Source organism: Roseovarius atlanticus, from assembly GCF_001441615.1.
In the GTDB taxonomy this organism is placed as follows: domain Bacteria; phylum Pseudomonadota; class Alphaproteobacteria; order Rhodobacterales; family Rhodobacteraceae; genus Roseovarius; species Roseovarius atlanticus.
The window spans coordinates 1-50,192 of record NZ_LAXJ01000004.1 but is presented as its reverse complement, the minus strand read 5'-3'; the positions used below and the strand labels follow the sequence as shown (position 1 = coordinate 50,192).

Sequence of the window (50,192 nt, the reverse complement as noted above, 5' to 3'; positions counted from 1 at the left end):
CGGGCACCCGCCACGTCGTCGCCTCCTGCCCCGAGGTCCTGATCGCCGCGAGTTGTTCAAAGAATTTCGGCATCTACCGCGAACGCACCGGCCTTCTGATGGCCGTCTGCCAAGACAGCGCCCGCCGTCCCACGACGCAGGCGAACCTGGCCTATCTCAACCGCCAGAACTACTCCTTCCCGCCCGACCACGGCGCGCGACTGGTGTCGCTGGTGCTGAATGACGACGCGCTGCGCGCCGACTGGCAGGCAGAACTGGAAGAGGTTCGCCGCGGGATGCTCGGCCTGCGCGAACAGCTGGCCCAGGAGCTACGCAAGCTTTCGGGCTCCGACCGCTTCGGCTTTATCGCCCAGCATCGTGGCATGTTCTCGCGCCTCGGGCTGGAACCCGACAAGGTCGAGGCGCTGCGCAAGGATCACGCGATCTACATGGTGGGTGACAGCCGCATCAACATCGCGGGTCTGAACGCCAGGACGGTTCCGCTGCTGGCACAGGCGATCATCGACGTGGGCGCCTGAGCGCCCCATTAACCTTTACTGAACGCACGGGATTGATCCTCGGGCGGTGATGCCACGCACCGCCGCCCATACCTTTGCACCGACCTCAGGCGCCGTAGCGCGCCATGAAGGTGTCGACCGCGCCTGTCGCGATCCGTTCGATCGCGTGATCCGATGTGTCGCAATCGACGCCGCACAGACAACGCACGAAAAGGTCGCACTTGCACAATTCGCCGAACTGCTTGGTGGCCAGATCCATGTCGTCGATTTTCAGCTCGTCGCGTTCGACATAGGGCGCCAACAATCGCCCCATCCGCTCGCTGAACAGCGCGGGGCCGGATGCATAGAACCGCTGACCCAATTCGGGAAAGCGATAGGATTCCGCCACGCAGATCCGGAACATCTGCTGCCCGAAATCCGACAAAAAGAATTGCACCGCGCGCGTGGCCGCTTCGTGCAGGACGTCCCGAACGGGGGCTGTCGTGCTGATCTGCTCAAGCGCGCTTTCGGCCTGCCGGTTGCACTCGACCCGGGCCACCTCGGAAAACAGCAGGCGCTTGTCGGGGAAATAGCTGTAGAGCGTGGCCTTGGACACACCGGCCGCTTTCGCGATGTCGTCGACACTGGCGCCCTCGAAACCGTCCCGCATGAAGATTTGCCTAGCGCCTTCAAGCACCTGGTCGAATTTCCGACCTTTCTTGATCTCGGCGTCCATGGCCGTCATGCGGATCCTCCTGCCTGTTCCTGTCAGCTTACAGGTCGCGGGCGGCGAACTGCAAGCCTGTCTGCGGGCGGGGTCGAGGGGGGAGAGGAGGAAGGAACACCCGCCCGCAAACAGTGCGCGCCCGCCTACTGCGCGTCGATGCCGCCGGCACCTTGCGTCACGGGTTCGGGCGCGGGTTCGGGAAATGTCAGAACCGGCGTGAGGCTGGACATGTCGACATTCATCGCCATGGCAGGAGCGGACAGCGCCGTCAGGACAAGCGTCACGGTCAATAGGATCTGTTTCATCGGGTCGTTCCTTTATCTGAACCATTCAGTTCACATAAGACAATCTAAACAGATCAGTTCAGATAGCAACCTCAAAAGTGAACCAAACGGTTCACATTTTTGCATGTCCGGTATGCGAAATTGACAGTCTCCGCCTCGGGTCAGGCCAGCCGGCAGCCGGAACCGGTCCGCCCGATCGCGATTGACGCCCCCCGCCAGCATGCTACGACCGCGTCATGCTGGACATCTTCTTGCAAACCCTGCCCTTCTTCCTGCTGATCGGGCTTGGCTACTGGGCAGGGCGCACCGGGTTCTTCAGCGAAGAGGCCACCGCCTACCTCACCAAGTTCGTGTTCTACTTCGCCCTGTCGGCCATGCTGTTCCGGTTCTCGGCCAACCTGACGATGAGCGAGATCTTCGACTGGCGTTTCGTCATGGCCTATCTCTGGGGCACGGCCTTCGTTTACGGCCTCGTCACGCTGGTCGCCTTCTTCCGCCGCCTCAAGGCCGAGGAAGCCGCGTTCGAGGCGCAATGCGGCGTGATCGGCAACGTGGGTTTTCTGGGCGTGCCGATGCTGACGCTGCTATTAGGGCCGGATGCCATCGGACCGGTCATGCTGGTTCTGGCGGTCGACCTCATCGTGTTCGGCTCGCTGATCGTGATCATCGTCACCGGCACATGCGACGGGCGCATGAGCCTTGGGGTCTTTCGCACCGTCGGCATCGGCCTTGTGAAAAACCCGATGATCGTTTCGATCACGCTGGGGCTGGCTTGGTCCGCTTTCGACTTGCCGATCCCCAACGTCATGAACGACTTCCTGTCCCTGCTGGGCGGCGCGGCGACACCCGGCGCTCTCTTCGCCATCGGTGCCTCGCTGGCCACTAAATCCGCCGAACGCCCTTTCGTCGCCGGCTGGCTCAGCTTCAACAAGCTTATCCTGCATCCGCTCTTCGTGGCCTTTTCCGCACTTTACCTTTTCCCCGTCGATCCATATCCCGCGGCCGTGATGATCACGGCAGCCGCCCTGCCCGTCGCGGGCAACGTCTATATCCTGGCCGAGCATTATCGCATCGCGCCTCAGCGCGTCTCGGCCTCGATCCTGATCTCGACGGCCATCGCGGTCATTACCGTTTCAGTGGTTATCGGCTGGGTCAGCGCCCTTTACCAATAGCGCGCCGTGCCTCGACGTTTGCAAATCTGAAACCTGTGCGCGCTACGCCTGTGCCGACCAATTTCGCGGTTGGCCACAGGGCTGAGCGTGATACGGTCCGCGCGAATGCTACCGGATCGGTCATCCGGTCCGAACCGCCCTTAGGACAAAAGGAAGATCGTGATGGAAACCGTTTCGGAAAATGCCTGCTTCGGCGGCACGCAAGGTGTCTACACCCACAAATCCAAGGCATGCGATTGCGACATGACCTTCGGCCTGTTCCTGCCGGAAGAGGCGAAATGGGGCGCCGTTCCCGTGCTGTGGTACCTCTCTGGCCTGACCTGCACCCACGAAAACGCCATGACCAAGGCCGGCGCACAGCAATGGGCGGCGGAACAGGGCATTGCGCTGGTCTTCCCCGACACTTCGCCGCGGGGCGAGGGCGTGGCCAATGACGACGCCTTCGACCTCGGGCAGGGCGCGGGCTTCTACGTCAACGCCACCCAGGACCCCTGGGCGCCGCATTTCCGCATGTGGGACTACGTGACCGAGGAATTGCCGGTTCTGATCGCCTCGAACTTCGCCATCGACAGCGCCCGCCAGGCCATCACCGGCCACTCCATGGGCGGGCACGGTGCGCTGACCATCGCGATGAACATCCCCGACCGCTTCGCCTCGGTGTCGGCCTTTTCGCCCATCGTGAACCCGACCCAAAGCAGCTGGGGCCGCAAGCAGTTCGGCGCCTATCTCGGCTCGGACGAAAGCCAGTGGTCCAAGCATGACGCCACACTGCTGATGAACGAAAAGGGCTTCGATGGTCCGATTTTGTGCGATACCGGAACCTCGGACCAGTTTCTGGACCTGCTGATGCCCGAAAGCTTTGCCAAGGCTTGCGCCACACGCCGCCAGCAATCCATCCTGAGGATGCAGCCCGGCTACGACCACAGCTATTTCTTCGTCTCCTCTTTCATGGAGGAACACATCGCCTTCCACGCCGAAGCGCTCTACGCAGGGTAAGACATGAGCCACTACGACCTCATCATCATCGGCTCCGGCCCCGCCGGACGCTCTGCCGCGATCCAGGCCGGCAAGCTGAAACGCCGGGTGCTGGTCGTGGACCGCAAGGAACGCCTGGGCGGCGTGTCGGTGCACACCGGCACGATCCCGTCCAAGACCCTGCGGGAAACCGTGCTCAACCTTTCGGGCTATCGCGAGCGCAGCTTTTATGGCCGCTCTTACCGGGTAAAGGACGATATCGGCGCCCAGGACCTCAAGATGCGCCTGCACAAGACGCTGGATTACGAGGTCGACGTGCTGGAGCACCAGTTCAACCGCAACCACGTCGATACCCTGCACGGGCTGGCCAGTTTCACCGGATCCAACGCCATCGATGTGGCAACCGAGGCAGGAGAAACCGTGGCGCTGACCGCCGACCGCTTCCTGATCTCGACGGGGACCAAGACCTATCGCCCCGATTACGTGCCCTTCAACGGCACGACGGTCGTGGACAGTGACGAGTTTCTCGAATTGGGCCAGATCCCGCGCAGCCTTGTCGTGGTGGGCGCGGGCGTGATCGGCGTCGAATACGCCACCATGTTCTCGGCCCTCGACGTGCGCGTCACCCTGATCGAGCCGCGCGACAGCTTCCTCGACTTCATCGACAAGACACTGATCGACGATTTCACCCACCAGATCCGCGAGAACGGCGTCGACCTGCGCCTCGGATCGGCCATCGAGACGATCGAGGACGCGGGCGAGCATATCGAAACCACGCTGGCCAACGGGCGGCACGTCCGGTCCGAAATGCTGCTCTTCGCCGCCGGGCGCATGGGCGCCACCGACCGCCTGGGCCTCGACAAGGCCGGGCTGAAGACCGACCACCGCGGCCGGCTCGAGGTTGACCGAAAGACCTACCAGACCAAGGTGCCGCATATCTACGCCGCGGGCGACGTGATCGGGCACCCCTCGCTGGCCTCGACCTCCTTGCAGCAGGGCCGCATCGCCGCGTGCCACGCGCTTGACACGCCCACCCTGCCCGAAAGCCCGTGGTTTCCCTACGGCATCTATTCCGTGCCCGAGATTTCCACCTGCGGCATGTCCGAGGAGGAAATGCAGGAACGCGGCATCGCCTACGAAGTCGGCATCGCCCGCTTCCGCGAAACATCCCGCGGCAACATCATGGGTCTGGAACACGGGATGCTGAAAATGCTCGTATCGCTGAAAACCCGCCGGGTGCTGGGCGTCCAGATCGTCGGCGAAGGCGCGACAGAGCTTATCCACATTGCGCAGGCGGTCCTGAACCTGAAGGGCACGGTGGATTACTTCGTGCAGAACACGTTCAACTATCCCACGCTGGCCGAGGCCTACAAGATCGCGGGCCTGGATGCGTTCAACCGCATGCCTATCCCCGAGGAATACAAGGTCGCCCGCAGCACCAGGGCGGCGGAATAGGCCCATGTCCCTTTACGTCGATGCCGATGCCTGTCCGGTGAAGGACGAGGTCGAACGGGTGGGCACCCGTCACAAGCAGAAGATCTTCATCGTCTCCAACGGCGGGTTGCGCCCCTCGCGTAATCCGCTTGTGGAAACCGTGATTGTGCCCGACGGCCCCGACGTAGCCGACATGTGGATCGCCGAGCGCGCCGGGCCGGGCGACGTGGTCATCACCGGCGACATCCCCCTCGCCGCCAAATGCGTCGAGGCCGGCGCGCTGGTGCTGAAACACAACGGCGAGGCGCTGACCCAAGCCAATATCGGCAACGCTCTGGCCACCCGCGACCTGATGAGCGACCTGCGCGCCGCCGATCCATTCCGGCAGGGCGGCGGCAAGGGCTTTACCAAGGCCGACCGCTCGCGCTTTCTCGACGCGCTGGAACGCATGGTCCGCAAGGCGGCGCAGGGATGAGCGTCTCTCGCACGAACCTTGCCGGGGCGGGCTGTGCCCTGCTGGCGGTCATGTGCTTTTCGCTGAACGACGTGGGCATCAAGTTCCTGTCGGACGATTATGCCTTGCACCAGATCGTTTTTTTCCGGTCAGCCATCGGCTTGCTGACCTTCGCGGTGATTTTCCTGCCCTTCTACGGACTAAGAGTGCTGCGCACGCGGCGCCCCGGCGCGCACCTATTGCGCGGGGTCTGCGTGGTCGGCGCCAACTCGTGCCTCTTTCTCGGGCTGGCGGCGATGCCCATCGCTGACGCGGTGGCGGTATTCTTCATCTCACCGCTGGTCATAACCGTCTTCTCGGTGATCTTCCTTCGCGAAACCGTGGGCGCCCGCCGCTGGGCCGCCATCGCCGTCGGCTTCGTCGGCGTCCTGGTGATCGTCAAGCCCGGCACCTCGGCCTTCCAGGTCGCGGCGCTTCTGCCCATGGCTGCCGCGGTCCTTTACGCCGTGATCCACATGGTCGCGCGCAAGGTCGGCGGTACGGAATCGGCGGCGACCATGGCGGTCTACATACAGATCACCTTCATCATCGCCTGCAGCATCATCGGCCTCTCCATCGGCGACGGCAAGTTCGCCCAGCAGGATCACGCCTCGCTGGCCTTCCTGTTCCGCGCCTGGGGGCCTATCGCGACGCATGACTGGTGGATCCTGATCATGCTGGGCGTCAGCGGCGTGATGGGCGGTTTCTTCATCAGCCAGGCCTACCGTATTTCCGAGGCCGCCTTCGCCGCCCCCTTCGAGTACGTGGCGATGCCGATGGCCATCATGTGGGGCGTGACCGTCTTCGGCACGTGGCCGGACCGCACCGCGTGGATCGGGATCGCCCTGATCCTCGGCTCGGGCCTCTACCTGATCTGGCGCGAGTCCCGAAAGGATCAGATCGTCGCCAGCGACGAACCCCACCACCTCTGACGCCCGGATCATTTGACGCGCCCCGCGCCAGCACGCATACCTTGCGATACCAACAGCAAGGAGCGCCCTCATGAGCATTTCCATCATCCCCTTCGACGAAGGCGAGTCGCTGCTCGACTGGCTGGCGCTCTGCGACACCTTCGAGGCGGGCCATGAACGCCCCAAGGCCGAGATCGGCGATACCTTCCTCTACCGCGATCCCGACACGCTGCTCAGCCGCTCGGCCTGGATCGACGGCATGGGGCTGGCGGTCAAGTCCGCCACGATCTTCCCCGGCAACCCCGACAAGGGCGACCCGATGATCAACGGCTCGGTCAGCGTCTTTTCCGACACGAACGGCAGCCTGGAGGCGGTCATCGACTTCCACCTCGTGACCAAGTGGAAAACCGCGGGCGATAGCCTCTTTGCCGCCCGACGCCTCGCCCGACCCGACAGCCGGAACATTCTGATCGTCGGCGCAGGCACCGTGGGCCGGTCCCTGTTCGACGCCTACAGCGCCGGCTATCCCGGCGCGCAGTTCACTGTCTGGAACCGCACCCGCGCCAATGCCGAGGCGATGGTCGAGGATTGCCCCGGCCTGACAGTAGCCGACGACCTGGAAACCGCCGTGCGTGCCGCCGATATCGTGACCTCGGCCACCATGTCGACCGACCCGGTGCTGAAGGGCGACTGGTTCCAGCCCGGCCAGCATATCGATCTTATCGGCGCCTACCGCCCCGACATGCGAGAGGCCGACGACACCGCCCTGCAACGCGCCCGCGTCTTTGTCGACAGCTACGACACTACGGTCGGCCATATCGGCGAGATCAAGATCCCGCTCGAAGCTGGCACAATCACCCGCGACCACCTCGTGGCCGACTATTACGAGCCGAAAAAATTCACCCGCGGCAGCGACGATGAGATCACCCTCTTCAAGAACGGAGGCGGTGCGCATCTGGACCTGATGACCAGCCGCTACATCCTCGACGCGTGGCAGGCGGCGCGGTGATCGGCTGGGCGTTCCTCGCCGCCGTTACGGCTCTTGTCGCCGCCCCCTTCTTGACCGAGGCTTGTCGCCCCCGCGTCACCGACAAACAGCGCGCAGCGGCCACGGGCCAGGTGGCCGATCTGCCGAACGGCCCGACATGGTTCCAGTGGCGCGGGCCAAAAGATGGCCCTGTCGCGGTCTGCGTCCACGGCCTGACCACGCCCAGCTTCGTCTGGGGCCCGCTGGCCGATCACCTTGCTGGGATGGGCTTTCGCGTCCTGACGTATGACCTTTACGGTCGCGGCCTGTCCGCCCGCCCCAAGGGTGAACAGAACAGCGCCTTTTTCAATGCCCAGCTTGCTGCGCTGCTCGATCATCAGGGCATCAGGGGCCAGATCACCCTACTCGGCTATTCCATGGGCGGCGCCATCGCCACCGGGTTCGCCGCCGCGCATCCCGACCGTGTGCATCAGCTTTGCCTGATCGCGCCTGCCGGTCTGGGCCACGACCTCGGGCCAGTGGCCCAAATGGCCATCAACCACCCCAGTATCGGCAAGTGGATGATGCTGGGTTTCTATCCTCGCAGCCTGCGCCGTGGCTTGGCTTCCGAACGCAGCCTGCCGTCGGCCATCCCCGACATGGTCGATCTGCAAATCGCCGAAAGTCGCAAACGCGGGTTTGCGCCCGCCGTCCTGTCCTCGCTCAGGGGCATTATGGACGAAGACCTCGCCCTTGCTCACCGCGCCATCCACAACGCCGGGATACCGACCCTGGCGATCTGGGGCGAAACCGACGATGTGATCCCCCTTGCGGGCCGCGAGCGGCTAACAGAACTGAACCCCGAAGCGCACAACGTGGTCATCCCGGGCGCCGGGCACCCGCTGGCCTACACCCATGTGACCGAGGTCGCCCAGGCCCTGGACACGCTTCACGTTACAAAGGACGCGGCCCCCTAATCCAGTTGCGACCGCGCCGCATTACAGGCGCTGCCATCCGGGTCGATATCGCAGGCGCGTTGCCATGCGTCCTGGGCCTTGGCAGTTTCACCCCCTTGTGCCCTTTCCGCGCCCAGCATGTAGCATCCCCATGGCGCCTGCGCCGTACAGGCCGTCTGGTAGGTTCGAAGCTGGCATTCCCGCGCTTGGGCAATGGCGGGCTGCGTTCCTGCAATCCAACTGCCACGCGCCGCCGTCGCGCCGGCATTCACGCACGCATTCGCGTCCCCTGCCGCGCAGGCGGCCATGAAGAACGGAAATTTCACCGTGGCCTGGCCTTGAACGTGCAGCTCGATTTCCACCGCGCGCGCCAGCCCGAAACAGGCCCGCGCCTGACCCGCCCGACAGAGCGCCATGCACCAACCCGCTCGATCCGTGCAATCGCGCGACCCGCCCGGCTCGCGGCCCATGTCGCGGAAGACATCCGCGGGACACATCTTGCGAAAGGCGGAAAAGGCCGGGTCGTCCTGCCCCGCACGCAACGCGTGCCGATACCGCTCGGGTGTGGCGGCGATCCAAGCGGAAACGTCCTGGGCAATGGCCGGACGCAGCGCCAGGAACATCAGCGCAAGAAACGTCAGGCCAATGCGCTGCGCGGCAGAACCCGCTCTTTCACCGGAAGATGCACGATGGCCGAAAATGCGCCCACTCCTACGCCGATCCACCAGACCAAGGAATAGTTGCCATATATATCATACAACTGACCACCCAGCCAGACACCCAGGAAACTGCCCAATTGGTGGCTGAAGAACACGATGCCATAGAGTGTCCCCATGTAGCGTAGCCCGTAGATATGCGCGATCAGCCCGCTGGTCAGTGGCACCGTGGCCAGCCAGAGCGATCCCATGGCGGCCGAGAATAGCAGAACGCTCAAAGGCGTTATCGGAAACATGATGAACGCCGCCGCGACGACCGTGCGCCCCACGTAAATCCCTGCCAGTAAGTACTTCTTGGAATGCCGCCTGCCCAGCCAGCCCGCCGTGAGCGTGCCCACGATATTGGCCAGTCCGATCAGTGCGATGGCCACCGCGCCAAGCGCAGAGGTTGTCGTCACGCCCATGTTGTGCAGGACACTGCCCGCCACGATAGGCCCGCAATATTCCGCGACAAAGGCCGGAAAATGCGCCGTGATGAACCCAAGCTGATACCCGCAGGAAAAGAAGCCGAGGAAGATCAGCGTATAACTCGGATCCCGGAACGCCTTGACCAGAATCTGGCCCATGGTCTCTTCCAACTCGGTGGTGGTGACAGGCTCTGGTGCACGCATCAATGGCAGGCAGACCAGTACCGCGAGGATCGCCGCCGCGAAGATCAGGAAGACCGACTGCCAGCCCATCATCGACAGCAGGTACTCCGCTATTGGCGGGCCAAAGACCTGACCCGCCGATCCGGCGGCAGTCGCAATGGCGAGACTCATCGAGCGGTTCTCGTCGCTGCTCGCGCGCCCGACCACGGCCAGGATCACGCCGAACCCCGTGCCCGCGATCCCGAACCCCACCAGCACCTCTAAAAGCTGATGCGCCAATGGCGTCGTGGCTAAGGAAGACAAGACCAACCCGGCGGCATACATCAAAGCGCCCATGATGATGGCTTTTCGGTCCCCGATTTTCTCGGCGATGGCGCCGAAAATCGGCTGCCCGATGCCCCAAGCCAGGTTCTGCACCGCGATGGCCAGGCTGAACTCTACGCGAAGCCAGTTGAATTCCTCGGCGATCGGGATCTGGAAGACACCGAACGCCGCCCGAATCGCGAACGACACCAGCATGATCAGGCACCCTGCCAGCAGGACAGGCGTGAAAAGTGGCGTCGTCTTCTGCATTTGACCCTCCGCGGAACGTCGTGACTGTACGTCCCCGGCCCCCCGCGTCAATTAAAGCATTGTGATGCACACAATTCCGATCCGCGATCCGCTTCGTGCTTTCCACGTCCCCGCAGCTTCGATATCCAAAAGGGATGGAGAGCGTGCGCGAACGATATGATCGTCTGGTGTCCGAAGGAACCCTGACCAGGGACGACGCGCAGGACGCCGTGGTCGATCAGCTGGAGCGTCTGCAAAGAGACCTCGCCCAGCCACAAAAAAAGGGGCTCTTTCGCAAGAAGGTCGAGGCACCCAAGGGTCTGTACCTCTGGGGTGGCGTCGGGCGTGGGAAATCCATGCTGATGGACATGTTCGCCGACACGCTTTCGGTGCCGAACCGTCGCGTCCACTTTCATGCCTTCATGCAGGAGATCCACGCCGGGATGCACAAAGCCCGCGCCAAGGGCGTCGAGGATGCTTTGGCTCCGGTCGCCAAGGACATCACCGACTCGCTGCGCTGCCTCGCTTTCGACGAGATGCAGATCACCGACATCACCGACGCTATGATCGTGGGTCGCCTGTTCGAGGCGCTGTTCCAGGGTGGCGTCGCGGTCGTGACGACATCGAACCGGGTGCCCGACGATCTGTACAAGGACGGTCTGAACCGGCAGCTTTTCCTGCCGTTCATCGACTTGCTCAAAGAGCGTATGGTGATCCACGAAATGGCCAGCCCCACGGATTACCGGCAGGGCCGGCTTGCGGGAAGCCCAACCTATTTCACCCCCATCAATCCCGAGGCCCGCGCCAAGATCAATGAAGTCTGGGAGGATCTGACAAACGGCAAAAGCGAACCGCTGACGCTGGTGGTCAACAAGCGTGAAGTCGAGATTCCAGCTTTTCATAACGGTGTTGCACGGGCCAGCTTCTATGATCTTTGCGGCCGCCCCCTCGGCGCCGCCGACTACCTTGCGTTGGCACAGGCTGCGCGGGTTTTGGTGCTGGAAAACATCCCCCAGCTCAGCCGCTCGAACTTCAACGAGGCCAAGCGCTTCGTCACCCTGATCGACGCCCTCTACGAAGCGAAGGTGAGGCTGATCTGCTCGGCCGCCGCCGCGCCGGAATATCTGTACGTCGAAGGCGAAGGCAGCTTCGAGTTCGAGCGCACCGCCAGCCGCCTGCGCGAGATGCAGTCCGAAGGCTGGGGCAAGGAGGCATGAGCCAGCCGCCGCGTGAATACGATTACATCATCGTCGGCGCGGGCTCTGCCGGATGCACATTGGCAAACAAGCTGGGCCAAGACACATCAAAATCCATCCTCGTCCTTGAGGCCGGACCGATGGACCGCGATCTTTTCATCCACATCCCAGCGGGCGTCTACCGCACGTGGTGCGACCCCAAGCTCAACTGGAACTATGACACGGCGCCCGAACCCGCCGCGCAGGACCGCGAGATCTTCATGCCGCGCGGCAAGGTTGTGGGCGGGTCCTCCTCGATCAACTCGATGGTCTACATGCGGGGCCACCCGCTGGATTATGACGGCTGGGCCGAGGAGTTCGGCCTGGCCGACTGGCGCTACGAGAACTGCCTGCCCTATTTCCGGGCCGGGGAAACCTATTCGCGTGGCGGCGATGCCTATCGTGGCGACGCGGGTCCCCTCGGCGTCACCCGTGGCGACTATGAAAACCCGCTTTATGATGCCTTCATCGAGGCCGGCGCGCAGGCGGGCCAGGGCCGCTCCGACGACCTCAACGGTCACACCCCCGAGGGCGTCGCGCGGTTCGATGCCACCAAGCGGCATGGGCGGCGGTGCAGTGCGGCGGTTGCGCATCTGAGCCCCGCCTTGGAGCGTGGCAACGTCACCTTGCTGACCGGCGCGGCGGTCCAACGGATCGAACTCAGCAGCAACCGCGCCACCGGCGTGCGTGTTCTGTATCGCGGCCAGGCACAGACCTTTCACGCCGCGCACGACGTGATCCTCTCGGGCGGCGCCATCAACTCGCCGCAGCTTTTGATGCTGTCAGGCATCGGCCCCGCCGCGCACCTGTCGGAGATGGGCATCGAGGTGGCCAACGACCTGTCCGGCGTGGGGGCCAACCTGCAGGATCATGCCAGCGTCATCGTGCAATGCAAAAGCCGCGTCAGCTTTCCCATTCACCGCGTCGACCGGCCTTGGAACAAGTTGCGCGCGGGGGCGCAATGGGTGTTTGCCCGCAACGGCGTCGCCGCCTCGAACATATGGGAGGCCGGCGGTCTGATCCGGGGCAACGCCGACGTCGCCTATCCCAACCTGCAATATCATTTTGGCCCCGTCGGGTTCGAATACAACGGGCCGAAAATCACCCTGCTGCAAGCCTTCGCCTGCCATGTCGACCAGTTGCGCCCGCGCAGCCGGGGCACGCTGCGCCTCGCCTCGACCGACCCGGCCGACAACCCGGACCTGCAGTTCAACTACCTGTCCGATCCCCATGATCTCGACGAGTTGGTCGAAGGTATCCACCGTGTCCGCGACCTGATCGGTCAATGCGCGTTCGATCCCTTCCGGGATGTCGAGATCGACCCCGGCCCGGACGTGACAACCGACACCCAGATCCGCAACTGGATCCGCGCCAACGTCACCACCGATTTCCACCCCTGCGGCACCTGCCGGATGGGCCACGGTGCCGACGCCGTGGTCGATGACCGCTTTCGCGTGCACGGGGTCGAGGGGCTGCGCGTGGTTGATGCCTCGATCATGCCCCGGGTGATCAGCGCCAATCTAAACGCGCCCACCCAGATGATCGCGGCACGGGCGGCGGATTACATCGCGGAGCATCCCCAGCTTGCGCCGGAAACCCCACCCTTCGCCTTTCAGTCGCCTTAGGTCCGCGCCGTCGCCTGAAGCCAGTTGATGTAGATGCGCTCGGCCATATCGTTGAAGGTGTTCATACGCTTGGCGCACTCGGCCTGGAAGCCGGGCAGCGATCCGGGGCCTAGCGCCTTTTCCAGAGCATCGGCGTATTCCGGTATATCCCCCCACGCCTCGACCGTGTCCTGCTCGATCTCGATGTGGAACTGCATCGAATAGGCCCGCGTCCCCCATTTCATCGCCTGCACCGGACAGGCCGGGGACGTGGCCAGCACCTGCGCGCCTTCGGGCAAGGCCGTCACTTCCGCCGAATGCCATTGCAACGCTTGAAAGACCTCGGGCAGCCCATCGAAGAAAACGCCGCTGGCGCCCGCCTCGGTCAGTTGTACGTCAAGCACGCCGATCTCGGGCGTCTTCGAGGGCCCCACCGCACCGCCAAGCGCATCGGCCAGCAACTGGTGCCCCAGGCACAGGCCGAGATACGGCACACCCTGCCCTTCGACCGCCTCGCGGATAAACGCCTTTTCGTCCTTCAGCCAGGGGTGCGAGTCCTCCTGCCAGGTGTCCATCGGACCGCCCAGCACCCACAGCGCATCGTAGCCGTCGATGCTGTCTGGCAGCGCCTCGCCTTCGTCCAGTTCGATCGCATCCCAGCTGTGCCCGTCCTCCTTCAGGAACTTGCGAAACACCGCCGGATGCTCGACGCGCTCATGTTGCAGAACCAAAATATGCATGGCGACCCTCATTTTGCCTTGCCCGCACCGTAACGCGGCACACAGGCAAGACAAGCCATACTGCGCAAACCGGTCGCCGCCTGACGCAAACCTACCGATAGGCCGAGGGCGGCTGCCCGAACCGCGCACTGTAGGCGCGCGAAAAATGCGCCGAACTGGCAAAGCCCGTGGCCAGTGCAATCTCGGTCAGGCTTAGCGGCGAGTTTCGCAGCAGGCTCTGCGCCTTCTCCAGCCGCAATTCGCGGTAATACCGCATCACCGACCGCCCCAGCTTGTCATGGAACAGCCGGTTCAGCTGGCGTGGCGACAGACCCGCCACCTCCGCCAGCCGCGACAGCTCCAGCGGTCCGGCCACGTTCGCCTCCATCGCCTCGACCGCGTCCAGGATCGCCGGCACGGTCGTGCCCACCCGCTCCACTAGACCCGACCGCTGCGGCCCGGCCGAGGGGCGGATCTCGGTATGCATGAACCAGTCGCTGACGAGCCTGGCGAATTGCGTACCATGGTGCTGCGTGATCAGCGCGTGCATAAGGTCCATTGGCGCGGTGCCGCCCGCGCAGGTCACGCGGTCGCGGTCGATCACGTAAAGCGAGCGTTCGAGCACAAGGCTTGGCGAGATTTCCGCGAGCGCGCCGGCATGTTCCCAGTGCACCGTCATGCGCCGCCCGTTCATAAGCCCCGCTCGCGCGAGGATGATCGGCCCGCCCGACACTCCGCCCAGCGGGACGCCGGCCCGGGCCAGCCGCGTCAGCCAGTTCAGAACGCTCCGGTCATTGTAGAGCGTGGGGTCCCCGCCCGCCACGACGAAGAGGTAATCGAAAGCGTCCGTCTCGCCCACCTCGACAAGCGGCGCGACCATGCCCGCCCCGGAACTCTGGATCGGTGTCATGTCCGAACCGACGGTCACGACCTCGTACAGCTCTCGCCGCGCCAGCAGGTTTGCCGCCCGCATCGGCTCGGTCAGCGCGGCGAAGGACATCATCGCGAAGCCGGGGATCGGCAAGATCCCGACGCGCCGCGAGGTAGCCGGATTTGAACCAATATTGGCCATAATAGAAAATTATCCGTCCGTTCTGGAAAAGTCCATTCGTCGGGATTGCGGCACACTAGGTTCCAACAATCGTAGGAATCATCTTATGCGCTACAGTGGGTTCAAGGTCCTCTGGGAAGGCCTGACCGGCAACAAGGGTTGGACACGCGCCTGGCGCGAACCCGAGCCCAAGGCGGAATATGACATCGTCATCATCGGCGGCGGCGGGCATGGCCTCTCGACGGCGTATTACCTCGCCAAGGAATTCGGCCTGACCAACGTCGCCGTCCTGGAAAAGGGCTGGCTGGGGTCCGGTAATATCGGGCGCAACACCACGATCATCCGCTCCAACTACCTGCTGCCCGGCAACGAGCCGTTCTACGAGTTCTCGATGAAACTGTGGGAAAACCTCGAGCAGGATACGAACTACAACTCGATGGTCTCGCAGCGCTCGATCCTCAACCTCATCCACACCGACGGTCAGCGCGACGCCTTCGTGCGGCGCGCGAACGCAATGTTCCTTGCCGGCGCCGATGCCGAACTGGTCGATGCCGCGCAGTTGAAAAAGGAACTGCCGTTCCTCGACTATGAAAACGCCCGCTTTCCCATCAAGGGGGGCCTGTTCCAGCGCCGCGGCGGCACCGCCCGGCACGACGCCGTCGCCTGGGGCTATGCCCGCGGCGCCGACAGCCGCGGCGTCGACGTCATCCAGAATTGCGAGGTCACCGGCTTTCAGATCGAGAATGGCCGCTGCCTCGGGGTCGAGACCTCGCGCGGTCCGATCCGCGCCAAGAAAGTGGCGATGTGCGTCGCCGGGTCTTCCGGTCGCGTCGCCGCGATGGCCGGTATGCGCCTGCCCATCGAAAGCCACGTCTTGCAGGCGTTCGTCTCCGAAGGGCTCAAGCCGACTCTCCCCGGCGTGATCACCTTCGGCGCCGGCCATTTCTACGTCAGCCAGTCTGACAAGGGCGGTCTGGTCTTTGGGGGCGATATCGACGGCTACAACACCTACGCCCAGCGCGGAAATCTTCCTGTGGTCGAGGACGTCTGCGAAGGCGGCATGGCGATCATGCCGATGATCGGCCGCGCCCGCCTGCTGCGGTCTTGGGGTGGCGTCATGGACATGTCAATGGACGGCTCGCCCTTCATCGACAAGACCCATATCGACGGACTCTACTTCAACGGTGGCTGGTGCTATGGCGGGTTCAAGGCCACGCCCGCCTCCGGCTTCTGCTATGCCCACCTGCTGGCCAAGGATGAGCCGCACCCCACCGCGACAGAAATGCGGCTGGACAGGTTCATGACCGGCAACCTGATCGACGAAAAAGGCATGGGCAACCAGCCCAACCTGCATTGAGGGGCGCACAGACATGATCATCGACCATCCCCTTCTGGGCCCCCGCGACGCCGCCGAATTCGTCTATCTCGGCGATGCCGCACTTATCGATCGCCCCGACTGGCAGGCCGACGACGCGATGGAGCAATTCCACAGCTATGGTTATCTGCGCGACAATCCCGCAGGCCAGCATCAAGAGCTTTGGTACCATGAACAGGGCGACCGTTCGTGGCTGGTCGTCACGCGAAACACGGTGACGCACGAGATCACGGCCGTCGAACTGGCCCGCGACGTGGCACGCAAACGGGGGCGCGGCAAATGAGCCAGAAGAACCGCATCAAGGGCGGCCTGATCGACCGTTCGAAAGAGATCAAGTTCCGCTTCAACGACAAGTGGTTCCGCGGCCACCCGGGCGACACGCTCGCCTCGGCGCTCTTGGCCAACGACCAGCTTCTTGTAGGCCGGTCCTTCAAGTATCACCGCCCGCGCGGCGTGTTCACCGACGGCTCCGAGGAACCCAACGCGCTGGTCCACCTGCGCGACGGCGCGTACCAGGAGCCGAACACGCGCGCCACGATGGTCGAGCTGTTCGACGGGCTGAACGCCACCTCGCAAAACCATCGCGGCTCGCTGGAATACGACCTCTTGGCGGTCAACGACTTCTTCTCGCCTTTCCTGTCGGCGGGGTTCTACTACAAGACCTTCATGTGGCCCAAGGCGTTCTGGGAAAAGCTTTACGAGCCGATCATCCGCTCCGCCGCCGGCCTTGGCCGCCTGTCGATGAAGGACGACCCGGATAAGTACGACAAGGGCTTCCTGCATTGCGACCTGCTGGTCATCGGTGCAGGTCCCTCGGGTCTGATGGCCGCGCTGACCGCCGCGCGCGCCGGAGCCCGCGTGATCCTCGCCGACGAGGATTTCCGCCCCGGCGGCCGCCTCAATTCCGAGACGCTGGAACTGGGCGGGATGTCCGGCACCGACTGGGCCGCAGAGACCGCCGCCGAGCTGGCGTCGATGGACAACGTCCGTCTCATGCCCCGCACCACCGTCTACGGCGCTTACGATCACGGCATCTACGGCGCGCTCGAACGCTGCACCGATCACCTTGCAGATGGCGGCGGCAAGCCCCGGCAGGTCCTGTGGCGCATCTATTCCAAGCGGGCCGTTCTGGCTGCAGGCGCCACCGAGCGCCCCATCGCCTTCGGCAACAACGATCGCCCTGGCATCATGCTGGCCGGCGCCGTGCGCAGCTATGCCAACCGCTATGCCGTCACCCCGGGCAAGCACGTCGCCGTCTTCACCAACAACGACAATGGCTGGCGCACCGCCGCCGATCTTGTCGCCAAGGGCCTCGAGGTGCCTGTCATCGTCGACAGCCGTGACAAACCCGCCCCCATCGACCTGCCCGGCGTCCGGCACATCGCGGGTGAGGCGGTGATGAACACCATCGGTCGCAAGGGCGTGAAGTCGATCACTTTGACCAATGGCAAGGTTTTCCCGGTCGATGCGCTGGCCGTGTCCGGCGGCTGGAACCCAAACGTGCACCTCACCTGCCACCAGCGCGGCCGTCCTACATGGCGCGACGACTTGTGCGCATTCGTTCCGGGCGGCGACCTGCCGGTCGGCATGGCCGTCGCCGGGGCCGCGAACGGGTCCATGACCCTCGCTGCCGCACTGGCCGAAGGCCAGGCCCAAGCCACCGCGCAACTCGACGCGTTCGGCATCAAAACCAAGGCCGCCGACCTGCCGCAGGCCGAGGATGAACCGCGCGAGGCCGCCGCCTTCTGGCACGTCAGGCAAAGCAAGCACCGCGCCTGGGTTGACCGTCAGAACGACGTCACCGTCAAGGACATCAAGCTCGCCAACACCGAAGGTTTCCGCTCGGTCGAGCTGCTCAAACGCTACACCACGATGGGCATGGCCACCGACCAGGGCAAGACGTCGAACATCGCCGGCCTTGCGATCCTGGCCGAGGAACGCGGCAAGACCATCCCCGAGGTCGGCACCACCATCTTCCGCCCGCCCTACACGCCCGTGCCCATCGGCGCGTTGGCCGGTCGTGCGCGCGGCAAGGATTTCCGCCCTTACCGCCTGACCCCCAGCCACAAATGGGCCGAGGAGAACGGCGCCAGCTTCGTCACCGTGGGCAACTGGCTGCGGGCCGAATGGTACACGCGTCCGGGCGAAAAGGGCTGGCGCGATTCCGTCGACCGCGAGGCCCGGGCGGCCCGCACGAGCGTCGGCATCTGCGACGTCACAACACTGGGCAAGATCGACATCCAGGGCAAGGATGCCGGGGCCTTCCTCGACAAGGTCTATGCCAACACGTTCTCGACGCTAAAGGTCGGGCGGGTTCGCTATGGACTTATGCTGCGCGAGGACGGCATCTGTTACGACGATGGCACCACCGCGCGGATGGGCGAAAACCATTACGTGATGACGACCACCACCGCCAACGCGGTCACGGTTTTTCGTCGACTCGAATTCGCGCGCCAGTGCCTCTGGCCCGACATGGATGTGCACCTGATTTCCACCACCGACGGCTGGGCGCAGTTCGCCGTCGCCGGGCCGAAGTCCCGCGACCTTTTGCGCAAGGTGATCGACGCCGACCACGACATCTCGAACGAGGCGTTCCCCTTCATGGCCTGCGGTCACGTTACCGTCTGCGGCGGCACGACCGCGCGGCTCTTCCGGATATCGTTTTCGGGCGAAATGGCGTATGAGATCGCCGTGCCTGCGCGGTTCGGCAACTCGATGATGGCGGTGCTAAACGAGGCCGGCAAGGAATTCAATGCGGCGCCGTATGGAACGGAAGCGCTTGGCGTCATGCGGATCGAGAAAGGCCACTGCACCGGCAACGAGCTGAACGGCCAGACCACCGCCCACAATATCGGTCTGGGCAAGATGGTCAGCCAAAAGAAGGAATGCATCGGCCAAGTCCTGGCGCAACGCCCGGAGCTGACCCGCGAAGACGCCGTGCGGCTGGTCGGCTTCCGCCCCGTCGACCGCGACAAGAAACTGATCGCCGGCTCGCATTTCCTGAACAAACATGCCCCTTCCGACATGGAGCATGACCAGGGCTGGATGACCTCGGTCGCCTATTCGCCCAACCTCGGCCACCATATCGGCCTGGGCTTCATCAAGAGCGGGCACGAGCGCATGGGCGAAATCGTCCGCGCGGTCAGCCCTGTGCACGGCACCGAGATGGAGGTCGAAATCGTCTCGGCCCATTTCGTCGACCCGGAAGGAGAGCGTCTGCGTGGCTGATTTCACCCTCACCTCGGAACCGCCCCTCAAGGGCTTTGACCACAGCTTCGGCGACACGCGGCTTCACGCGCCCGCCGACCTGGCGATCGTGTCCATCGCTCTGCCCCTCGGGGCCGAGGACGCGGCGCTGAAAGCGTTCAGATCCGCCTTCGACGCCGATCTGCCCGCGCCGGGCCAGTCTGTCATGGGTAAGGATGACACCCGCCTGGTGCGCCTCGGACCGGACCAAGCCTTCGCGATCTTCACCCGCGCGACGCCCGATGCCGAACCGCATGTGCAAGGCCTGCTCAACGGCGCGGCCTACACCACCGACCAGACCGATGTCTGGTCCGGCCTCATGCTCGACGGCCCGTTGGCCCGCACCGCTCTGGAACGGATCTGCCCGATCGACCTGCACCCCGATGCCTTTGCCGAAGGCGCCGCCGCGCGCACGGTCATGGAGCACCTTGGCGTGCTGATCCTCCGCACCGGCCCCACCGCCTATCTCCTCCTCTCCGCATCTTCCTCTGCAGGCTCCTTTCTGCACGCGGTAGAGACCTCGCTGCTCAACGTAACCTAAAGGCAAGATCACCAAGCACGGAATTCAGGGATCCGTTCACAACCGGGAAAGTCATAGAAGACATGTACCTTTCAAACCTTGATCCCGTCGGCCCATCCGATCCGCGTCCGTTGCGCGACCAGCGCAGCCTTTCTGACAAGTTCGTCTTTGTTGTACAGAACGCGGAAAACGCTTTCGTGGCGGAAACCTGCATTCATGTTCTGCGGCGCGCCAACCGTATCCTCGGCCACGAGATTTACAGATGGACCTGCATCGACATCGCCGCGCCTTGCCGACAAACGCTCAGCTGTGCACCCGACCAGGTGCTGGTGCTTGTAGGTGGGGTCGATGCACCTTGGAGGCCGGTAAAGTCAGAATTACCACAGCTGCGTTCTGCGATCCGCAACGCCGCAAGGGTTTGCGTCGTAGGCGGCGCAGTCTTCGTGCCCCTGATGACAGGTGTTCTTGGAGCAAAGCGCTTGTCAGTACACGCAGCTTTTCACGCGGGCGTGCAGGAAAGCTGCCCGACCGTAGAGCTGAATGAGGACACCACCTGTCACCATAAAGCGCTCAGCAGCGCGACTGGACCCGCGGCGGCGATGCGAATGATGGTCGAACTTATCGGCGCCCGGGAAGGCAATTTTACCGAAGCTGCGCTGGTCCGCGACCTTGGAATTCAAGCCCCCGCATCCGAAGAAGGTAGCCTGTGCGGCGAGAGGTGGCGCTTGCACCGTCTCGCGCAGGGCTGCGAGATCATCTCGGATGCTCTTCAGATCATGGAAGAGCACATAGAGGATACGCTGAGCGTGTCTCAAGTCGCCGACATAATCGGAATTTCTGCGCGGAAACTGGAGCGTGGTTTTGCCGACAAGCTTGGACGGTCACCGCTCAAAGTGTATCGGGACCTTCGCCTTGACCGCGCTCATGATCTGGTGTCGCAAACTGCCTTGCCGATGGGCGAAGTGGCCATCGCGTGCGGCTTTTCGAACGTCACGCTCATGAAACGCTGGTTCCAACGAAAGTACGGCGAACCTCCTTGCGAGGTAAGGCGGCACGCATTCAACGGTATCCGCTGATACAAGAAATCCCCGGCACATTGGCCGGGGGTCTTATTGAAAGAAACTTGGTCGCTCAGCCGGCGTTTCTTGCCTCTGCCCGAAACTCGGTTTCATCAGTGGCAGAGAAACGTCCTCCCTGCACTTTCCGCAATTTGCCTTCCCGAAGAAGGCGGCCGAACGAACGAAGACCGTCTTCGCGGCTGTAATTGCCGCTGTTTACTTCCTTCAGCTTGCCCATAAGCATCGGGCGCGTGAATTCCGAATGACCCTCTACATCGGACATATAGGCCGCTGCGGCTTCGAGCAGATCGGAGAGGCCGGTCGCGCCCATTTCTTCCGCGAAGGCCGTAAAGCCACCGTCATTCGCCTTGGGCACGGCTGCGGGTACTGACGACACGCGGCGTGGACGCACAGGGGCGCGTTCAGTATCAACCCGCTGCTCGGCCACAAGCTTGAGCGGGGCGGGGCGTTGTTCATTCGGGCGGACCGACCTGCCGGAACCGGCTGGTGCATTTGGCCGGCGCGGGCGCACGACCTCGGCCAAATCCGAGCGGTAGGGCGTTTCATCCACTCCCAGGTCAACATCGACACCCGCGCTTTTCTCGGCTCTTGTTGCGGCAACGGCGGCGCGAAGATGCTGAATTGCCGTTCGGCGCATACTGGCGTCCTTGTCACCCATCTGGCTGTCAGCTTCTTCAAAAAGGCGCGCCTCATCCTCGGGCGCACGTTTTCCCATGCCGAGCAAACGCGACAGGCCGCGACGGGGTTTGTCTGCCAACTCCTGGGGCTGTTTTTCGTTGGGCGACGCAATCTCTTCAGACTCGCCTTCCGTATCCCGATATTCAGCTGCGGGCAGGGTACCAACATCTTCTTTGTCGATATCGGCATCTTCACCAAGGGTCCGCGCAGGCGCTTGGACAGTATGCGCGTCATCTTCTTTTTCGTCAAACGCGCCGACCCCAACATCGCCGTCGGTCGACAAGCCTTGGTCGGACATTTCGGCCTCTACCTCGGCCAGCTCGCGTTGCAGATCAGCTTCTTCCTCAGGGCTGAGGATTGCCTGGTCATCCACATCGGTGGCGTTATCCAGACCCGGTTCTGACTCGGTGTCTTCTTCGATCATGCCGTGCGCGATTGCCGATTCGAAGTCGGACTTCTTCATTTTCAAAACGCGCGCGTTGAGAGGACGTGCAGCCGTGTCTTTTTCCTGCTCCGAGATGCGCGCTTCCTTGCCAAGAACGAACGGCGCCTCATCGCCTGCAGCCACGGCATGATCGCTCTCATCGACTGCATCGTCGAGGTCGGCGAAGAGCGAATCCGGCGCATTGCCGTCGTCCGTATCCTCAGCAGTGAGATCGTCCAGGTCTTCGCCAATCTCCGCACCATCGACGCGCTCCGCTTGGGGGGTGGCCGCGTCCGCCAAGAGTTGTGACAAGGTGTCTTCGTCGACGTTTACCGATGTTTCTGCTGTAGATTGCGGAGCGTCTTCGGATTGGTCAGGCACCAGATGCAGGTCGTCTGCTTCAATATCTTCAACGGAAGTTTGCGAAGCCACGCTTTCAACGGAGGGTTCGCCGTCGAGCTCCTCGGCATCCTTGTCATCCAGATCGTCCGCATCTTCCGCCGCGCCTATAGCCTCAAGCTCAGGGTCCGACAGCTCTTCGTCCGCTTTTTCTGCCCAGGTCGCAAAGTCTGTCGGTCCCGCCTCGTCAGCGTCTTCAAGCTTCTCGTCATAGGATTCCTTGAGCAGCTCATCCAACTCGTCGGACGCATTGCTCATCGTGCCGTAGGCGTGCTCGTCTTCGCTGTATTCGGAGACTTCGTAATCGAGATGGCTTTGCGACACGACCGATCGGATCCGACGCAGTTTTTCAGCAACGCTGTCGGCTTCATCGTTGCTTGGCCGGGCAGCCCGAGCCGGTTCTGGATCCAACTCGACAGCTGTTTCGATGGTATCAGCTTGGGTTGGAACGGTATCTGAGTTCAGCTCTGTCGCATCTGCCGAGTGATCGACAGGTTCATCGACAAAGTGCTGTTCGTCCTCGGATCTACCCACCGAAGAGGTCGTGGATTCGTCATCCGCGGCATCAGCAATGAACGCCTCGACATCTGCGTCATACGAATGTTCGTCTTCTGTCTCAGAGACGTCTTCGGCGGTTGTCGCCGTCGCTATCTCATCGTCGACCTTCGGCTGCGGAACGTTCTCTTCGTTGTCCCGCGCTTGGTTGCTGGACCGGTCTGTCACGGTTTCGACGTTATTGACGTCCGAAAGCGACTGATCCGTTATTTCAATTCCGGCGATCGGCTCGTCAGTGTCGAAGTCCGAAATGTTTTCGGCCGGCTCGGGCTGCTTCGTTTTCGCGTGTGCTGCCCCGGATTCGGACAGCGCGGCTTCGTCGGCTTCCTCCGTGATCCGCTGCGTGACCTCGGGCGCGTCATCTTTGGCCGGCTTCGAAGCTTCGTCGGATGCTTCTGTCACGTCTTCTGCCGGAGCTTGAGGCACATTCTCGTCAAGATCGGACGTGTCCCGCGCCTGTGGCTCCGCTGCGTAATCTGTGCCGTCGGCCTCTGTCTCGGTCGGCGCGCTCTCTGGTGCGTCTTCGGCGGCAGGCACGGCGTGTGTCAGCGCCTCGGCGGCGCCGTTGCTTTCGTTCGCCCGAAGATGAATCTTTCCCTGTTCTTCACGGGCCTCGACGCGGCGTGAAATCTCCCGCTCGGCAATACGGGCGAGCATCTCGGCGTCAGGTGTCGGTGGCTCTGCGCCGAAATACCTGTCGTCGGCAGCCAGATCGCGGAAATACTCTGCAATCGCCTTCATGGTCTCGAACGAATCGTCGAAACCTTCCAATGTGCACGAGAACGTGCCGTAGGATACGGTCAGAATTTTGCTTGTACTTACCATCTTTTTGCTCGCTCTACTTTGCCTGCAATCATAATTTTTACCATGATGGCAGCGTCGAAAGCGGCCCGATTCTTAGAATTTTACCGTATCATTTCGAGGCCAGAATGTGTCTTGTTTCCAAAATAGTAGTTAATGCAGGAAATTCATCGTGATTGTTCAGCATTCGGACCCGGTTACGCTGGTTGGTGGTGGCCAGCTTGATGAATCCGACTTGAACCGCGCGCTGGCCGTCGGCCCCCAGATAATTGCCGCGGATAGTGGCGCCGATGCCGTGCGACAGGCGGGGCTGGTGCCCTCCGCCGTGATCGGAGACTTCGATTCGTTGAGCGACGAAACACGCAACTCGTTGTCACCGGAACTGCTGCATCACATTCCCGAACAGGACAGCACCGATTTCGAGAAATGCCTCGGCAATGTAGATGCCCCTTTGGTCCTTGGTGTCGGGTTCACCGGGCGCCGGATCGACCACCATCTGGCCAACCTCAACACGTTGGTACGCTATCCGGAACGTCGCTGCCTCCTTCTGGACGGGACCGATATCGTTTTTCTTGCGCCGCCCTCGATTGCGCTGGATTTGGCGCCGGGAACGCCTGTGTCTCTGTTCCCGTTCGGTGTCGTGGAGGGCATGTCGGAGGGACTTGAATGGCCGATTTCGGGTCTGACGTTCACGCCGGATGGCCGGGTCGGAACATCGAACAGGGCGACCGGCCCCATTTCGATTCATCTGACCGCGCCGAAAATGCTGTTGATTCTGCCAGCTTCAGCTTTCGAGGCGGCCGCGAGCGTACTTGTGCAGAATGCCTCGACTTGGCCGATTGCGGCGTAACAGATCACGGGGCAGGCATAGGGCGGCGCTCCAGCCGTCTTTCTCGGACAAAGACGTAGAGTCCCGCCGAAACGATCAATGCAGTACCGAACAAAGTCGGCACATCAAGCAGGTCCCCAAATATTATATAGCCCAGCGCACTGGCACCGACGATTTCCAGATACTGGATCGGCGCAAGAACCGATGCAGGCGCCAGTTTCAGTGCAAAACTGATACAGACATGGCTGGCCGTCGCGATAAGACCGACCGCGCCCAGAAGAAGCAGCTCGCGCTGGTCGGGCCACGATGGGTCCAATGGTGCAACGCCGGAACCATCGAATACCCACAGAACCGGCGCCACGAGCAGCAACGCGGCAAGACCGGTGTAAGCCTGCATCGAGATAGGGTGAATCCGGACGGCCATCTTTCGCGTCAGGATCATGTAAAAAGCAAAGCAAACGGCCGTCACAAGCGGAAGCAGCACGACCGGCCCCACCTCGCTGAAACTAGGTTGTATCACAAAAAGAGCGCCGACGAATCCGACGGCGCAGGCCGCGTAGCGCCGCGGCCCGATCGCCTCGCCCAGCAGAAGCCCGCCCAAAAGCGTGAGGATGAAAGGCTCGACGAAAAACACCGCGATTGCGTCCGCGATGGGCATAAATCGCAGCGCCTGGAAAAAGCAGGCAGTTGCGAGCAAAATGAGAGCGCCGCGCAGAAGGTGCAAAGCGCTTTCGCCGAAGCCAGGCCGGTGCAGCCACCCCATCGTCAAAGCCAGCGGCAGCAGTATTGCCGCCTGGATACCGAACCGCGCCGCAACGATCTGGCCCACGGCCAGCGCATCGCCAATCAGTTTCGCCGAGGCATCCATCGCGGGCGCGATCAGCGAAAACCCCACCATCAGCAGGATCCCGAGTGTGATCCGGGGTGTGTTGTCCGTCATTGAGGCCTTCTGGTTTGCACGCGTCACCGCCCCATGCGGAACAGACGCCACTGCGCGTCAGAAAACCAGTGGCGTCAAGCTCAATAAGCGCGTTCGACAATTTTCGCCGTTACAGGCGTTCAGCAGTTGGGCACGTTGACAGCAAGCCCGCCAAGCGAGGTTTCCTTGTAACGTTCACTCATATCCGCGCCAGTCTGGCGCATGGTCTCGATACAGGCGTCCAGCGGCACCAGATGCACCCCGTCACCACGCAGCGCCAGGCTCGCGGCGCTCACCGCTTTGATCGCGCCAAGCCCGTTGCGCTCGATGCACGGGACCTGCACTAGGCCCTTGACCGGGTCGCACGTCATGCCAAGGTGGTGCTCCAGCGCAATTTCGGCGGCGTTCTCGATCTGCGCGGGCGTGCCGCCTAGCACAGCGGCCAGTCCCGCAGCCCCCATGGCGGAGGCGCTGCCGACTTCGGCTTGGCAACCCGCCTCGGCCCCGCTGATCGACGCGTTGAACTTTACCAGCCCGCCGATCGCCGCCGCGGTCAGAAGGAATGTCTCGATATCGCGTTCGTTGGCCCCGGGCACATGCTCGAGCCAATACTTTATGACCGCCGGCACCACGCCCGCCGCGCCATTGGTCGGCGCCGTCACGACCTGGCCGCCAGCAGCGTTCTCTTCGTTGACGGCCATCGCGTAGATGCTGATCCAGTCGTTGATCTTGTGCGGCGCATTCAGGTTCGTGCCACGCTCGGCCAGCAGCGCCTCGTGGATAGCCTTGGAGCGGCGGCGCACCTGAAGACCACCGGGCAGGATACCGTCATTGGCAAGTCCACGTTCGATGCAGTCGTTCATGACCTGCCACAGGCGCGCCACGCCGCTGCGCAGGTTTTCCGATCCGCCACGCGAGATTTCGTTCGCTTTCTTCATCTCGGCGATGGATTTGCCGCTGGTTTCGGCCATTTCCAGCATTTCGGCCGCGCTCTTGAACGGATAGGGCACCGGCGGGCCATCGTCGGTGTCCCGACCGGCGGCCAGTTCGTCGGCTGTCAGAACGAAGCCGCCACCGACAGAATAGTAGGTCTCTTGCAGGATCACGTCGCCCTGCTTGTCTGTCGCCATGAGGATCATTCCGTTCGCATGGCCAGGCAGGTTCGGGCCGAAGTCGAATTGAAGATCCTCTTTCGCGTGAAATTGCAGCACCGGCAGCCCCGGCGGCGTCACTGTGCCGGTCTCGCGGATGTCCTTCAGAACAGACTCGGCCTCGTCGTTGTCGTAGGTTTCAGGCCGAAAGCCGGCCAGACCCAGGATCGTGGCGCGATCGGTTGCATGGCCTACGCCAGTGAAGGCAAGCGAGCCGTGCAAACTGGCTCGCAGGCCATGGAACTCGAACGGTGAGGCGCGCATGAGGTCAAGAAACCGGGCGGCCGCAACCATCGGACCCATCGTGTGGGAAGAAGACGGGCCGATCCCGACCTTGAACATTTCGAAGACAGACAGAAACATGGCTGAGAACCTAGAGCAATCAGGGCCGCGGCCCAACTACTGACTACGTCGCATTGCGTATACAGGGCCGCACAAAACCGACGCCGATCCACCGATCCACGCCATTGCCCAAGCGTTGTTTCACATTGAGTTAACTGTTTTGCGCCAAGCTGGAACTTGGAACGACCTAACGCGTTCCGCTTTAGAATTGCTGTTACTCCTAATGTGGAGCCGGAAATGCAAACAACAGGGCTTATTGTTATTCTTGCTGCGGGCGTAATCGTCTTGTTCGGAAGCGAGTCGAACAGCACGAGAAATTTTCCCTCTGCGATTTCTCCGGATGTGGCCGCGATAAGGGCTCAATAGAAGGGCTGAACTGGGTTCCCTTCAAATGACCCCTCGCCCCTGACGCGCAAACTGCCTATAACGCGGGCCACGATGCCCGCTTGATGGAGTTACGCGCATGACCGGAGAGTTGTCACCGATTGACAAGGCGAAATTCGTGGCCGCGAAACGCTCTGTCGATTATGTTGAAGACGGGATGCGTGTTGGTCTCGGGACAGGCTCCACAGCCGCTTGGATGGTGCGGTGTCTCGGTGAACTTGTTCGTGAAGACGGGCTAAAGATACGCGGCGTTCCCACGTCAACGCGCACAGCCGAACTTGCGCGCGAGGTGGGAATCGAGGTCATCAGCCTGGACGAAGCGCGCTGGATCGACGTCACCATCGACGGCGCGGATGAATTCGATGGCAATCTTAACCTTATCAAAGGCGGGGGCGGCGCGCTCTTGCAGGAAAAGATCGTTGCAACGGCCTCCGACCAGATGATCGTCATCGCGGATGTCGGCAAAGAGGTCGAAAAGCTTGGCGCGTTTCCCTTGCCGGTCGAGGTCATCCCCTTCGGCTGGCAGACCACGAAGTCGCTGATCGAGGAATTGCTGATCTCTATGGACGTCCTGGGCCGTGACGCCACCCTTCGCATGAACGGCGACAGCGCGTTCATTACAGACGAAGGCAATTACATTCTGGATCTCCACCTCGGGCGAATCGGCAATGCGCATCAGTTGGCGATGGTTCTGAACCAGATGCCGGGCGTCGTCGAGAATGGCCTTTTCATAGACATTTGCGACGTCGTGATCCTGGGCTACGGGGACGGACGGGTCGAGACGCGCGACATCAACGAAGGCACGGTCGAGGAAGACCGTCTCGATTTCGTCGAGACCGACAACCTTTTCACTGACTTGCAGGATTAAGGGCATCTCCACCATGGAATTCGACTATGACCTTTTTGTCATTGGCGGTGGGTCCGGAGGGGTCCGCGCTGCCCGTGTGGCAAGTGCCAACGGCGCGAAGGTCGCACTGGCAGAAGAGGACCGATACGGCGGAACATGCGTTATCCGTGGCTGCGTTCCTAAGAAACTGATGGTCTTCGCGTCGGAGTTTTCGACGTTCCCCGACGAAGCCGCCGCCTATGGCTGGGACATGAAGCTGTCTGCCTTCGACTGGCCCGGCTTTCGCAAACGTCTGCATGGCGAGCTTGACAGGCTGGAAGGTGTGTACCGCAGCCTTCTGGACAATTCCGGGGTCATAATGTTCGACGGTCGTGCGCGCCTCAAGGACGCGAATACGATTACGATTTCTTCCGGCGAGGAAGTCACGGCGAAACACATCCTCGTTGCGACCGGCGGGCACCCTGTACGCCCCGACCTTCCGAATGCGGAACTCGGGATGGTGTCCGACGACATTTTCCACATGGAAGAACTGCCCAAGTCGATCCTTATCGTCGGTGGCGGGTACATTGCGTGCGAGTTCGCCTGCGTTCTGGCCGGGCTTGGCGTGGATGTCACGCTCTACTATCGCGGCGCCCAAATCCTGCGCGGGTTCGACGAGGAAGCCCGCGGCATCATCGCAGAAGGTATGAGTGAAAAAGGCATCGACCTGCATTTCGGCACCAACATCGTGGAGATGGCACCGGCCAGCGAGGGGCGTCCAGCCGAGGGCGAGCTGACCGAATCCGAGGCCTCTATGGGCGCTCCGGCAGGAGAGCTTTCACAAGGGGCCAAAGTCCCGGATGACTACAAAGGCCCGATCCGGGTGAAGGCGACCAACGGCAAGGAAGCGGAGTTCGACGCGGTCCTCTTCGCCATCGGGCGCAACCCGAACACGACGGATATGGGCCTCGAGGAGGCGGGCGTCGAACTGGGGCGCCGGGGCCAGATTGTCGTGGACGAGTACAGCCAGACGTCTGTGCCTTCGATCTACGCCATTGGAGACGTGACCGACCGGGTCAACCTGACACCCGTCGCGATCCGCGAAGGCATGGCCTTCGTCGAAACCGTGTTCAAGAACAACCCGACGCCGGTCGATCACAAGCTGATCCCGTCCGCAGTGTTCACCCAGCCCGAATTCGGCACCGTTGGACTGACTGAGGAAGAAGCCCGGGAAAAAGAGCCGGTGGACGTCTACTGCACCTCGTTCCGGCCGATGCGCACGGCCTTTGCCGGACAGCCCTACCGAGTGTTGATGAAGCTGGTCGTTTCCAAGGAAACCGACAGGGTCATGGGCTGCCACATCGTCGCACCGGGCGCGGGCGAAATGATCCAGCTGGCCGGCATTGCGGTCAAGATAAGCGCGACAAAAGCAGATTTCGACCGGACCGTTGCCGTGCATCCGACCTTGTCCGAAGAGATCGTGACCATGCGGGACCCAATGCGCAGTGGTTGAATTTTTGACTGTTGTGCACAGTTATGACACAGGGATGGCGCGTTGCGCGATTGGATGAAGGGAAAAGATTTCATGGCTGGACATTCTGGCGGCCCTTGGGGCGGCGGGGGAGGAAACCGGGGCGGCGGCGACGATGACGATCGCGGCAATCGCGGCAACGGCAACCGGCGCCCACCCGAAGGCGGCTCTCAGATCCCCGAGATCGACGAACTTGTGCGCAAGGGACAAGATCAGCTTCGCGTTCTGATGGGCGGTCGCGGTGGCAGAGGCCGCGGGAACGGCGCAGGCGGCGATGGTGGCGGCGGACCGGGTTTCGGTCGCGGTACGATCGTGATCGGCGCCCTAATTGCAGTTGCGCTTTGGGGGGCTGCAAGCTTTTACACCGTAAAGCCGGAAGAACAGTCGGTTGAGCTCTTTCTTGGCGAGTATTATTCGACCGGCGATCCGGGTCTGAATTTCGCGCCGTGGCCGCTTGTCTCGGCCGAGGTTGTCAACGTCACGTCCGAGCGGACAGAAAATATCGGCAGCGGCCGTGGCAGCGCCTCAGGCGGTGACGGCCTGATGCTGACGACCGACGCGAACATCGTCGACATCGACTTTCAGGTCGTCTGGAACATCAACGATCCCGCGAAACTTTTGTTCAACATTCGTGACCCGCAGTTGACGGTGCAGGCCGTGTCCGAGGCAGTGATGCGCGAGATCATCGCCGCCACCAACCTGGCGCCGATCCTCAACCGGGATCGTGGCATCATCGCAGACACGGCACGCGAAAACATTCAATCCACGCTCGATGAATACGACAGCGGCATCAACATCGTCCGTGTCAACCTCGACACGGCTGATCCTCCACGCGAAGTGATCGACGCCTTCCGCGAGGTTCAGGCCGCCGAGCAGGAACGTGATCGTCTGCAACGCCAAGCCGATGCCTATGCCAACCGAGTTCTGGCCGAGGCCCGGGGTGAAGCCGCGCAGGTTTTGGAACAGGCCGAAGGATATCGCGCCCGGGTTGTCAACGAAGCCATCGGTGAGGCCAGCCGCTTCATCGCCGTGGCGCAGGAATTCAACGAGGCGCCCGAAGTTACTCAGCGTCGCCTTTATCTCGAAACCGTGGAACGCACGCTTGGCAAGATGGAGAAGATCCTGCTGGATGAATCCACCGGCGCGTCCGGACAGGGTGTTCTGCCTTACCTTCCACTTGATCAATTGCGCCGCTCTGGCCAGTCCGGAAACGGAGGATCGAACTGATGCGTAAATCTGCCCTTCTTCTTCCCGTGTTGGCCGTTGCGGTCATGGGTCTTCTTTCGTCGCTTTATATCGTGGACGAACGGGAAAAGGCGCTCGTGCTGCAATTCGGCCAGATCAAGAAAGTGGTCGAAGAACCCGGTCTGGGTTTCAAGATTCCAATCATCCAGGATGTCGTGCGCTACGACCGGCGCATCCTGTCTCTGGACACCGATGCGATCGAGGTGACACCGTCGGATGACCGCCGCCTCGTGGTCGATGCCTTTACGCGCTATCGCATTGCCGACGTCGTCCAGTTCCGGCAGGCCGTCGGCATCGGAGGCACACGTGTGGCCGAGGACCGTCTTGCGTCGGTTCTGAATGCCCAGATCCGCGAGGTGCTGGGTGCGGACCAGGTGACGTCAGATACGATCCTGTCGCCTCAGCGGCGAGATCTGGCCGTGCGCATTCTTGAACAGGCACGTGCAAGTGCCGCCGGGCTGGGTCTCGAGATTGTCGACGTTCGTTTGAAGCAGACCAACCTGCCCCAACAGAACCTTGAGGCGACATTTGCGCGGATGAGAGCCGAACGCGAGCGTGAGGCCGCCGACGAGATCGCCCGCGGTAACGAAGCGGCCCAGCGTGTTCGGGCCGCGGCGGACCGGACCGTGGTGGAAACCGTGTCAAACGCCGAACGCGAGGCGGAGATCACGCGCGGTGAGGCCGATGCGGAGCGCAACCGGATCTATGCCGAGGCCTTCGGAAACAATCCGGACTTCTTTGCCTTCTATCGCTCGCTTACCGCGCTTGAACGGTCGATGAACGAAGAAAACTCGACCATCGTCTTTTCGCCTCAGAGCGGATTTCTCGGTCAGATGTTCGATGCCGTGCGGGCAGACGGCTTGGGCGAGGTCGCGCTGGAAGAGTTTGACATAGAACGCCTGCGTGAAATGGCGCCGGAAACGGAAATCTCGCCGGACCTGCCGGAAAGCGAGCGTCAGCGCCTTGAGGAAGATGCCGCCGAACAGGAAGCGCAGCAAGAGGCCGAGGCGGCAGCCGAGGATGAAAATTCCGAAGAAGAAGCGACTGCCGAGGATACGCCCCAAGACGACACCACGGCAGAAGATGAAGATCCGCTGAGCGAGAACGTGACAAATTGATAGCAACGATCTTCCTGGCCCTTGGGCTTGTTCTGATTGTCGAGGGGCTGGTGTACGCACTGGCCCCTTCGCTTGTCGAGCAATTGCTCGCCTCGCTTCGCGCCCTGCCCGACGATCAGCGCCGATTAATCGGTCTCGCTGCGCTCGCGTTCGGGGTTGTGTTGGTTTGGTGCGGGAAAATGCTCGGGGCATGACCCGAACCTATTGCGCGCCAGCACATAAAACGTTCACATGGGCGTGACATCCCGTTGTGAAATTGGCGTTTGCGTACAGCGTCCCTAAATTAAGAGCAGAACAGCCATGTCGCAGGCACATGCGGCAGGCGTCTTGTTACAAATACCGATCAAGGAGTGGTCTCGCGTGAAAGCAAAAACTCTCTCTCACACTATCAATCCGCCAGCCGCGATCCGCGCGCTCTGGCTTACGGCCTTGGCAATGGTCTTGGTTGTCGCACAAGCGATCAGCGCCAATGCACGGCCAGAAAGCTTCGCCGACCTGGCTCAGAAAGTCAGTCCGGCTGTCGTAAACATCACCACCTCAACTGTTGTCGCTCAGGGCACCGGACCTTCGCCCATTGTGCCTGAGGGCTCGCCGTTCGAGGACTTCTTCCGTGATTTCCAAGACCGGAACAATAATGGTGACCGGCCCCGCAGGACGTCGGCATTGGGCTCGGGTTTCGTCATCTCGGAAGACGGCTACATCGTCACAAACAACCATGTGATCGAAACGGCCGATGAAATCATTATCGAGTTCTTCTCTGGACGTGAACTTGAGGCAACCGTTATCGGCACGGACCCAAAAACGGACATCGCGCTGCTCAAGGTGGACGCGGACGAACCTTTGCCCTTCGTCAGCTTTGCCGACAGTGACACCGCCCGGGTCGGTGATTGGGTCATCGCGATGGGCAACCCGCTGGGTCAAGGCTTCTCGGTCTCGGCAGGCATCGTTTCGGCCCGGAATCGCGAACTGTCGGGCACCTATGACGACTACATTCAGACGGATGCCGCCATCAACCGCGGTAACTCTGGTGGTCCGCTCTTCAACCTTGACGGCCAGGTCGTCGGTGTGAACACCGCAATTCTGTCGCCAAATGGTGGTTCGATCGGCATCGGCTTCTCGATGGCGTCGAACGTGGTCACCCGTGTGGTCGATCAGTTGCAGGAATTCGGCGAAACCCGCCGTGGCTGGCTGGGCGTCCGCATTCAGGATGTCACCGATGACGTGGCCGAGGCCATGGGCCTTGAAAAGGTTGCCGGCGCGCTTGTGACCGACGTCCCAGAGGGCCCCGCAGAAGATGCCGGCATGAAGGCGGGCGACGTGATCATGCAGTTCGATGGTTTCGAGGTGGAAGATACCCGAGGCCTTGTTCGCCGGGTTGGCAACACCGCCGTTGGCAAGACCGTACGCGTCGTCGTCTTCCGCGAAGGCAAGACCCAGACGCTTCGTGTCACGCTTGGCCGTCGCGAGGCCGCCGAGGGTGTTGTTCCCGCAGCTCAACCGGGCGAAGCCGATGAGCCGTCGGAGACCGAACTCCTCGGCCTGACACTGACGCAGCTTGACGACGAGCTGCGCAGCCAGCTGGAGCTTGATGACAACGCGAACGGCTTGGTTGTGTCGGATATCGACAACCTGTCCGAAGCTTACGAGAAAGGGATGCGTGCCGGTGACGTCATCACCGAAGCGGGTCAACAAAAGTTGTCCAGCATCTCGGACCTTGAGGCCCGCATCGAAGACGCTCGGGAGGCCGGTCGTAAGTCTATCCTGCTTCTGGTGCGCCGCGCCGGTGAGCCGCGCTTTGTCGCCTTGTCGCTGGAAGAGCCTGAAGACGCTCCCGAGTGACGCGGACAGAATAGTTGAAACTTAGAGCGGGCGCTTTTTCGAAGCGCCCGTTTTCATTCTTGGGGCGGACCTTACAAAGGTGTCGGGAAATCCTGCAGGATCGTGTCCTTGCGAAGATAGAGCGGGTGCTTGGCCGATCCGTCCTTGTTCAACCCCAGGCATTTCAATGGCCGTCCCGTCGACGCGACAGCGGACACAGCCTTGTGCGTTAGATCTGCATAGCGCTGGTGAAGCTTGCCATAGGCCAAAACAACCAGCCCTGCCTGCCGCGCCATGTCGACCAGCGCGGGAATGTTTGCGACGCTGCACGCAATTGCGGGATCATGCGGGATATCTTTGGGCGAGGTCGCGCGCCAGTCCAGGATGTTGCCCTTGAAATAGCGGGTGAAGCCCCAGTCACGGGCGAACATGAGTTCGCGGTGACACGTCGGATCCGACGCTGCTGCGTCCGCGACCGAAGGGTTCATCCCGACAAACAGAACCGTCCTAGGTTCTGCCCCTTGTGGCGTCCAGTCCCGCGTCAGGGCTTGCCGGTATCGACCGCATTCAGAAAATCTTGCTCCGCCGACCACGCCATCGGGCAGACGCAGACGCACCTTTCCGCCCGGATCGTGCGAGTCTTGCGTCATTGCGACACCGGTCCTTGGTTGAAGACCCGGCTGGGATAAAGCTCCCCGCCCTTGAAGTGCCCGACTGCCACGGCCTGGCCCTTGAGCGCAGCCCAGCATTCGTCGCCATACTCGACGTCCGCTCCGATGACTGGCGCCGGGTTTCCGTGCCGAAGCCGCGCCGCGCTCATCTCGTTGCAGCTGACGCGCGGCAGATCACTCAGGCCCTCTTCCAACGGTCGCAGGTATTGGTCCAGTTTTGCATCGTGGGCCAGTGCCTCGACCTGCTGCATCGTCACGCCATGTTCGGCCTGAAAAGGCCCGGACCACACCCGGCGCAGCCAGACGACATGTCCGTAACAGCCCAGCGCCTCGCCGAGGTCCCGCGCGATGGAGCGCACGTAGCCGCCTTTGCCGCAGACCAGTTCAAGCTCAACAGTGTCGGCATCCAGCCGATCGATCATCAAAAGTTGCTCCACCCAAAGCGGGCGCGCGGATACCTCGAAATCCTCGCCGTCCCGGGCGCGCTTGTAGGCGCGTTCGCCGTCTATTTTCACGGCCGAGAACTTTGGCGGCACTTGCTGGATATCGCCCACGAAGCCAGACAGCGCAGCCTTGATCTCTTCATCGCTTGGCCGCTTGCTGCTTTCAGCAGTCACCTCACCTTCTGCATCGTCGGTATTGGTGGCCTGCCCCAGCCGTACGAGAAAGCGGTAACATTTCAGGGCATCAGTGATGAATGGCACGGTTTTCGTCGCTTCGCCCAGCGCGACGGCAAGCACGCCAGTCGCTTCGGGGTCCAATGTGCCGGCGTGGCCCGCTTTTTTCGCCTGAAACGCCCAGCGCACCTTGTTGACGACCGCGGTCGAGGTGAGACCCGCCGGTTTGTCTACGATCAGCCAGCCCGAAATATCGCGTCCCTTGCGTTTGCGTCCCATGACTGTCTTGCCTCTGATGTGCGTAAAAGCTGCCGCCTATCGCGGCACCTTACGCAAGTCAACTGACCACCGCTGCGTCACTCGGCGACAACACCCACGATCGGACCCATCGGAAAACCGCCATCGTGACGGTCAAGCTGTGGCGCATAAAGACGTGAGATACTGCCGTCGAAATAGAGCGCCTGCGGTGTTTTCAGAAGGTCGCGAAAAATACGGGCAAAGGTGTGAAAATTAACCTTGTCCTCGGAAATCACGAACCACGCCGTGCGCCCGTCCGCCGACGTGCCCACGCCATTGCGCACGTATACGCTGTCGCTGTCTTCAAGAAATCGCGGGTGAAGCTGACCGTCGATCACAAGCATCGGACCCGATTGACTGGCAAAGCGACAGGTAGGCTTTTCACGGTCGAAGCGTTTCGTTTCGAAAACGTCGGCCCGGTTGACCTGCACGCAGAATACGCCATTTGGCAACAATCCGAAATTGCCCGGACCGTCGCGTGTCACCAAGGGCCTCGTTGCCTTGCCTGCCTCGACATAATGGCCAACCGGGCTGCGATCCTGATGGTACATGCCGGCATTCATCGCGAACAATAATTTTCCACCTTCGCCGCGCACCTGACGCTCGACACTCGAGAAACTGCCCAATGGCTCGCCTGTCATCGGATCGTTCAGGAAGAGGCGCAGCTTTTCCCTGCCCACATCGACCTTGCAGGTCGTGTAGCGTGCGCCATCATAGCTAATCTGCTGGCACTCCACGGCGCCGGCGGGGCCCGCCATCAGCACCAGTGCGACGAGAACCGCGCGCCACATGGCATCAGTTCTCGACGTCGCGTCGCACGGCGTCCTGCGCGAACAGGCGTCGTGTCTCATCAAGCTGGTCGAAGGTTTCGTCCAACCGAAACCTCAGCTCCGGAGCGAACTTCAGACCGACCTTCTTGCCGATAATCCGGCGCAACTCGCCTTTGTTACGGCCCAGAAGATCCAGCACGTCATCCTTGCCATGACCACCGAGCGGAAGGACATAGGCCGTCGCCACCTTCAGGTCCGGAGAGGTTCGCACCTCGCCCACGGTAACCGACAGGCGGTTCAGCTCCGGGTCGTGAATATCGCCGCGCGCCAACACATCGGCAAGCGTGCGCCGGATCAATTCTCCGACACGCAACTGCCGTTGCGACGGCCCCGGCCCGTCATGAAACTTGTTCTTTGCCATAGGACAGCATCTAAGCCCTGTGCTTGTCTTTGCCAAGCGATGATCACCGCGTTATGCAGTTCGCAAAAGAAAACGGAGAATGACATGACCGACCTACCGGGGATCGTGGTGACCGGCGCCTCCGGGCGCATGGGCCGAATGCTGACCGAGATCGTGACGGCCTCGGAGCGCGCCCGGCTTGTCGGCGTGCTGGAACGGCCCGGTCACGCCTGGATCGGACAAGACGTCGGGGAAGCGATGGGCGGCGCGCCGATCGGCGTCATCGTCTCGGACGATCCGCTGGAGCAGATCTCGCAAGCGCAGGCAATTCTGGATTTCACTGCACCTGCGGCGACAGTCGAATTCGCGGCGCTTGCGGCACAGGCCCGTTGCGTTCATGTCATCGGCACAACCGGGCTTTCCGAAGAGGATCTATCGAAAATCAATGCCGCTGGTCGCCATGCAACCATCATCCGGGCGGGCAACATGAGCCTGGGCGTCAACCTCTTGGTCCAACTGACCAAGAAGGTCGCCGAAGCGCTGGACGAGGATTACGATATTGAAGTCATTGAGGCCCATCACAACCAGAAGGTAGATGCTCCCTCGGGCACAGCCCTGATGTTGGGACAGGCCGCCGCTGACGGACGCGGCGTATCTCTTGAACAGAATGCGGATCGGGGCCGCGATGGTATAACAGGCGCTCGCACGCGGGGTCATATCGGGTTCACGGCAATTCGCGGTGGAGATATTGTAGGTGAACATGACGTGATGTTCGCCACTGCAGGCGAGCGTATCGTCCTGAGTCACATCGCCTCTGACCGCGCGGTCTTCGCCCGCGGCGCACTCAAGGCTGCGTTGTGGGGGCAAGGGCGCAAACCCGGCGAATACGACATGCTCGACGTGCTGGGACTGAAAGAAAACTGATCCAATCGCTCCGGCGGCCCGTAGACAATGTTGTTTGTAACGGGAGCCAAAAAATGCGCCTGACTATAGTTGCGATTATCGCCGCCATGGCCGGAGGACCTGCCATCGCGCAAGAATTCAACCAGATCGACGACAAGTCCGAGTTTTTGTCGGTGGTCGCCGACAAGAATCTTACCCGGCTTGGCATCAACCTGACGGTAACGCCGTCAGGCCAGATCAAGGGCAAGGCGTTCGGCCGCCCCGTTACTGGCGCGTGGCAATGGAAGTCGGGATACTTCTGCCGTGACCTTTATTGGGGTCAGCGCAACCTGGGTCCGAACTGCCAGGCTGTGCGGGTACAAGGATCGACTGTCCGGTTTATTTCGGATCAGGGCAACGGCGAATACGCCGATCTTCGACTTCAGTAAGACCGAAGAACAGGTATAGCTCAGAAGTCGATTGCTATACCTTTCTTTTCCCAGTCGCCGTAACGGACAGGTTCGGGTCCTTTGCGCCCTCCCAGTTCCTTGGGCATTTTGACCTGCTCGGCCACTTTGCGTCGCTCTTCGGCCTCCGCCAAAGCGCGCTTGGCTTCGGGCGTAAGGTCCTTGCTTCCATCGGTCATGGTCAGGCTTCCTTCGTCTGCGTCTGCCTGATATAGGCGCGTTCTGTTCAAAGACCAAGGAACTCTCATGCCCGCGCCGACTCCCCGCAGCACTGCCGTGGCCTTGCTTGACAAGGTGTTGGGCGAAGGCCGCCTTTTGTCAGAACTAAGTGCTCCGCTATCGCGCCTTGCCGCACCTGATCGCGCACGCGCCCTCAGACTGGCCAGCGATACACTTCGCGGCATGGATCGCGCTGATCGGTTGCTGTCCCGTCAACTTCGCAAGACGCCGCAACTGCATGTCATGAACATTCTGCGTCTTGGCACCGTCGAGCTTTGCACCGGGGGCGACGCCCACGGCGTTGTGGATGAACTGGTCTCTCTGGTCGGCACGCATCCACGCTACAAGCGCCTTCGGGGACTCGTGAACGCCATCCTGCGACAGATGGCCGGCGACGCGGGCAAGCCCTGGAAAGATCTGCGCATACCCCGCTTGCCAGGTTGGTTGCGCGATCCGCTCGTATCGGCCTGGGGCAACGGCGCGGTCTCTGCAATGGAGAAAGCGCAGTTCAGTGGCGCGCCTGTCGATCTGACCCTCAAACCGGACGAGGACCCAAGCAAATGGGCCGACCGTCTTGGTGCCACGGTTTTGCCCAGCGGTTCTTTACGTCTCGCGAACCCGGGCCAGATCTCGGCGCTACCCGGTTACTCCGAAGGGGCGTGGTGGGTCCAGGACGCCGCGGCGGCACTGCCGGCGCGCACCCTTGCGCCGAAGGCAGGCGAGCGCGTGCTCGACCTCTGCGCCGCGCCGGGCGGAAAGACGCTGCAACTTGCCGCTGCGGGGGCGATTGTCACGGCGCTCGACATCTCGGAAAAGCGGATGGAACGCGTGCGCGAAAACCTCGCCAGAACGAACCTATCCGCCGAAATCGTCGTTGGCGACGGGCTGCGCTACCAAGGCGGCCCCTTCGACGCCATCCTTGTCGATGCGCCCTGTTCGGCGACCGGCACGATCCGCCGCCATCCCGACCTTCCCTATGCAAAGGACGGATCGGAATTCGGCGCGCTGATCGCGCTGCAGACACAGATGCTCGACCATGCGCTTACCCTTCTGGCTCCGGGCGGTCGGCTGATCTTTTGCACCTGCTCTCTGCTGCCGGACGAAGGCGAGGTTCAGGTGGAACAGGCGCTGGCCCGCCACAACGGACTGCGCACCGACGCGTCTGCCCTGGATCTGCCAGGAATTGACCCGGGCTGGAAAACCGAAGAGGGTGGCCTGCGCCTGCGGCCCGACTATTGGCCTGAACTTGGCGGCATGGACGGATTCTACATCGCCGTCTTGCGACAGGACTGACAGGACCGCGTGCGTTCATCCGTGACTTGAGCCGCACAGCGCAGTATACTGCATGAACAACGCCGCAAAGAGCGTGCCGAGGCCGGGATTCGATGTCGACATCCAAGCAAGATTTACCGCGTGTGACGCGGTTTCTGAACCGACTCGCTGCGCGGCGAGCGACATTCGGCGGCCGGGTGACAGCTTTCGTCTCTCAGCCTGACCCCCGCACCATCGGCAGTTTCGCGCGTGGCCGGCAGCTATGCGCCGGCAACTTCCTGTTTTCAGGACATCTTGTACGCGATCCCGGCAAGACGCCGTGGGATATCCCGCCCCCTGATACCGATTTCTCGCGCGAGGTGCATGGCTTTACCTGGCTGGATGACCTCGCGGCTGCAGGGGACGCCACAGCGCGTGCATGTGCGCAGGACTGGCTATGGCGCTGGATCGACCTTTACGGACGCGGGCACGGCCCCGGCTGGACACCGGACCTAGCGGGGCGGCGCGTTATTCGCTGGATCAATCATGCGATTTTCTTGCTGTCCGGCCGTACCCAGACGCAATCGGACGAGTTCCTGCGGTCATTGGCGCAGCAGACGCAATTTCTTTCGCGCAGATGGCGGGCCACGACGCCGGGTCTGCCCCGGTTCGAAGCCTTGACCGGCCTAGTCTATGCCGGTCTATCGCTTGAGGGGTTGTCAGCCCATGTCGGGCCCGCGTCGGCGGCACTGGCACGAGAGTGCGCCCGCCAAGTGGATGAACAGGGCGGTCTGCCCACGCGCAACCCTGAAGAACTGCTCGAGGTTTTCACCTTGCTGACATGGGCCGCCGAAACCCTGACCGCGGCCGGGCAAAGTCCAATGCCGGCGCATTGGTCCGCGATCGAGCGGATCAGTCCAACGCTGCGCACACTGCGCCACGCGGACGGCGGATTGGCGCGGTTCCATGGCGGGGGGCGCGGGCTTGACGGGAGGCTGGATGCCGCGCTTGCGGCGAGCCAGATCAAGGGACGCCACGCTAACGGTCTGTCGATGGGGTTTGCGCGGCTGAGTGCCGGACGCAGCTCTCTGATCGTGGACGCGGCCGTGCCGCCGGAAGGCAAGGCCTCGAGCGGAGCCCATGCCTCGACTCTGGCCTTCGAGTTGACAGCTGGACGCCGGCCGTTGATCGTCAATTGCGGTGCCGGTGCCAGTTTCGGCGCTGCGTGGCGGCGCGCCGGACGGGCGACGCCGTCGCATTCTACACTGGTCCTGAATGGCCACTCCAGCAGCCGGCTTGGAAAAGGCCCGCACAAGCAGGACTTGCTTGTCGATGGCCCACTGGACGTGCCGATCCGTGTCAACCATGCGCCCGACGGCCTGACGTTCGAGGGCGGACACGATGGCTATGTCAAAGGGTACGGCTTGACCCATGTAAGAAAGCTCGAAATGACGTTCGACGGGCGCGGGATAGCTGGGGAAGACATGCTTCTTGCCTTGGAGGATTCCGACAAAAGGCGGTTTGACCGCGTTCTCGATACGATCAAGTTGAGGGGCATTCCCTTCGACATCCGGTTTCATCTGCATCCCGATGTCGATGTCTCTGTCGACATGGGCGGAACAGCCGTCTCCATGGCCCTGAAAAGCGGCGAGATCTGGATTTTCCGAGGAGACGGGACCACCAGCCTTTCTGTCGAATCAAGCGTTTACCTTGAAACGGGCCGTCTGAAACCACGTGCGACCAAACAAATCGTTCTATCCGGTCGCGCGATGGAGTATGCGACGCGCACGAGATGGTCACTGGCCAAGCCACAAGACTCTCCGATCGGGGTACGCGATCTGGCAGAGGACGGGCAGACGCCGGTGGCTCTCAGTTGAACAGACCGAAGACTGCCACAAGGAACAGCTGCCTCATGACCGATCTTGCCCCCGTGCGCCGCGCGCTTCTTTCCGTATCCGACAAGACCGGATTGGTCGATCTGGGCAAGGCCCTTGCCAAGCGCGATGTCGAACTGCTCTCGACCGGCGGCAGCGCCAGGACACTGCGCGATGCGGGGCTGGACGTGAAAGACGTGGCCGAGGTCACGGGCTTCCCCGAGATGATGGACGGGCGCGTCAAGACGCTGCATCCGATGGTCCATGGCGGGTTGCTGGCTCTGCGCGACAACGATGACCATGTGGCCGCCATGGACGAACACGGCATCGGCGACATTGATCTGCTGGTGGTCAATCTCTACCCGTTCGAGGAAACCGTCGCCAGGGGCGCGGACTATGATACCTGTATCGAGAATATCGACATCGGCGGTCCGGCCATGATCCGCGCTGCAGCCAAGAACCACGCTTTCGTCAATGTCGTCGTGGACGTCGAGGATTACGAGGCGCTTCTGGCCGAGCTTGACGCCAACGACGGTCAGACCACCTATGCCTTCCGCCAGAAACTCGCGCTCAATGCCTATGCTCGTACCGGCGCCTATGACGCGGCTGTCTCTGGCTGGATGGCCAAGGCGCTTGGGGAAACCGCACCGCGCCGCCGCGCGGTCGCCGGAGAGCTGGCGCAAACCTTGCGCTATGGCGAAAACCCGCACCAAGCGGCGGCGTTCTACACCGACGGTTCCGCCCGCCCCGGCGTCGCCACGGCGCGTCAGATGCAGGGCAAGGAGCTGAGTTACAACAACATCAACGACACCGACGCAGCGTTCGAGCTGGTCAGCGAATTCGCCGCCTCGGACGGTCCCGCCTGCGCGATCATCAAGCACGCGAACCCCTGCGGCGTCGCTCGTGCGGACACGCTGAAAGAGGCGTACATGCGCGCCTTCGACTGTGACCGCACCTCGGCATTTGGCGGTATCATCGCGCTAAACCAGCCGCTCGACGCAGCAACGGCGGAAGAAATCGCCGGCATCTTCACCGAGGTCGTGATCGCGCCCGGCGCCGACGAAGCAGCCATGGCGATCTTCGCGCAGAAAAAGAACCTGCGCCTGCTCACCACGGACGGGCTCGCCGATCCGGCAGAGGCGGCGCTGATGCTGAAGCAGGTTTCGGGCGGGTACCTCGTGCAGGACAAGGACAGCGGGCAGGTGTCTGCCGATGACCTAAAGGTCGTGACCAAGCGCGCGCCGTCGGACCAGGAAATGGCAGACATGCTCTTCGCCTGGAAGGTCGCCAAGCACGTGAAGTCAAACGCCATTGTCTACGTCAACAACGGCGCCACCGTGGGCGTAGGCGCGGGCCAGATGAGCCGCGTCGACAGTTGCCTCATCGCCGCCCGCAAAGCGGAGGACATGGCCGCCGAACTGGGCCTGTCCGCACCGCTGACCCAAGGGAGCGTGGTTGCCTCCGACGCGTTCTTCCCCTTTCCCGATGGCTTGCTGACCGCTGCCGAGGCCGGTGCGACCGCGGTCATCCAACCCGGCGGTTCAATGCGCGACGATGAGGTCATTGCCGCGGCCGACAAGGCCGGCCTTGCCATGGTCTTGACCGGTATGCGCCATTTCCGGCACTAAGGACCGAACAAAAAACGGGCGGCAGGTAAAGCCTGACCCTTAAGGAGAGCAGTATGCGCACCGTAGTCTGGGTGGCCAGTGTCATCTTCGTGCTGGATCAGATCACGAAATATTGGGTGGTACAGGTGCTCGACCTAAAGCGTGTCCTGTCGATCGAGGTCTTCCCGCCTTACCTTAATCTAGAGATGGCCTGGAATACCGGGATCAACTTTGGCGCCTTTGCCGGGGCCAGCCCCTGGATCTGGATCGTTGTCGCTCTTGTGATTGTCGGTGCCGTTCTTTGGTGGGTCTGGACAGATCCGCATGGCCGATGGCAGCAGATATCGGCGGGCCTTCTGGTAGGCGGCGCCCTTGGCAACGTCATCGACCGTCTGATCTATGGCGCAGTTGCGGATTTCCTGAATATGTCGTGTTGCGGATTCACCAACCCGACCTCTTTCAACGTGGCTGATATCGCGGTTTTCATTGGCGCCTTCGGCATGGTAATCTTTAGTAGCGACAGCAAAAAGGCGGCGTGACGTTCCGGGCTGAATGCGATAAGGCTGACCGAACGAAGCAGGAGTGGGCAATGAAACTTCGGGCGATTTTGATCTTGGTCCTCGCAATGGCGGTCTCCGCCTGCGGCGGGCGCGACAGGGATATCACGCTGTCCCGGATCAAGAACACGGGCAATGGTCCCGAGGAGTTCAACATTGTCCCCGGAAAGCCGCTGCAAGCGCCCGACAGCTACCGCGCCTTGCCGGCACCCACGCCGGGCGGCACAAACATCACCGATCCGACCCCTCGGGGTGACAGCGTCGCCGCGCTCGGCGGCAATCCTGCCGCGCTTGCCAATACCGGGATCGGCCAGGCCGATGGCGGGCTTGTCAACTACGCCAACCGCTTTGGCTTGGTGCCGGGCATCCGTCAAACTCTTGCCCGCGAGGACGTGGAGATCCGCAGGAAACGCGGTCGCGTCAACATCCTGAACATTGGCAGGAACGACGACTACAACCTCGCGTACCGGCGCCAATGGCTCGATTCGAATGCCGAGGCGACCCGCCTGCGCCGAATTGGGGTTCCGACACCGTCGTACCCGCCAGAGGGTGGACGCCGCTGACGCCTCTCGCGCGCTCACAACAAGGTCAGAACAGTTGAATCGCCCGATACGCGGCGTATCTACCTTGCAATGCGATTGCTGACCACAGGGGAGACATTCATGCGCAACTGGCTAGCTGGCCTGTGCCTTTCTGTAATCGGTGCGACCTCAGCCCTGGCTGACGACATGGTGACCAGCTTCACGCTGGAAAACGGCATGGACGTCGTCGTGATCGAGGATCACCGCGCACCGGTCGTCGTGCACATGGTCTGGTACCGCGCAGGCTCGGCCGACGAGAAACCCGGCGTTTCCGGCGTGGCGCATTTCCTGGAACATCTGCTGTTCAAGGGAACGAAAAATATGGCGCCCGGAGAGTTCTCCGCCACCGTGGCACGCAATGGCGGGTCGGACAACGCGTTCACCAGCTACGATTACACGGCCTATTTCCAGCGTGTTGCCTCCGACCGTCTTGAGCTGATGATGAAGATGGAGAGCGACCGCATGGTCAACCTCCAGCTCGATAAAGAGGACATCCTGACCGAGCGCGACGTGATCATAGAAGAACGCAACCAGCGCATCGAGAACAACCCCTCCGCTCTTTTCCGCGAACAGCACGATGCCGCACAGTACCTCAACCATAGGTACGGCGTTCCCATCATTGGCTGGCAGCACGAGATGGTCGACCTGTCGCTTTTCGACGCGTTGGACTACTACAAGACCTACTATGCCCCCAACAATGCGATCTTGGTCGTGGCTGGCGATGTAACGCCCGACGAGGTGCGTTCGCTGGCCGAGAAGTACTACGAGCCTATTCCGGCCAATCCAGACTTGCCGGAACGCGCCCGGCCACAAGAGCCGCGTCAGTTGGCAGAGCGTCGTGTCTACTACGAGGATCCCCGTGTCGCGCAGCCATACCTGCAACGGTCGTACCTGGCGCCCGAGCGGGATTCCGGCGATCAGGAGACTGCGGCGGCCCTGACCATACTGGCCGACGTTCTGGGCGATGGAACAACATCGATCCTGAACGACAAGCTTCAGTTCGACACGCGCACGGCGGTTTATACCGGAGCGTATTACGGCGGCACCTCGCTTGACGATACGACCTTCAACCTGACAGTCGTGCCAGCGCCTGGCGTCACGCTTGAACAGGCAGAAACCGCAATGGATCAGGTAATTGAAGACTTCCTCGAAGAGGGCTTGGATTCCGAACGCCTTGAGAGGATCAAAACCCGTATTCGCGCCTCGGAGATCTACGCGCGTGACGATGTCAGCGCGATTGCCAACCGCTATGGCAGAGGCCTGACCCAAGGACTGACGGTCGAAGATATCCAGGCCTGGCCCGACATTCTCCAAGCTGTCACGGAAGAGGACATCATGACAGCCGCACGAGAGCTTTTCGCTCAGGACAACAACTCCGTCACAGGCTACATCACCGCCAAGGAGGTGACCCAATGATCCGCCTCACCGCATTTATCCTTTCCGCCATCGTCATGTTCGCCGCACTGCCTGCGCGTGCCGAAGTCGATATCAAGGAGATCACCACAGCCGGTGGTATCGATGCCTGGCTGGTCGAAGATCATTCGATTCCGTTCGTCGCTCTTGAGTTGCGCTTTCGGGGCGGGACGTCGTTGGATGCACCGGGCAAACGCGGCGCGGTCAACCTGATGACAGGTCTGTTGGAAGAAGGCGCCGGTGACCTGGATGCACGCGCCTTTTCCCGCGCAGCAGACACGCTGGCCGCGTCATTTTCGTATGACGCTGGCCCGGACTCGCTAGGCGTATCGGCCCGGTTTCTGACCGAAAATCGGGACGAGTCGGTGGCGCTACTGAAAGACACGCTCGTCAATCCGCGCTTCGATGATGAGGCGATCGAGCGCGTTCGGGCACAGGTGGTCTCCATCATCCAGTCGGACGCGAAAGACCCCCAGGAAATCGCCAGCGCGAGCTTCGCCTCGCTTGTCTACGGGGATCATCCCTATGGCAGCGATGAGAACGGCACTGTAGAAACCGTGACCGCGCTGACACGCGAGGATATTGTCGCGGCGCACGCCGACACCATCGCACGGGACCGGCTTTACGTCAGTGCCGTGGGAGATATCACGGCCGAAGAACTGTCTGCTTTGCTTGACTCGCTTCTCTCTGATCTGCCGGAAAAAGGAGCGCCTCTTCCCGAGGATGCCACGCTCAACCTGCCCGGCGGGATTAAGGTTGTGGACTACGACACACCGCAATCGGTCGCGCTTTTCGCGCAGCCCGGCCTGGAACGCGAGCACCCGGATTTCTTCGCGGCATTCGTGCTGAATCATATCCTCGGCGGCGGAGGTTTCGAAAGCCGGCTCATGACCGAAGTGCGCGAGAAACGCGGCCTGACCTACGGTGTGTATTCCTATCTTGCAGACCGTGACGATGCACAGCTTTGGATGGGCAGCGTGGCGTCCGCCAATGATCGTGTGGCCGAGGCGGTCGAAGTCATTTCCGCTGAGTGGACGCGCATTCGCGAGAATGGTGTTACTCAAGAAGAATTGGACGATGCCAAGACTTATCTGACCGGCGCCTACCCGCTTCGTTTTGATGGCAACGCAACAATCGCCAACATCGCGGTCGGAATGCAGATGGACGGGTTGGGAACCGAATATATCGCCAACCGAAATGACATGGTCAACGCTGTCAGCCTGGAAGACATCAATCGCGTCGCCCGCGAACGGCTTGCCCCAGAGAAGCTGACATTCGTCGTCACAGGGCAACCTGTGGGGCTGACAGATACGATCAATTGAACAATCGAACGGCTGATAGATGTGCGTCGTGCGCCCACCCGCGCGCGGTTTTCTGAAGACTGCAAGTTCTTTGGCCGGTTAAATTGCTGGTCGTCAAAGCTGGCATTGCCTTTCCGACCGGCAAAAAGCGCGCACACCGCACACGCCATCGTGGACGATCGACGGTACACACGAAACTTTCAGGCGGCGCAGAGGTACATGCAGTTGAAATGTATCGGTCAGCGCATTTCTTTATCGATCCGATCGAGACGAAGATCCGACAAGCTGTTGAAGGCGTCGGATTATTTTTTCGCTTCATTGCCGAAGCTCTGGTGCAATCACACGCAGCAACAGAAATCCGATGTAGAAGATGAGATTTGGGGGCGTTGTCAAAGTGGTCTCAAGTTTTCAAAACCCTGTTGAAGCTACTCATTTAGCCTCTCCATCCGCGATAGCATGCCATAATGGGCGGATTGTGTTGAAAAACTCTCATTCGGCGCGTCGGGGCCAGAATTGGAAGAACAATTTTCCGAGTTGCTCAAACTTCAGCGATATCAAGTTGGCAATCAGCTCGATGGGGAATGGCTTCCCACATTTCCGAATTTCGCATTTGCAACAAAAGAGTTATTCAGCGGAATCGGCATATTCTGTTGAAAAACTCGCGCTTGATCGAGGGGCATCCTGCTGATTCAATTCTGCCAGCGGGCGGGAGGGATAGCGATGATGGGACCAAGGCAGGAGGCGCAACCGGCGCTGTTCTACGAGTTCTCGCTTGAGGATCACATCCCGCGTGACCACTTGCTTCGATCCATCGACCGGTTCGTCGACCTGAGCAGCATTCGTTCCCATCTTGCGGATTTCTACAGCCACACGGGCCGTCCCTCCGTCGATCCCGAACTGCTGATCCATATGCTGCTGGTCGGTTATTGCTTCGGCATTCGGTCGGAGCGACGACTCTGCGAGGAGGTGCATCTGAACCTCGCGTATCGCTGGTTTTGCCGGCTCGACCTGGCTGATCGGGTCCCGGATCACTCTACCTTTTCCAAGAACCGCCATGCGCTGCCCGGCAGGCGATTGCGAAGCAATCTGCCGAGAGGGGCCGTTTCCGCGACAGCGAGCTTCTACGCCATCTGTTTGAGACGACCGTCGCACGCTGCATCGAGGCAAGGCTCGTGAGCGGTCAGCGCATGGCGGTAGACACCAGCCTGATCCACTGTCCGGCAGGGCATTGCGGAGCAATGTCCCGAGAGGGGAGGCAGATGCCAACACGCAGAACTCGACGCCGAAGGAGGATTGGGACGTCTCGCAGATTGATCCGGCCGATGCACCCCGCGCGGTCCGCGAGTATCTCGACACTCTGGACGAGGCCGCGTTCGGTGCCGCCAGCGAGGTCCAGCCCAAGTTCACGTCGCATTCCGACCCGGCCAGCCAGTGGACGGCGGCGCGCAAAGGGCCGGCTTTCTTCAGCTATTCGGACAACTACCTGATCGACACGGATCATGGCATGATCGTCGATGTCTAGGCGACGCGTTCGATCCGACAGGCCGAGGTTGGGTCGACCAAGACCATGCTGGAGCGGGTGAAGGCAAAGTTCGACCTGCATCCCGAACGCCTTATCGCGGACACCGCCTATGGTTCAGGACCGATGCTGGGCTGGCTCGTGGATCATAAGATCGCACCCCGTATCCCGGTTATAGACAAGGCCGGTCGGAACGATGGGACATGGACGCGGGCGGACTTCGAGTGGGATGCCGAGAACGATCAATATATTTGTCCCGAGGGTCACGCTCTGAAGCAGTTCCGCCGCAACTACTCCGACCCGAACCGAGGGCCGACCGGCAAGGGCACGGCGCGCTACCGTGCCTTGAAAGAGGCCTGTCAGGCGTGCCCATCCAAATCCAAAGGCTGCCCCAACGCCGAGGCCCGTAAGATCACCCGCGAAGAACACGAAGACGCCAGAGACGTGGCCCGCGGCATTGCCAAGACCCGTCAATACGACGTCTCAATGAAGCTTCGGAAGGAGGTTGAGATGCTCGTCGCGCACCTCAAACGTATACTCGGCCTGGGCCGACTCCGATTTTGTGGTCCATGCGGCGCAAACGACGAATTCCTCCTCGCCGCCACCGCCCAAAACCTCCGCAAACTGGCCAAGATCTTTCCCGCACCGCTGCAAACGCGAAAAGCCTGATCAGGAAAGCGCGCGCGCCTCGTTCAGAGCACCACTTACTGCGCCAGCAACACGTTGTTTTTCCACAGAATCGGCGGAAAGCGGTCGTTTGCTGCGACGGCAATGTGAATGGTTCGAAGGTCTGGGAGCCGACATTCACTGTCGCGAGGTATCGGCCAAGGCGCTTAAAGACTGGAACGAAAAATTGGTAGCAAAACCGATCAATCGGTCGTACACTTCTTCAAAGAGTTTTTCAGAACACCGCGATATCTTTCTGACCCTGCGTAAAATCTTCGCAACGAGCGTGGGCAACCTTGAGCGCAAAGCGGAGGTCGGAGTAGAGTGCATACACATAGACACCCGATACCGACCATCCCGGGCAGGCTGCGGCCAGTATTTCGGTGCCAAAAACGGGCACAAAAAATCAGTCTGCCGCTCCTACAGGCCGTCTTACGCAACATCGCACAGCCATATGGCAACGAAATGCGCCTCGGGATCTGCCGTTGGCAGTCGGGTCGACTGATCGTCGAACGGACAAAAATTGCGGACGTTCTTCGCGGAGAACGAATACTCAATGGTTTTTTCATCGTGCGCGGTAAGAGATCGCTGCCGTTTGTGTTCGGCTGGACCACTGGCCCTCCATCAAGAGTGTTGGGGTGGCGTCAAAGGCGATCTTGGATATAGCCCATGTCGAACCAGTTCAACGGGGTGCCTCCCACGCGTCGGCGGTCAGATGCGCAGCAGCGTGGCTCGCGTCTTGATAGGTGTCCACCCTTTCGCGCATCAGTGCGCCCCAATGCTTGTTGTGGTGCACGAGAATGAGAGGGGAATGCCAATGAGATGTTTCGGGTTGGCCTCCATTGTGTGCCGAGCGGAAGGCGCGATTTCAACCGCAATGATCTACGAGTTCCACTGAACCGTGCCGATCCTTTCGATATCGTAGCCGCCATAGGCGTCCGCCCGCGCTCGGGAAGCATCCGAGGCACAGAACGCCAGTAGCGACTGCATCGGTGGCT

General features: G+C 61.7%; 45 protein-coding genes and 1 pseudogene. 32 read left to right on the top strand and 14 right to left on the bottom strand.

The features are described 5' to 3' along the window. On the top strand, window positions 1-518 hold a 518-nt coding region (locus XM53_RS06145), incomplete at its 5' end, for an aminotransferase class I/II-fold pyridoxal phosphate-dependent enzyme (protein WP_144435475.1). An 85-nt stretch (window positions 519-603) separates the two neighbouring features. Here the strand turns inward: XM53_RS06145 and XM53_RS06140 are convergent. Together XM53_RS06140 and XM53_RS23545 are read right to left on the bottom strand one after the other, a co-directional pair. Beyond that, the gene (locus XM53_RS06140; RefSeq protein ID WP_057791379.1) at window positions 604-1,221 is read right to left on the bottom strand and encodes a TetR/AcrR family transcriptional regulator; all 618 of its coding nucleotides are present in this window, start codon (window positions 1,219-1,221) and stop codon (window positions 604-606) included. Window positions 1,222-1,346: 125 nt separating this feature from the next. Continuing rightward, complete coding sequence (locus tag XM53_RS23545) at window positions 1,347-1,508, bottom strand: hypothetical protein (protein ID WP_201455393.1); 162 nt, start codon at window positions 1,506-1,508, stop codon at window positions 1,347-1,349. A gap of 215 nt (window positions 1,509-1,723) precedes the next feature. Here XM53_RS23545 and XM53_RS06135 point away from each other — a divergent pair, with 215 nt between their 5' ends. The 7 genes from XM53_RS06135 to XM53_RS06105 all read left to right on the top strand — a co-directional run bounded on the left by XM53_RS06135 (window position 1,724) and on the right by XM53_RS06105 (window position 8,416). Continuing rightward, window positions 1,724-2,659, top strand: a complete 936-nt coding sequence (locus tag XM53_RS06135) for an AEC family transporter (RefSeq protein ID WP_057791376.1) — start codon at window positions 1,724-1,726, stop codon at window positions 2,657-2,659. A gap of 162 nt (window positions 2,660-2,821) precedes the next feature. Further along, window positions 2,822-3,655 (top strand): S-formylglutathione hydrolase, encoded by an 834-nt coding sequence (gene fghA / locus XM53_RS06130; RefSeq protein WP_057791375.1) that lies wholly within the window; start codon window positions 2,822-2,824, stop codon window positions 3,653-3,655. Window positions 3,656-3,658: 3 nt separating this feature from the next. Further along, complete coding sequence (gene sthA, locus XM53_RS06125) at window positions 3,659-5,089, top strand: Si-specific NAD(P)(+) transhydrogenase (RefSeq protein ID WP_057791373.1); 1,431 nt, start codon at window positions 3,659-3,661, stop codon at window positions 5,087-5,089. Between the two features lie 4 nt (window positions 5,090-5,093). Next, window positions 5,094-5,543, top strand: a complete 450-nt coding sequence (locus XM53_RS06120; protein WP_057791371.1) for a YaiI/YqxD family protein — start codon at window positions 5,094-5,096, stop codon at window positions 5,541-5,543. Further along, entirely contained in the window at window positions 5,540-6,493 is a 954-nt protein-coding gene (locus XM53_RS06115) for a DMT family transporter (protein WP_057791369.1), read from the top strand. The genes XM53_RS06120 and XM53_RS06115 overlap by 4 nt, the downstream gene beginning before the upstream one ends. 70 nt (window positions 6,494-6,563) lie before the next feature. Beyond that, complete coding sequence (locus XM53_RS06110; RefSeq protein ID WP_057791367.1) at window positions 6,564-7,481, top strand: ornithine cyclodeaminase family protein; 918 nt, start codon at window positions 6,564-6,566, stop codon at window positions 7,479-7,481. Further along, window positions 7,478-8,416, top strand: a complete 939-nt coding sequence (locus tag XM53_RS06105) for an alpha/beta fold hydrolase (RefSeq protein WP_057791387.1) — start codon at window positions 7,478-7,480, stop codon at window positions 8,414-8,416. Before XM53_RS06110 ends, XM53_RS06105 begins: the two co-directional genes overlap by 4 nt. Here XM53_RS06105 and XM53_RS06100 read toward each other — a convergent pair. After that, a complete protein-coding gene (locus XM53_RS06100) occupies window positions 8,413-9,018 on the bottom strand; it encodes a hypothetical protein (protein WP_057791365.1) in 606 nt (201 codons plus the stop codon). The genes XM53_RS06105 and XM53_RS06100 overlap by 4 nt on opposite strands. A gap of 14 nt (window positions 9,019-9,032) precedes the next feature. Then, window positions 9,033-10,274 (bottom strand): MFS transporter, encoded by a 1,242-nt coding sequence (locus XM53_RS06095; protein WP_057791363.1) that lies wholly within the window; start codon window positions 10,272-10,274, stop codon window positions 9,033-9,035. Between the two features lie 134 nt (window positions 10,275-10,408). Between XM53_RS06095 and zapE the strand changes: the two genes are divergently transcribed. Then, window positions 10,409-11,470 (top strand): cell division protein ZapE, encoded by a 1,062-nt coding sequence (gene zapE, locus XM53_RS06090; protein ID WP_057791361.1) that lies wholly within the window; start codon window positions 10,409-10,411, stop codon window positions 11,468-11,470. Further along, window positions 11,467-13,113, top strand: coding sequence for a choline dehydrogenase (locus tag XM53_RS06085; protein ID WP_057791359.1), 1,647 nt, complete (start codon window positions 11,467-11,469; stop codon window positions 13,111-13,113). Before zapE ends, XM53_RS06085 begins: the two co-directional genes overlap by 4 nt. On the opposite strand, the gene XM53_RS06080 is transcribed toward XM53_RS06085, so the two are convergent. Next, window positions 13,110-13,832, bottom strand: coding sequence for a type 1 glutamine amidotransferase (locus XM53_RS06080; protein WP_057791357.1), 723 nt, complete (start codon window positions 13,830-13,832; stop codon window positions 13,110-13,112). The two genes, XM53_RS06085 and XM53_RS06080, sit on opposite strands and share 4 nt — an antisense overlap. A gap of 91 nt (window positions 13,833-13,923) precedes the next feature. Beyond that, complete coding sequence (locus XM53_RS06075) at window positions 13,924-14,883, bottom strand: GlxA family transcriptional regulator (protein WP_057791355.1); 960 nt, start codon at window positions 14,881-14,883, stop codon at window positions 13,924-13,926. Between the two features lie 85 nt (window positions 14,884-14,968). Between XM53_RS06075 and XM53_RS06070 the strand changes: the two genes are divergently transcribed. The 5 genes from XM53_RS06070 (at window position 14,969) to XM53_RS22395 (ending at window position 21,079) form a co-directional block, all read left to right on the top strand. Next, complete coding sequence (locus tag XM53_RS06070) at window positions 14,969-16,219, top strand: sarcosine oxidase subunit beta family protein (RefSeq protein ID WP_057791353.1); 1,251 nt, start codon at window positions 14,969-14,971, stop codon at window positions 16,217-16,219. Between the two features lie 13 nt (window positions 16,220-16,232). Next, on the top strand, window positions 16,233-16,520 hold the full coding sequence (locus XM53_RS06065; protein ID WP_057791351.1) for a sarcosine oxidase subunit delta: 288 nt from the start codon (window positions 16,233-16,235) through the stop codon (window positions 16,518-16,520). Continuing rightward, window positions 16,517-19,465, top strand: a complete 2,949-nt coding sequence (locus tag XM53_RS06060) for a sarcosine oxidase subunit alpha family protein (protein WP_057791349.1) — start codon at window positions 16,517-16,519, stop codon at window positions 19,463-19,465. The genes XM53_RS06065 and XM53_RS06060 overlap by 4 nt, the downstream gene beginning before the upstream one ends. Next, window positions 19,458-20,024, top strand: a complete 567-nt coding sequence (locus XM53_RS06055) for a sarcosine oxidase subunit gamma (protein ID WP_057791348.1) — start codon at window positions 19,458-19,460, stop codon at window positions 20,022-20,024. The genes XM53_RS06060 and XM53_RS06055 overlap by 8 nt, the downstream gene beginning before the upstream one ends. Before the next feature lie 62 nt (window positions 20,025-20,086). Beyond that, window positions 20,087-21,079, top strand: a complete 993-nt coding sequence (locus XM53_RS22395) for a helix-turn-helix domain-containing protein (protein WP_082630785.1) — start codon at window positions 20,087-20,089, stop codon at window positions 21,077-21,079. A 55-nt stretch (window positions 21,080-21,134) separates the two neighbouring features. Here the strand turns inward: XM53_RS22395 and XM53_RS06045 are convergent, their stop codons facing one another. Then, window positions 21,135-23,963: a midas domain-containing protein gene (locus XM53_RS06045; RefSeq protein WP_057791344.1), complete on the bottom strand. Its 2,829-nt coding sequence runs from the start codon at window positions 23,961-23,963 to the stop codon at window positions 21,135-21,137. Between the two features lie 148 nt (window positions 23,964-24,111). On the opposite strand from XM53_RS06045, the gene XM53_RS06040 reads away from it, so the two are divergent. After that, window positions 24,112-24,789 carry a thiamine diphosphokinase gene (locus tag XM53_RS06040; protein ID WP_057791342.1) on the top strand — a complete coding sequence of 226 codons (678 nt, stop codon included), beginning with the start codon at window positions 24,112-24,114 and terminating at the stop codon, window positions 24,787-24,789. A gap of 4 nt (window positions 24,790-24,793) precedes the next feature. On the opposite strand, the gene XM53_RS06035 is transcribed toward XM53_RS06040, so the two are convergent. Both XM53_RS06035 and XM53_RS06030 read right to left on the bottom strand, forming a co-directional pair. After that, window positions 24,794-25,708, bottom strand: a complete 915-nt coding sequence (locus tag XM53_RS06035) for a DMT family transporter (protein ID WP_057791340.1) — start codon at window positions 25,706-25,708, stop codon at window positions 24,794-24,796. Window positions 25,709-25,827: 119 nt separating this feature from the next. Then, on the bottom strand, window positions 25,828-27,201 hold the full coding sequence (locus XM53_RS06030; protein ID WP_057791338.1) for an L-serine ammonia-lyase: 1,374 nt from the start codon (window positions 27,199-27,201) through the stop codon (window positions 25,828-25,830). A 442-nt stretch (window positions 27,202-27,643) separates the two neighbouring features. Here XM53_RS06030 and rpiA point away from each other — a divergent pair, with 442 nt between their 5' ends. The 6 genes from rpiA to XM53_RS06000 all read left to right on the top strand — a co-directional run bounded on the left by rpiA (window position 27,644) and on the right by XM53_RS06000 (window position 34,123). Continuing rightward, window positions 27,644-28,432 carry a ribose-5-phosphate isomerase RpiA gene (gene rpiA / locus XM53_RS06025; RefSeq protein ID WP_057791336.1) on the top strand — a complete coding sequence of 263 codons (789 nt, stop codon included), beginning with the start codon at window positions 27,644-27,646 and terminating at the stop codon, window positions 28,430-28,432. 13 nt (window positions 28,433-28,445) lie between these two features. After that, on the top strand, window positions 28,446-29,903 hold the full coding sequence (locus XM53_RS06020) for an FAD-dependent oxidoreductase (RefSeq protein ID WP_057791334.1): 1,458 nt from the start codon (window positions 28,446-28,448) through the stop codon (window positions 29,901-29,903). Between the two features lie 72 nt (window positions 29,904-29,975). After that, window positions 29,976-31,148, top strand: a complete 1,173-nt coding sequence (gene hflK, locus XM53_RS06015; protein WP_057791385.1) for an FtsH protease activity modulator HflK — start codon at window positions 29,976-29,978, stop codon at window positions 31,146-31,148. Further along, window positions 31,148-32,284 carry a protease modulator HflC gene (gene hflC / locus XM53_RS06010; protein WP_057791332.1) on the top strand — a complete coding sequence of 379 codons (1,137 nt, stop codon included), beginning with the start codon at window positions 31,148-31,150 and terminating at the stop codon, window positions 32,282-32,284. The genes hflK and hflC overlap by 1 nt, the downstream gene beginning before the upstream one ends. Further along, window positions 32,284-32,478 carry a DUF2065 domain-containing protein gene (locus XM53_RS06005; RefSeq protein WP_057791383.1) on the top strand — a complete coding sequence of 65 codons (195 nt, stop codon included), beginning with the start codon at window positions 32,284-32,286 and terminating at the stop codon, window positions 32,476-32,478. The genes hflC and XM53_RS06005 overlap by 1 nt, the downstream gene beginning before the upstream one ends. A 241-nt stretch (window positions 32,479-32,719) precedes the next feature. Then, window positions 32,720-34,123: a DegQ family serine endoprotease gene (locus XM53_RS06000; protein ID WP_236544430.1), complete on the top strand. Its 1,404-nt coding sequence runs from the start codon at window positions 32,720-32,722 to the stop codon at window positions 34,121-34,123. A 71-nt stretch (window positions 34,124-34,194) separates the two neighbouring features. On the opposite strand, the gene XM53_RS05995 is transcribed toward XM53_RS06000, so the two are convergent. The 4 genes from XM53_RS05995 to rbfA form a co-directional block, all read right to left on the bottom strand. After that, complete coding sequence (locus XM53_RS05995) at window positions 34,195-34,752, bottom strand: DUF1643 domain-containing protein (RefSeq protein ID WP_057791330.1); 558 nt, start codon at window positions 34,750-34,752, stop codon at window positions 34,195-34,197. Then, the gene (gene truB / locus XM53_RS05990; protein ID WP_057791328.1) at window positions 34,749-35,669 is read right to left on the bottom strand and encodes a tRNA pseudouridine(55) synthase TruB; all 921 of its coding nucleotides are present in this window, start codon (window positions 35,667-35,669) and stop codon (window positions 34,749-34,751) included. Before truB ends, XM53_RS05995 begins: the two co-directional genes overlap by 4 nt. Before the next feature lie 77 nt (window positions 35,670-35,746). Continuing rightward, entirely contained in the window at window positions 35,747-36,478 is a 732-nt protein-coding gene (locus XM53_RS05985; protein ID WP_057791326.1) for a phosphodiester glycosidase family protein, read from the bottom strand. Between the two features lie 4 nt (window positions 36,479-36,482). Beyond that, window positions 36,483-36,878, bottom strand: coding sequence for a 30S ribosome-binding factor RbfA (gene rbfA, locus XM53_RS05980; protein WP_057791324.1), 396 nt, complete (start codon window positions 36,876-36,878; stop codon window positions 36,483-36,485). Between the two features lie 84 nt (window positions 36,879-36,962). Here rbfA and dapB point away from each other — a divergent pair, with 84 nt between their 5' ends. Together dapB and XM53_RS05970 are read left to right on the top strand one after the other, a co-directional pair. Further along, on the top strand, window positions 36,963-37,781 hold the full coding sequence (dapB, locus tag XM53_RS05975; RefSeq protein ID WP_057791323.1) for a 4-hydroxy-tetrahydrodipicolinate reductase: 819 nt from the start codon (window positions 36,963-36,965) through the stop codon (window positions 37,779-37,781). Window positions 37,782-37,834: 53 nt separating this feature from the next. Further along, entirely contained in the window at window positions 37,835-38,188 is a 354-nt protein-coding gene (locus tag XM53_RS05970; RefSeq protein WP_057791321.1) for a hypothetical protein, read from the top strand. Between the two features lie 20 nt (window positions 38,189-38,208). Here the strand turns inward: XM53_RS05970 and XM53_RS05965 are convergent, their stop codons facing one another. Next, window positions 38,209-38,385, bottom strand: coding sequence for a DUF1674 domain-containing protein (locus XM53_RS05965; RefSeq protein WP_057791319.1), 177 nt, complete (start codon window positions 38,383-38,385; stop codon window positions 38,209-38,211). A gap of 67 nt (window positions 38,386-38,452) precedes the next feature. On the opposite strand from XM53_RS05965, the gene XM53_RS05960 reads away from it, so the two are divergent. The 8 genes and pseudogenes from XM53_RS05960 to XM53_RS05925 all read left to right on the top strand — a co-directional run bounded on the left by XM53_RS05960 (window position 38,453) and on the right by XM53_RS05925 (window position 49,197). After that, complete coding sequence (locus XM53_RS05960; RefSeq protein ID WP_057791317.1) at window positions 38,453-39,718, top strand: RsmB/NOP family class I SAM-dependent RNA methyltransferase; 1,266 nt, start codon at window positions 38,453-38,455, stop codon at window positions 39,716-39,718. A gap of 92 nt (window positions 39,719-39,810) precedes the next feature. After that, on the top strand, window positions 39,811-41,553 hold the full coding sequence (locus XM53_RS05955) for a heparinase II/III family protein (RefSeq protein ID WP_057791315.1): 1,743 nt from the start codon (window positions 39,811-39,813) through the stop codon (window positions 41,551-41,553). A gap of 35 nt (window positions 41,554-41,588) precedes the next feature. Further along, window positions 41,589-43,178 (top strand): bifunctional phosphoribosylaminoimidazolecarboxamide formyltransferase/IMP cyclohydrolase, encoded by a 1,590-nt coding sequence (gene purH, locus XM53_RS05950; RefSeq protein WP_057791313.1) that lies wholly within the window; start codon window positions 41,589-41,591, stop codon window positions 43,176-43,178. A gap of 53 nt (window positions 43,179-43,231) precedes the next feature. Continuing rightward, window positions 43,232-43,696: a signal peptidase II gene (lspA, locus tag XM53_RS05945; RefSeq protein ID WP_057791311.1), complete on the top strand. Its 465-nt coding sequence runs from the start codon at window positions 43,232-43,234 to the stop codon at window positions 43,694-43,696. 50 nt (window positions 43,697-43,746) lie between these two features. Beyond that, window positions 43,747-44,277 carry a DUF3035 domain-containing protein gene (locus XM53_RS05940; RefSeq protein ID WP_057791310.1) on the top strand — a complete coding sequence of 177 codons (531 nt, stop codon included), beginning with the start codon at window positions 43,747-43,749 and terminating at the stop codon, window positions 44,275-44,277. A 99-nt stretch (window positions 44,278-44,376) separates the two neighbouring features. Then, complete coding sequence (locus XM53_RS05935) at window positions 44,377-45,711, top strand: M16 family metallopeptidase (protein ID WP_057791308.1); 1,335 nt, start codon at window positions 44,377-44,379, stop codon at window positions 45,709-45,711. Further along, entirely contained in the window at window positions 45,708-47,030 is a 1,323-nt protein-coding gene (locus XM53_RS05930) for a M16 family metallopeptidase (protein WP_057791306.1), read from the top strand. The genes XM53_RS05935 and XM53_RS05930 overlap by 4 nt, the downstream gene beginning before the upstream one ends. Before the next feature lie 699 nt (window positions 47,031-47,729). Continuing rightward, window positions 47,730-49,197 (top strand): annotated as a pseudogene (locus XM53_RS05925) (IS1182 family transposase). Window positions 49,198-50,192: the final 995 nt, after the last annotated feature.

Coding starts and splice junctions, on each gene's coding strand:
- XM53_RS06140 (WP_057791379.1), bottom strand. CDS start 1,221: ATGACGGCCATGGACGCCGAGATCAAGAAAGGTCGGAAATTCGACCAG.
- XM53_RS23545 (WP_201455393.1), bottom strand. CDS start 1,508: ATGAAACAGATCCTATTGACCGTGACGCTTGTCCTGACGGCGCTGTCC.
- XM53_RS06135 (WP_057791376.1), top strand. CDS start 1,724: ATGCTGGACATCTTCTTGCAAACCCTGCCCTTCTTCCTGCTGATCGGG.
- fghA (WP_057791375.1), top strand. CDS start 2,822: ATGGAAACCGTTTCGGAAAATGCCTGCTTCGGCGGCACGCAAGGTGTC.
- sthA (WP_057791373.1), top strand. CDS start 3,659: ATGAGCCACTACGACCTCATCATCATCGGCTCCGGCCCCGCCGGACGC.
- XM53_RS06120 (WP_057791371.1), top strand. CDS start 5,094: ATGTCCCTTTACGTCGATGCCGATGCCTGTCCGGTGAAGGACGAGGTC.
- XM53_RS06115 (WP_057791369.1), top strand. CDS start 5,540: ATGAGCGTCTCTCGCACGAACCTTGCCGGGGCGGGCTGTGCCCTGCTG.
- XM53_RS06110 (WP_057791367.1), top strand. CDS start 6,564: ATGAGCATTTCCATCATCCCCTTCGACGAAGGCGAGTCGCTGCTCGAC.
- XM53_RS06100 (WP_057791365.1), bottom strand. CDS start 9,018: ATGTTCCTGGCGCTGCGTCCGGCCATTGCCCAGGACGTTTCCGCTTGG.
- XM53_RS06095 (WP_057791363.1), bottom strand. CDS start 10,274: ATGCAGAAGACGACGCCACTTTTCACGCCTGTCCTGCTGGCAGGGTGC.
- zapE (WP_057791361.1), top strand. CDS start 10,409: ATGGAGAGCGTGCGCGAACGATATGATCGTCTGGTGTCCGAAGGAACC.
- XM53_RS06085 (WP_057791359.1), top strand. CDS start 11,467: ATGAGCCAGCCGCCGCGTGAATACGATTACATCATCGTCGGCGCGGGC.
- XM53_RS06080 (WP_057791357.1), bottom strand. CDS start 13,832: ATGCATATTTTGGTTCTGCAACATGAGCGCGTCGAGCATCCGGCGGTG.
- XM53_RS06075 (WP_057791355.1), bottom strand. CDS start 14,883: ATGGCCAATATTGGTTCAAATCCGGCTACCTCGCGGCGCGTCGGGATC.
- XM53_RS06070 (WP_057791353.1), top strand. CDS start 14,969: ATGCGCTACAGTGGGTTCAAGGTCCTCTGGGAAGGCCTGACCGGCAAC.
- XM53_RS06065 (WP_057791351.1), top strand. CDS start 16,233: ATGATCATCGACCATCCCCTTCTGGGCCCCCGCGACGCCGCCGAATTC.
- XM53_RS06060 (WP_057791349.1), top strand. CDS start 16,517: ATGAGCCAGAAGAACCGCATCAAGGGCGGCCTGATCGACCGTTCGAAA.
- XM53_RS22395 (WP_082630785.1), top strand. CDS start 20,087: ATGTACCTTTCAAACCTTGATCCCGTCGGCCCATCCGATCCGCGTCCG.
- XM53_RS06045 (WP_057791344.1), bottom strand. CDS start 23,963: ATGGTAAGTACAAGCAAAATTCTGACCGTATCCTACGGCACGTTCTCG.
- XM53_RS06035 (WP_057791340.1), bottom strand. CDS start 25,708: ATGACGGACAACACACCCCGGATCACACTCGGGATCCTGCTGATGGTG.
- XM53_RS06030 (WP_057791338.1), bottom strand. CDS start 27,201: ATGTTTCTGTCTGTCTTCGAAATGTTCAAGGTCGGGATCGGCCCGTCT.
- rpiA (WP_057791336.1), top strand. CDS start 27,644: ATGACCGGAGAGTTGTCACCGATTGACAAGGCGAAATTCGTGGCCGCG.
- XM53_RS06020 (WP_057791334.1), top strand. CDS start 28,446: ATGGAATTCGACTATGACCTTTTTGTCATTGGCGGTGGGTCCGGAGGG.
- hflK (WP_057791385.1), top strand. CDS start 29,976: ATGGCTGGACATTCTGGCGGCCCTTGGGGCGGCGGGGGAGGAAACCGG.
- hflC (WP_057791332.1), top strand. CDS start 31,148: ATGCGTAAATCTGCCCTTCTTCTTCCCGTGTTGGCCGTTGCGGTCATG.
- XM53_RS06000 (WP_236544430.1), top strand. CDS start 32,720: ATGGTCTTGGTTGTCGCACAAGCGATCAGCGCCAATGCACGGCCAGAA.
- XM53_RS05995 (WP_057791330.1), bottom strand. CDS start 34,752: ATGACGCAAGACTCGCACGATCCGGGCGGAAAGGTGCGTCTGCGTCTG.
- truB (WP_057791328.1), bottom strand. CDS start 35,669: ATGGGACGCAAACGCAAGGGACGCGATATTTCGGGCTGGCTGATCGTA.
- XM53_RS05985 (WP_057791326.1), bottom strand. CDS start 36,478: ATGTGGCGCGCGGTTCTCGTCGCACTGGTGCTGATGGCGGGCCCCGCC.
- rbfA (WP_057791324.1), bottom strand. CDS start 36,878: ATGGCAAAGAACAAGTTTCATGACGGGCCGGGGCCGTCGCAACGGCAG.
- dapB (WP_057791323.1), top strand. CDS start 36,963: ATGACCGACCTACCGGGGATCGTGGTGACCGGCGCCTCCGGGCGCATG.
- XM53_RS05970 (WP_057791321.1), top strand. CDS start 37,835: ATGCGCCTGACTATAGTTGCGATTATCGCCGCCATGGCCGGAGGACCT.
- XM53_RS05965 (WP_057791319.1), bottom strand. CDS start 38,385: ATGACCGATGGAAGCAAGGACCTTACGCCCGAAGCCAAGCGCGCTTTG.
- XM53_RS05960 (WP_057791317.1), top strand. CDS start 38,453: ATGCCCGCGCCGACTCCCCGCAGCACTGCCGTGGCCTTGCTTGACAAG.
- XM53_RS05955 (WP_057791315.1), top strand. CDS start 39,811: ATGTCGACATCCAAGCAAGATTTACCGCGTGTGACGCGGTTTCTGAAC.
- purH (WP_057791313.1), top strand. CDS start 41,589: ATGACCGATCTTGCCCCCGTGCGCCGCGCGCTTCTTTCCGTATCCGAC.
- lspA (WP_057791311.1), top strand. CDS start 43,232: ATGCGCACCGTAGTCTGGGTGGCCAGTGTCATCTTCGTGCTGGATCAG.
- XM53_RS05940 (WP_057791310.1), top strand. CDS start 43,747: ATGAAACTTCGGGCGATTTTGATCTTGGTCCTCGCAATGGCGGTCTCC.
- XM53_RS05935 (WP_057791308.1), top strand. CDS start 44,377: ATGCGCAACTGGCTAGCTGGCCTGTGCCTTTCTGTAATCGGTGCGACC.
- XM53_RS05930 (WP_057791306.1), top strand. CDS start 45,708: ATGATCCGCCTCACCGCATTTATCCTTTCCGCCATCGTCATGTTCGCC.